Source organism: Carnobacterium sp. CS13 (assembly GCF_016653495.1).
In the GTDB taxonomy this organism is placed as follows: domain Bacteria; phylum Bacillota; class Bacilli; order Lactobacillales; family Carnobacteriaceae; genus Carnobacterium_A; species Carnobacterium_A antarcticum.
In genome coordinates this window covers 152,501-210,171 of sequence record NZ_CP067364.1, presented here as the reverse complement: position 1 = coordinate 210,171, position 57,671 = coordinate 152,501, and the positions used below count along the sequence as shown (strand labels likewise).

Below are 57,671 nucleotides of genomic sequence, written 5' to 3'. Positions count from 1 at the left end.
TTAACCATTGCCTTAGCTATTTTTTGAGTCAATAGGATCGGCCCGAATACGTTTACCTCAAATTGATTGCGCAAGCGTTCCTCTGGTATATCTGCTAATGAACCGCCTTCCGAAATTCCAGCGTTATTCAATAATACATCGACATCCCAAGTCCATGCCCTTTCCCTATCTGCTGGATCGGTCACATCTAGTTTCTCAACCTGTATGTCAATTTTCCTTTCTTTTGCTTCATTTTCAAGAGCGGATACTTCTGACATCGTTTCGACTCCTGCGATGACCTTTTCTCCTTGTTCCGCCAAACCTAAAGCAATGCCTTTTCCAAACCCGGTTCCTGCACCCGTAATCAAAAACGTTTCTTGTACCATCTGCTATTCCTCCTAAAAGTTTTAATAGACTGGTTATCCTATAAGAAGTATAACGGTACAGGGAAACCGTTTTCCAATGATATGCACCATTTCTCGTAATTCCCGTCTCTAAATCTTTAAAATGCTTGTGTACAAGCAACCTATCTTTAAAACCCCTCAGTGGACGTTAAAACTAACCGAACACATTCTCAACACAAAAAAACACTTTCTAAAAAGAAAGTATTTTTTTGCTTACTGTTCATAGGTTTCCAATTCACCCGTTTTTTCTTGATATGTTTGTAATTGATACATATCGTGATACGTACCTTTTTGATCAATCAATTCATCATGAGTTCCTTGCTCAACAATTTCACCATTATCTAAAACTAAAATTTTATTTGCGTCTTTAATAGTAGATAATCGGTGAGCGATGATTAAAGAAGTTCGGCCTTTACGCATGTTGGCTAGCCCTTTTTGAATCTTTTCTTCCGTTTCTGTGTCTATATTGGCAGTTGCTTCATCGAGAATTAGAATACGCGGCGAGCGCAGAATCGTTCTAGCAAAACTGATCAATTGCTTTTCTCCTGCAGATAAACTTGCTCCTCGTTCGATTACTTTTGATGCATACCCATTTTCCATTTCTAAGATAAAATCATCTGCATAGACAAACTCAGCAGCTTGCTCAATCTCTGCTTCGGTATAGTTCTCATTGTACATGCGGATATTGTCCGCGATAGTTCCATAGAACAAGAAACTATCCTGTAACACTAGTCCCATTTTAGTCCGAAGTCCTTCTATCGGCATATCTTTCAAAGAATGACCGTCAATAGTGATTTCTCCTTCGTGATAGTCATAGAAACGCATCAGTACATTGATAATGGAACTTTTCCCTGATCCAGTTTGGCCGACTAAAGCCACCGTTTCACCTGGATTGACTTCAAAGTTAATATTACGCAATACTTGCTTTTTGCCATCGTACGAAAAATTGAGATTGCTTACGCGAATGTGGCCTTCTGTGACTAGACTATTTCCCTCTGAATTGGATTGCGGCGCAAGTTCTTCGCTTTGCAGCAGTTCTTGGACTCGGTGCCCAGAAACAATTCCATCTTGTAAAGAACTCAAGCTATTCATCATTTGACTGATCGGTTGAAAGAAAGAGCGAGAATACGCTGTAAAAGCATATACCAGACCGATATCCACTGTATTCTGACTCCAATCTTGATACCCAAAAATGATCAGCACGGCTACTAGTGCGACTGATTCGATCACATTGATGGCTGGTGCTAATAATAATGCATTCATACTGTACATTGAACGACGAGCCGCTACATATTCTTGATTGATATCGTCAAACTCGCCTATCAAGCGCTCCTCTTGGTGGTATTTCTGAACAATGCTCATTCCACTAATGGATTCACTCAATTTGGCGTTCAATTGACTCAATACTCCTCGCATGCGACTGTAAACAAGAGTACTTTTCTTTCGGTAAATTCCTGCAATCCAAACAATGATCGGTGTGAACAGAAGAAATACCAATGCCATCCGCCAATTTAACGCAAACATTGCAATCGTAATTGAAATAACGTTAAATAATCCATTAGAAATATTTAAAAAGACTGTCCAAAATTCTTTAATCGTCTCCGTATCATTTGTCACTCTAGAAACAACTGTACCAGCAGGAGTTTGATCAAAGTACCGCATCCCAAGCAATCCTACCTTTTCATACAATTGATTTCGAATATTCCCTACTGTTCTTTCTGAAGCCGTATTAAAGAGAAAATCTTTTATATAAGAAAATCCGGCTTTAAAGATGGTTAACACACCATAAAAGATGACTACACGTACTGTAATCTCCATAGTTGCTGATCCTTTTGCTAAATAAGTATCAATATAACGCTGAATAATGATAGGTAAATATGCAGCGATCGCTGCACTTAATGCCAGAAATACAAAAGAAAACATAAAAAGGAATTTATAAGGTTTGGCAAAACGTAATAGACTAAGTAAAATATGCCAAGATTCTTTATTCGAAAAAGTTGTTTGTTTTTGTGCAGCCACTATTCTCCCTCCCTATCTAATTTTTTCTCAAGTTGTTGTTTTTGATACATATCGTTATACCAGCCTTCTTCTCCTATTAATTCTTGATGCGTGCCGCGTTCGCTAATGCTTCCTTTTTCGATCACAATGATTTCATCTGCATGCATAATTGAACTGATACGATGAGCAGAAATAATCGTTGTTTTGTGCATTCGCTCTTGTTTTAAAGAACTTAAAATAGCTTCTTCTGTCTGAGCGTCTACGGCTGATAGAGAATCATCGAGAATCAGGCATTCTGGTTCTACCGCTAAAGCACGAGCAATCGCGATCCGTTGTTTTTGCCCGCCCGATAGCGAAACGCCTCGTTCCCCAACTTCCGTATCGTATCCTTCAGGAAATTCCAGGATGTCTTCATGAATGTTGGCTAATTTTGCATATGTTTCAACTTCTTTTTGAGATAATGCTGGATTCCCAAATCGGATATTTTCTCGAATAGTTGTTGAAAACAGAAAGTTTTCTTGCGGAACGATTGCGATCCCTTTTTTTAACGACTCTAAAGCATATTCTTTTATATCGATGCCACCGTATGAAATTTTTCCTTCGTACTGATCATAATCGCGCAGCAACAGTTTATAGATCGTACTTTTTCCAGAACCTGTTCTACCAACAAGTCCCAGCATTTTTCCTTTTTCTAAATGAAAATCAATATTGGTTAACGTAGGTTCCGTATCATCCGGATAAGCAAACGATTGGACATCAAAAGAGATATCGCCATCTAGAGCTCGACGATAGGGATTTTTCTGCTCCACAATAGAAGGAGCGTAATCTAATAGATCTTCTACTCTATCGTAAGCTGCACTTCCGCGTTCCAGTGTATTGATCAGCCCGCCTACAGCTAACAGCGGCCATTGCATCATACCGATATAACTAATGAATGCGACTAGATCTCCGATAGAAATACGCCCGCTTTGGACATAACTCCCGCCAACCAATAAAGCAATCACATACGTTAACCCCATAACGATTTCTATACTGGGGTTTAGTGCCGCTTTTAATTTGTAGACACGCTGATTTTCATCTACAACATGTTGTGTCTCTTTCTTAAAAGCAGACAAATCTTCTTTTTCTTCTCCGAATGTTTTCAGGACTTTCATACCTGTCACACTTTCTTGGACGTGATCATTCATTGAAGAAAAAGCTTGTAACGCACCACGGTAACGTGCGTGAATCATTTTTCCTAAATAAGTCGAAACAACGATTAAAATAGGGAATGGCAAAATCGCTATCAGCGTTAGTTTCCAATCAATGAAAAAGAACATTGAAAAAAGGGTAATGCCGCCCAACGATAAAGCATCTGTTAGAGTTAAAACACCATCAGCTGCAACAAATCGGATGGCTGACAAGTCATTGGTAGCATGAGCCATCAAATCACCTGTACGGTATTTATGAAAAAACTCTGAATCCATCCGAGTAAAAAAAGAAAACAAGCGATTACGCAGTATGGACTCGATTAGTGTTGAGTTGCCAAATAAAGCCATTCTCCATCCGTACCGCAATGCGTACATGACCAGCGAAAAAATAAGAATCAGCGAAGCCCAAAAAAGCAGAATCTTCCAACTTAACGTTCCTCCAATAAAATGGTCAATAATCGTACCGATTATTTTTGGATTCAGAACCTGTAGAATGGCACAGATAATTAAAGCAGAAACACCGAAAGTATAACTTTTCCAGCGCAATTTGAAAAACCAGGTATATTTTTTAAACGTATTAAACATGATTTCGTTCCTCTCTTTTTGGTTTCGTATTTAGATATATGATTGCATCGCTACCCATAAAAAAACAAATAGAAAGAAAAACTTCCTATCTGTTTCTAATAGTAGTTATTTTTAGTGTTTATTTTTTAGACGCATCATTTTCAGATAACTTTGATAGTTTTTATTTCCCCCAGATAAATTGTAAACTTTTTCAAATCCATGGTTCAGCAACACGTTTTGAGCAGCATTGCCTGTAACGCCTTTATTACAATAAGTGATAGTCACAAGAGATTTATCCAACTCTTGGCTTCTTTCTCTTAATTCAGCAAGCGGGATATGAACAGCTCCTTTAACATGAGCTTTTTCAAAGTCTTTTTTTGAACGAGTATCAACAATTTGCAGCAGTTCACCACTGTTTTGACGGTGCACTAAATCAGCTGGCGTCATTAATGGGTTACGGTTTAAAGCATTATCTAACGCCATTCCAGTGTAAAGAACAGGATCTTTAGTTGTGGCAAATGGCGGCGCATAAGCCAAATCAAGATGGAACAAATCTTCCGCTTTGGCTTTAAACGTAATGGCTGTTGCCATCACATCGATCCGTTTATCTACCCCGCCTCGTCCAATAACTTGTGCTCCTAGAATACGGCTCGTTTTTTTGTCAGCTAAAGCTTTAATAATCAACTCTTTTCCACCAAGGTACTCAGCATGGTCCGGTTTAATGTTGTAGAGAACTTCAACTTCATATCCTTCTGCTTTGGCCTCTTTTTCAGTCAAACCTGTTTGCCCAACATGCAAATCAAAGATCCTAAAAATTCCCGTCCCTAACACGCCACGGTGTTCTAAGTTTCCGCCAGTTATCACATCTCCCGCGATCCGGCCCATTTTATTGGCCGTTGAGCCTAGTGGGCGGTAGATAGGTTTGCCTGTAATAACAGAAAAACTTTCAGCAACATCTCCAACGGCATAAACATCCGGAAGATTGGTTTGCATGTTTTTGTTCACAGCAATCGCTCTTGACTCTCCAATTTCCACGCCAATTTCCTTCGCTAATTCAGTATTTGGGCGTATCCCTGCAGATAGGATAACAATATCTGGTTCAATCGTAACCCCTTTTGTAGTTGTTACCTTTTCTACTGAGGTTTCCCCATCAATCGTTTTTACAGTATCGCTTAGGATAAGATTGACTCCTTTTTCACGCATATGCTCTTCCACTCGGAATGTCATGTCCGGATCCATAGGCGGCATCACTTGATCTTCTAGTTGGACGACCGTTACCTCTAATCCTTTGCGGACTAATTGTTCCGTCATCTCCAAACCAATAAACCCAGCACCGATAACTAAAGCTTTTTTAGGTTGGTTCATGGCTGAAAAAGTTTCAATATCTCGTGCATCTTGAATGTTGCGAATTTGGAAGACATTATCATACTGTTTTTGATCAAATGGAGACGGTGTTAATGGTGCAGCACCTGTTGCCAGAACTAAGATATCATAGTAGTCTTCTTTGGTTTTTCCAGAAATTAAATCTTGTACTTCGAGCGTTTTCTTTTCATGGTTTATTTTAGATACTTTATGTTCCGTAAAGATGTCTATTTCATATCTTTTTTTGAACCATGCTGCATCACGTGGGGTTAATTCATCGATATTTTCTACCTCTCCACCAAGTTGATAAGGGATGCCGCATACAGAATATGAGATGTCTTTACCTTGATCATAAACGACGATCTCAGCATCCTCAGTATTTCTTCTCGCTTTAGCAGCTAAAGATGTTCCAGCAGCAACTGATCCAATGACAATAATTTTCATGTTTTTCCTCCTCGTAACCAGCAAATTTTTCTTCTTTTACTCTACTTCTCCACAAATACACCTGTATTGCCAGAAGCTAAATGAATCGTATCGGTTACTAACTGTTTCATCTTATCATCGTTCAATGAATAATAATGCCATGTTCCAGTCTTTTTTACCGTTATTAAATCTGCATTTAGAAGAGCCTTCATATGATGGGATAAAGTGGGTTGGGTAAAGTCAAAATGCTCCAAGATATCGCAAGCACACAATTCGCCACCAGAAAGCAGATCTACTATTTTCACACGTTTAGGATCGGATAAAGCTTTCATTACCTTAGCATAAGCTTCATAGTCCATACCTAGACCTCCTTAACCTTTTTTACTCACTTACCAATATAGATGATATTCTATGTATCAGCAACCTATTTCCCAAAAAAAGTTCGCTTTACACGAATTTATTTAAAATCATTTAGCTCTTTTTCTAGAGAAGAGACCGTTTCATTTTTTTAGACACAATAAAAACATCCCTAAAGTTAGAATTTTTCTAACTTTAGGGATGCAATATATGAATACTCAAGTTCAGCTTTCTTTTTTACAGCTCATCACTGTTTAACAGTTTTTGTTAATGCTGTGACTGTGCTGCCTGGTAGTTCTTCTAAGCCTGGATTACTTGGAGTATCTAGGTTGTCATCATTTTTCATTGCTGAAATTTTTAGTTGAACTTGTTCCATAGCTTTGGCATCAAGTTTATAGGACTTCATGAATACTAACGCAATCGAATCTGTTAACGAGAAAATCGTACCGATAACACCAGTAACATAACCTCTAGATTCACTCGATCACTTAATTTATTATCAGTCGCTAAATTCTCACTTCTTGTTTTCCTTTTAATTTAGCTTTTATTCTAAAACAAGGTTTCTGACTCTTCGATTCGTTTTTGAATGTCTTCTTTGTTGTTTTCAAGTTTACTTTGTAGTTCTTCAATAGCTGTTTCGAGTGTTTCAAGCATGTCAATATTACGTCCAATTTTTGACTTTGTATCCCAGTCAGAGAAAAGATTATCAAAGAAAATATCAAAAGTTTTACTCATGCCGCTAAACTTTTCGTAACTAAGGTAAGTATCTAAAGAAAGATCTTTTAATTCTTGGGTATAATTTTCTAAGAGTTGCTCTAATCGGTTCATCTTAGCCTCTGCTTTATCAATTTTATCGTATTTCATCATGTCGAATAGTAGACTGCTGTTTGTAAACATATCCCATGTTGAAAAAGAATCGGCTGAATCTAAGTCATCTAATGCGAAGTCTATTCCGTCTAATACTTTTTCTCCAGCTGCTAACGCTTCATCAAGTTCTTTCAGTTCTTGTTTAAGTTGAGTACGTTTTGTTTCTTCTACACTGATTTTTTCCCGGAAATTAGTATCTTGTCTGTATAAAAGTTCTTTTAATTGCTTGATTCGAGCAGTAGTTTGATTAATAGCTGTTTGAATAGTGCCTAATTGTTCTCTAGATTCAAGCAATAGAGCTGAAGATAAATCTAATTCCATTTTAGCAGCAAGTTGTTCTTGTATTTCTTTATCGATGTTTTTATCGTAACTTCCCACTAAGCGTTTCAAGAAAGTTGATAAAGATTCAGCTTGTAATTTCTCAACATCTTCACTTTCTTTAGCAAAAGTTTCTTTTGCTGCCTCATACCGTATAGTATTTTCTTCAAATCTTATTTTTGAATTTGCCTCTTTTTTTAACAGTGATTTTATTTCTTCTTGTAAAGCTTGATACTCTTCAATCATCAAATTCACCCCTATGTATGTTTGGTTTAAAACGTTAAAAACTTCTATTGAATCTATTATGACTTAAAGGGCCGTTAATCTCAATAAGTGAATATGCAGTTTGAACTACGGGCGAATACACGAACAATACAATCAGACACCCTATTCATAATTCGTAATTACTGTTGACTTATCAGTTTTATATCCTATATAATAAAAATTGTACAAATAAAACGAACGAAGGAGAGAATTATGGAGAACATTGTTAAGGTTTTAAAAGGGACAGGTTTTTCTAGCATTTCTGCTCATAAGATTGAAATATTAGAACACTATCTCTACTGCCTAGATAATAAAGGAATGATCGCAAAACGTTTGGCTCCGTCGAACTCGTTATATCAATCGACTCTTCAAGAAGCAAAAAAAGAAGGTAAGTTAATTGAATTATCTGAAGGCCAATACCTCTTACCAGGATTTATCGATTTACATATTCATGCTCCTCAATGGGCACAAAGCGGAACAGCACTAGATATTCCTTTGCACCAATGGTTAAATACATATACTTTTCCACTAGAATCAAAATTTGAAGACACCGCCTTTGCTGAAAAAGTCTATTCTCACTTGGTGGATACTTTGCTGGCAAATGGAACAACAACTGGACTTTATTTCGCGACAGTTCATGAAGAAGCTAGCTATAAATTAGCTGAGATCTGCGCAAAAAAAGGTCAGCGCGGATTGGTTGGCAAAGTCGTAATGGATGATCCTGAACAAAATCCTGACTATTATCGTGATCAAGACACACAAACTGCACTGGCAGATACAGAACGTTTCATTCAACGTGTCAAAACTTTGCATTCTGAAACAACACAAGGTGTTTACCCCGTTGTCACTCCTCGATTTGTGCCAAGCTGTACCGATACCGCTTTAGCAGGTTTAGGGCAATTGGCGGAGACTTATGATGTGCATGTGACCAGTCATTGTAGCGAAAGCGATTGGGAACATGGTTACGTCAAGAATCGATTTGGTAAAAATGATGCCCAAGTCCTGAATGACTTTGGTTTATTAAGAGAAAAGTCCGTTATGGCTCATTGCAATTTTTTAAGCGAGGCGGATGCTCTGACATTTGAAGAGAAAGGCACAGCTATTGCCCATTGCCCCGTCTCTAACGCTTATTTTGCGAACAGCGTAATTCCCATCAAACAGTTTCACGATCTTGGGGTTGAAGTCGGATTGGGAACAGACCTTTCTGGAGGATACGACCCAAGTATCTACTCTGCAATACGCCAAGCAGTTATATCCTCTCGCATGCTTGAAGATGGTGTGGACACGAAGAAGGACCCTAAAGAACGTGGAATGAAAAACTCTCGTATCACAGCTAAAGAAGCCTTTTATTTCGCAACAGCTGGTGGCTGAGAAAGTGTCAGCCTGCCAATCGGACGACTTGCAGAAAATTACGCTTTTGATGCCCAAGTGATCGACACGACTGTTCCTCAAGCTTCAATGCCGATTTTCGAAAAAATAGAACCCTTAGATGATATTTTCCAAAAGCTGCTTTACTTAACAAAGCGTGAAAATATCGTCTCTGTATGGGTTCAAGGAAAACAAATCAGCAAATAAAAAGGAGATTGCATACGAAATGGAAACTACTCAAACGATTTTAACAGTGGGCACAGAAGAGCCCATATCTTGGAAACAAAGTTTTTTACTTGGGTTGCAGCACTTGCTGGCGATGGATGTCTATGTTGTTCCATTCATCGTTGCTTTGACTGTTGGCTTCTCTGCTAGTCAGTCAGCAATCTTGATTCAATCGACTTTCATTGCTGCTGGCATCGCTACTATCATCCAATCTGGTTTGCTGATGAAAATGCCGGTTGCACAAGGCGCTTCTTTTATTCCCATTGGCGCTATTGCCGGAATTACGTTGGCCAATGGCGGTGGCATGGAGGGCTGGGGTGCAGCAATGGGCGCGAGTTTTTTAGGTGCGATCGTGGTAACGATCCTAGGTTTCACAGGCTTGTTTCATAAATTTATTGATTCCTTTGTTCCATCTGCGGTAGGTGGTACCATTATTTTTTGTGTCGGCCTGTCCTTGATGCCTGCTGCTGTGAATGACAATATTTACAACAGTGCTGTTGGATCAATCGGGCAAAATATTTTCTTGGCACTTATAACTGGAGCCATTATGATCGGCTGCTCTATTTTAGGAAACCACTCATCTAAAAGCGGCCGTATTTTCCGCATTGCTTCTGTTATTACTGCCCTGTTTGCCGGCAGTATTCTGGCTGGATTTATGGGGATGCTAGACTTAACTTCAGTGGCAGAGGCAAAATGGTTTTCTATGCCGCAATTCATCTTCAAAGATTTCACGTTTTCTTTTGATTTCTCCGCGATCGTGACCATGCTGATCATTTATATCGTCTTAATTGCTGAAACAACTGGCACTTGGCTGGCCGTCAGCAATGTTACAAACACCCCTCTTAATAAAGATTCCATCAACCGCGGGGTTATCGGCGAAGGATTGGGTTGCATGACGGCTGCTCTTTTCGGCACCACACCTGTAACAGGTTATTCTTCCAATGCTGGTATCATTTCTATTACGGGTATTGCTAGCCGGCGAGTCTTTTTAGCTGCTGGCGGATTATTTATTGTTTTTGGCTTATCGGGCAAATTATCCGCTTTGATTTCCTCTGTTCCTTCTGCTGTTATTGGCGGTGTATTTGCACTCGTATGCGGAGTCATTGCGATGAGCGGCTTTCAAGTCCTAAAACAAGAACAAATTGGACAAAAAGAAACCTATGTTGTCTCTATTCCAATTCTATTGGTAGTGGCCTTGACGTTTCTGCCAACTGATTACTTAGATACCTTGCCTACCATGATTCAATACCTTTTTGGCTCTCCAATAGCAATAGCCGCTTTAACCGCTATTATCTTGAACAAAGTCTTGCCTCAAAATTAAATAAGAAATTTTACAAAAATTAAGACCGAGACAAAAACGTCTCGGTCTTTTTTCATATACAAAAGTACATATTTTTTTACGAAAGCAGTTATTGTTGCTTATTTAAAAATTTCAGAATTCTTAACAAGTTTAATCTTTGTCACGTTTCTTATAGTTGCTGTAGGAGAACCAGCATCCCAATAAAACAAAAGCTCCTAAGACTACGTGGTCTACAGTAGCTGAAAAACCAATGCTACTTCTTACTACAAATGCTAATGAAGCTAATACTAAACTAACCATAATTTATGGTTTAGTTCTCATTGGAACCACCTTCTCTTAATAAACGAGGTACCAAAATAAACAACACCTACAACTATCGCTAAATACCCTACTTGAATAAAAAATTCCCCAACAGAAGGGTAAAAATATTTTAAACCATAGACTACCGCAGTATAAATAAAAACAATTGTCCAATAATTTTTCGATTTTATTTTTTTATTCATATGGGCGCTCCTTTTCTCTTTTAGATCTCTATTAAAATAGACGTTTGTCACTAATCTTTTCACTTTAGACAGTAGTTTTTAAAAACACCTTTTTGTTTTTTATGTAAAAAAGCCCTTATAATACTTCAGCAATTTTTTATGAAAACTAAAGTAAAACCGTCTTCTAACTATTGCCTTTAGCGGCGTACATATTATTCCTGTCCAATGCTTCTTATGAAGGGTAACGAATATAACTTTTTTGCTTTTCAATACCCGTTTTCAAATCATTTTTAGCCTTTTCAAGGTTTAGTGCAATCATTTTTTCAACGTCCTCAACGATGATCAAATCCAGCGAACGGATATTATTTTCCAATTCTCCTACAGCCCCGGCTATTTTTTCAACAAATATTTTTTGATTGCGTGAGAGCTTCTTCCATTGTTTCGTCGTTTTCAAATAAGCAGAATAGGCTCGAATATCTTCATTTCGCTTTACTAAAATACTAATGGTTTCAAACTGATATAGATTGACCCAGTTCGCTGTTTCAATGCCTTTTTCGATATCTTCACCCGTTAATTCTCCTCTTATCAATAATTCATCGTAATACCTTTGAAATTCGAGGATCAACCTATTGAATTTCTGTTGCATATTCCATAGGTCTTTGAACGCTTCATGACCTGCCAATACTTTTAAATCCTTCGTATTTACTGGAATTTCTAAAGGTTTTATATAGTAATTGGAATCTATCTTTAAATGATCTCCACCAATACTAAAAATATTGTTGCTAACATCAGAAAACAACGAGAGCGAAGACTGTGCAGCGTAAGCTTCTTCTTTATCCTCTTCTCCTACTGTTGTCAAATAGGCTGTTGCTCTGGGCTTATCGTTTACAGTGAACCCCGCCATGTAGTAAGGCTTATTGTTTACTATTCGGTATATCGGATTAATAAATACTCCTTCATACCATTTTTTGTGTTTCTTCACTTTACGCATCAATGTTTTTTCCGTTTCTTTATCCATAAATTTCTCCTTCTATTTAGCTAAATCTGTGCCGCCCTTAATTTTTAAGGACAGCACAGTATAAAACCCATGTGTTGATCTTTTATGTATTTCCTTAAAAATTTTACCATAGCCTTGTTTGTAAATCCTAACAATAGCCTTTAAACAATCTCAGTTGGACAAATAATATTTTTATAAATAGTAACAGCAGCAATCTCTAAAGGATTGCTGCTGTTACATCTCTTTCTATTGATCGAAAGTGAAGGTATTAAAATATAGAGCAAATAACTGTTCCTATTAAATCAAAAAAAGATTCTAATTGCTTCTTTACCGAATAAGTTAGTTTTTTTCTCATTGTTATTCCCACCTTTTCAGTAAAAATGATAATGAATGTGCTAAGAGCAGTTTATTTTCTATAATCAATTCATCTTAATAATACCTGACTGTCCATGATATGTGTATACTAAGAATTAAGTATATTAAGAGGAGGATTAGATATGGTTAATTTACTTATTTTAGGAAGTTTGGCATTGGGATTAACTGCTTGGATTCTCCCAATTATTAATCTTGTGAGACATAAAAAAAATAACAATAAAAACTGGGTGACTCTTTCTATTATGAGCGTTAGTGCTTGTGCTATTTCACTCTATTTACAGCTTGTCTATAGTTCTCATTTGGTAGAAATTAATGACTTAAGTGCGTTGATGGATACAATTGGTACCATAGCTAAAGCAGCAGCAATTCTTTTAATCGTTACCATTGTATTGAACGGCATAACTTTAGTTGTATATCGGAATAGAATAGAAAAGTAAACTCTCAAATTTGATATGAATGAATAATAAAGAGGTTTTTGAAGGAAGACACTATATTCATACCTTCTTAAATAAAATGACATATACACAAAACTAATTTGGGCTATTATATTACTTTTTTTTATTTCTCAGAATAAAGATAACTATGAATAAAAAACACAATAAAAACAAACTAAATCCCATAGAACCATGCTCCTCTTTTCATAAAATAATGACAACTTTATTTTTACTTTCCATAACTTCAATCAATTTTACAGTAAAAAGAGTTTGCATAACAATTTAATGATGCAAACTCTTTTTTTGTTCGTCCTAAACAATCAATTTATATTTTCTAAAAGCAGATTCTCAACCGTTTGCTTAATATCTTTGCTGTGGCAGATAACTGAAATAACCGACACGCCGTCTGCTCCTGAAGAACGAACAGCACTAGCATTTTCTTCTGTAATTCCTCCTATGCCAACAATTGGGAAATTGCCAGCCTGTTTTCGCATCGCACTTAAAAAAGGCAATCCAGCAGGAGGTTTTGCATCTGTTTTAGATTTTGTTCTATATATCGGACCAATTCCCACGTAATCTGCTCCGTTAAGTATAGCTTGTTTCATTTCTCTAGAATTGTGTACAGAAACGCCCACTATTTTTCCTTTTGCTTGTTCACGAAATGTCGAAAGGGCTAGATCTTCTTGGCCGACATGGATACCATCAGCGTTTAGCTTAAGTGCGAGCTCCACATCATCATTAACGATAAACGGCACTTGGTAACTTTGGCACATTTTTTGGCAAGCACGGGCAAACTCTTCATAAGCTGCGCCTATTAAAGCTCCTTCGCCTTTTTCACGTAATTGGAAACAGGTGATTCCCGCTTGTAAGGCTTCTTCGAGCGTTTTCAGTGGGTCTTTTTTGCAGTTTACAGTGCCCATTATAAAATAAACATTCAATCTATTACAATCCATTCACTTCTACCTCGCAGACTCCTTGCTCGCGTTTATAAGCAAAATGATTCGTTGGTCCATGACCATTCCCAATATGAAGAGGCGTAGAAATAGCTAAGTGAATAAATCTTTTCGCTTCAATAATCGATTCCTGCAGCGGTAGCCCTTTTGCTATATTTGCTGTAAGAGCTGCCGAGAACGTACAACCTGTCCCATGTGTATCTTTTGTTTGGACACGAGGAGTCGTTATCGTAAAAGATTTCTGGTGAGTATACACTCTGTCCGTCGCCTGATCTTCATCTAAATGCCCGCCTTTTATGACCACGCATTGAACCCCCATTTGCAGGATTCGCTCTGCAGCTCTTTCAATATCTTTAGAATCTTTGATGCGTATACCGGTTAGTATTTCTGCTTCTGGAATGTTTGGTGTGCAAATGGTTGTATACGGTAAAAGTTTTTCGATTAATGCCGTTACTGCTGCATCTTGCAATAGACTTGCCCCGCCTTTTGCAATCATGACGGGATCGACGACCAATGGAATTTTTTGTTGATGTACAATTTCAGCTACAACTTCAATAATCTCAGCCGAAAACAACATACCTGTTTTCATTGCTTGTACAGAAAAATCATCTAGTACGTTTTGCAGTTGTTGCTGTACAAAGCTAGGCGTTACTTCAAAAATGCCATGTACACCGAGCGTATTTTGGGCAGTTAAAGCTGTTACTACTGTCGTTCCAAAGACACCAAGTTCTTGAAAAGTTTTTATATCCGCTTGGATCCCAGCGCCGCCGCCTGAATCTGATCCCGCAATCGTTAATGCAATCATCTCTTTACCTCCGCTAACTTTTGTAATGCATTCATCATTTGTACAGCAAATATTCCTACTTCCTCTGTACTTTGTTCAGCAGCTTGTTTGTAGTCTTTTAAAGTCGTAACTAAGCCTTCAAGCGGTTTTGCACTGCTAGCAAGAGAAGCTGCACAGATGGCGCTTAATAAACAACCTGTACCCGTGATGCGTGTAGCGATTTCCCTGCCTCCAGCAATATGAAGTCCTTTGTGCCCATCTGTTACGAAATCAGATTCCCCAGTTACAACAACCAGACACTTGTACTGCAAAGCAACCCGCTTCGCTACCCTAGCGATATCTATTTCGCCTATGCCGCTATCTACACCTTTTGACTGCCAATCTTCACCTGCAATTGCTGCTAATTCACCTGCGTTACATCGAATCAAATCAAACTGAATTTCCTTTAAAAGGTGCTGAACCAATTGTTTCCGATAGCTTGTGGCACCAACGCCTACAGGATCGAGCACAATAGGAATGCCCAACTCGTTTGCTTTTTTGCCAGCAAGCAGCATGGCTTTTGCTGTACGGTCATTCACCGTTCCAATATTAATAAGCACTGATTGGGCAGTCGAGACTATTTCAGAAACTTCGTTTGCTTCATCAGCCATAATAGGCGAAGCGCCGATTGCAAGTAAGCCGTTAGCCGTGAAATTAGCGACAACATAATTTGTCATGCAGTGCACTAAAGGGGCTGCTTTTTTAATTTGTGATAACATACTTGATCCTTCTTTCTTTTAATTTTTTGTTTAACATTTATGCTTATTATTCGTACTGACTCGTCTACGTTTCTTTCAAATCACTTTAAAAAACACTAATCCCAGTCCTCCTTTTTTGAACGTAAGCACAAAAAAAAGCCCCTACAAAAGTTGTAGAGACTAAAAAAGTGTATAAGAAAACCACTAATTGCTCCCTACGTCAGTATTAACTAACAGGTTCAAAGGGTCAGGTTTTAGCCTTCTCAACACAAGCGTGTCCCCCCGCGATTAAAAGTTTTACAAAAGAAAAGCCCCCCATAATAATGGAGAGCTCAGTACGTATCATTCAATACATATGTACATAGTGCTCCCTACGTCAGTGTTAACTGACAGGTTCAAAGGGTCAGGTTTTACCTTCTCAACACAAATGTGTCCCCCTGCAAAACATTTAATTACTGATAAGCTTACTATATCTAAACTAGTTAATCAATCATCTTCAGATAAACCCTGTCTATCAGTCCTCTGTGTATCAACCTTTAAGAATTAAAACCAAAAAATAATGAGAATAACAATAAAAACAAAGACGCCATCATAAAAAGCACTCCAATTACTCTAAGTACAATTCCAGAGCTTTTGCTTTCTTTTTTTATTTTATTCCCAATGAAAATAAAAAATAATCCTATCAAGAAACAAAAAATGAAAAATAATATAAAACCCAGTCTTTCTGGTAAGTTATAAATTATTTCCAATATAAATTCCCCTATTAATTAAAGTATTTTTTTATGCTTTCTTTTATCTCACCAACAGACGTTAACATCATCAAATGGTCACTGTACTTTATAGTTTCAATTTTATAAAACATATGAGCATTTAAGTTCAACTCTTTTTGTAATCTGTTATCACTTTCAATATTATTGTTTTTCGAGTTAGACAATAATAGAATTAATTTATCGTTTTTCAATACCTCTATTTCTTTTGTATTCAAATCGTTAATTAGAGAATTGAACGCACTATCTGAAAGAATATATGAATAGTTATTCTTATTGTTGCAGATATGATATGTGCTCAAAAGCGCATTGTACACATGCTGCAATTCTTTAGTAGTTAATAAAATTCCTTCTTCTTTTAAGCTCTCAACATCTTCTACTATACTTTCGTTTAAGTCGTCTAAAGAACCAAATACCGGAAGTTTTATTGTACCAACGTCACTATTTGAGATGTTATTTACCGGATAATACCCGCTATCTAAAAAAATAACACCTCTTGGATTAATCATTCCTTCTAGATTGGATACTAGCCAACATGATAAAGAACTAGCGACAATATAGTAATCATCTCCTACTCCCAAATGATTTACAAAAGATAAAATATCATCAGAAAAACTGTCCAATGAATATTCACCACCAGACGTTGAGTTGCCATGAGATCTATAGTCTAATGCATAACAATTATAATCATCTATAGAATCAATCAAATTATAATAAAAGTTTTTGTTATTATTTAATCCATGTAAAAAGATGATATTGCTTTGCGAACCACTATTTTTCTCAAAATAACTAAAGGTATGGTTATTCTTTTTGAAATCTTTTAAAATTATCATATTGCCAACTCCTCAAATATAAATAAATGCAGATAAGACGGTATTCATGAAAAAAAACAAACACTACAATGAATAATCAAAAAGTTCAGATACTCAAAATGCCAAAGTAAACATTATTTTTGGAAGATAGTATACCTAAAGTCACGAAAACAGAAAAGATAAGAGTTCCGATCAGAGCTGAGGTGAAATCAATACTTTGTCCTTTAAAATATTGAGTAACTAAATTAGCTGTTAGATACAGTCCTGCAAGTAGAGCAACTCTTTTAATTTTATTCTTATTCATTTTAATCCTTCTTTCCTTTCTTTTTCTGATTTCACTTTAACGCACATTTTTGATTAAACACTACCATGTTATTTTATTTAAGTTTATACTAACTATAGTTGCATAATAACATTTTCGAATAGGGGATTTTTATGAACGCAAAACAAATGTGGGATAATTTTATACAGTTACATCCAAAATATCAAGATTCTGCTTATAGCGCTTGGAGTTACGGAGCGATTCCTGATCAATTGGCAGAGTTAACACTAAAAAACATTAAAACAGCTACCGCTTCTGCTTATGATTTATATGCAATTGATAACGATCCATTGCCACAAATAAATGAGTTTAACATTATATTAGATAGCAAAGACGAGGCTGTTTGTATAACAAAAACAACCAAAGTTTCAGTTATTCCGTTCCTTGAAGTTTCTGAGGAGCATGCCTTTAAAGAAGGAGAAGGCGATAGATCATTAGCAACATGGAGAAAAGATCATACCGAGTTATTTACACAATGGTATAAAGAAGCAAACCTTGAATTTAATGAGAATATCCCAGTTGTTTGTGAAGAGTTTGAAGTGATCTATAAATAACCGCCTTTTTTGTTTATATAAACCTACTTAAAGCAAGGAACATATCGGAATCAATGTAGACAAAATTAGCGAAACATTATTAAACCGATTCTAGTATTTTCAGGTGTGCTTTCTACAAGACAAACTCTCCACACATAAAATGAAACCATTTTAAAGGAGGAATCAACATCTTTATTCGTATATTAAATGAAGACGATGCAGAAATGTATCGGGCATTAAGATTAACCGCGTTAAAAACGAACCCTGAAGCATTTGGATCAACTTATGAAAGAGAAAAACAATTTTCAATTGAACGTATTAAGCAACGAATCTTGCCATCGGAAAAAAGAATCACTTTAGGCGCTTTTAATGAGAGAAATATGTTGATAGGGATAGTTACTTTTCTACGTGAAACCAATACAAAGATGCAGCATAAAGGCCATGTTTTAGGACTTTATGTTATGGCTGATAATCGCGGGCAAGGAGTAGCTAAGCGTTTATTAGTAGAAACGATTGAACTCGTAAAGAAATGGGATGGACTTGAGCAAATTAATTTAACCGTTGTCTCAACTAATCTATCAGCTATTCAAGTATATTCTAAACTTGGTTTTAAAGTATTTGGAACTGAACTGAAAGCTATGAAATACGAGAATCAGTATTTCGATGAACATTTAATGGTTTTATTTTTGTGACTCTACATAAAATAAAAAAGACTGCTAAATTATATATTTACTGATTTAGCAGTCTTTTGTTTGATTTGAAGGAGTGCTTAAAGTTCCTTTTTCATTTCAACAAATTCATATACACTTCCATTTGTTGGTTGGTCATAAATTTTTGTTTGCACAAAACCAGCTTTCTCATAAACTTTTTTTGCTCGTTCGTTAAATGAAGCCACACCTAATCGAACAGTTTTCACTGAAATATTTTTACGAATATAGTCAAGGATTTCTAACAGGAAAGCTTGTCCCAATCCATTCCCTGTTAATTCTGGTTTTATTCCTAGACCTATATCTACAATATCATCACTATCTAAAGCTTTTTCAATAACAAAAAAGCCGAATAACGTATTACCTTTCATAACTTGAAAATAGTTGTCTTTTCTTAAACTTGGAGTCATTAGTTCTTCATAATCTTCTGGATCCGAAGTCATATTATAGAACTCATAAACTCCTTGGTATTTCCATTCATCTGCAATGGCTTCAGCGTTATTCTGGCTAAGTTTCTGGATAACAAAAGACACCATGTTCACTCTCCTTTTTTGTATATAACATTTCTTATAGCAAATATTTTCATTCTGACCGTTAAAAATATAGTTAATCAAAATGCTCTCAATGAGTTGTTTGTGTTTTTTATAGGTTATCTTTTTCTTTTTTTAAAAAAGAAAAAGATAACGAAAATTGTGTATATAGTAACATTTTGAAAGAATAATAAAAATAAGTGTTATGATAAAATCACAACGAATATTTGATAAAAAGAAGTAGATATAATCCTATTTTTTGGAGGTGTTTTTTTGAAAAAGAAATTAATAAATTTAGCTTTGTTAAGTATTATTCCAATTATTTTAGCAACGTTGACACACTTTATCTGGGACGTTCATTTAAGTTTGATAGCTGGCATTCTTTACGTTATTTTGTTCGTATTTAATTTACCTAGCGGAAGTTTCATGAGTACCAATAGCGATTACAATATTAAAAGAGTGAATCCTCATTATAAAGCTGAAAAGCAAGATTTTAATTCTTTAAACAGCCAGCCTTTGATCACATTAGCTGTTTTAGTTTTATTAACTATAGCGAGCTTTCTTATTTATTTTCAACAAATACAAAACTAAGCTTTTAGTTAGCTAATATTTATCATTTTATAAGAACAAGTAAAATCTTTATATTTTCTAGTAATAAAAATTTGAAACTGCTATGCTTAAGTTTATTATATTCCACTAAAAACAGTATTTGGTTATTTCTAATAGGAGGAAAGCATGGACGAGACAAATGAATTAGATAGTAAGAAACAAAGTGCTCAAAATAAAATGATTGAAGGAACATTTTGGTTAACTGCTGGTAATTTTATTTCTAGGCTTCTTGGATTGATCTACATTATTCCCTGGTATTATTGGATGGGAGAACATGGTTTAGTAGCAAATGGATTATATGGAATGGGCTACAACATTTATGCTATGTTTTTGCTGATTTCCACAGCAGGAATTCCTTCTGCTATTACCAAACAAATTTCTTACTATAATTCATTAAATGATCCTGAAATGAGCAATCAAGTTTTTTATAGTGCACTTAAAGCTACTGCTGTAATCGGTGTTGTTGCTAGTTTTCTTATGTACAGCTTCTCATCCGTAATAGCAAAACATTCAGGTGGCAGTGATGATTTGGCTGCTGTCATTAAATCTTTGAGCATTATTGTCATTTTCTTTCCAAGCATGAGTGTGATAAGAGGTTATTTTCAAGGTAATCATAAAATGAAACCTTATGCCATTTCCCAAATCCTTGAACAAGTGGGAAGAGTGCTCTATATGCTGCTCTCAACGTTTATTATCATGAAAGTGCTGAAAGGAAATTACGTTACGGCTGTTGTTCATTCAACTTTTGCAGCTTTTATTGGATTGATTTTTAGTTATGGCTACTTGTTGATCAAATTAAAGCAAGAGACACCTATACATATAAAGTTTAGAAAAAGCAAAGCAAAAACAAACTTTTCTTCTAATGGTTTATTAAAACAAATAGCGCAAGAGTCAATACCTTTTATTATTGTCGGAGCGGGAATTTCATTATTCAAATTGATCGATCAATTTACTTTTTTTAGAATTATGGATCACGTTACGGACTATTCTGATAAACAGCTAACCGAATTGTTTGGAATTTTCAGTGCAAATCCTGATAAATTAACAATGATAGTTATTGCGCTCGCTACTTCTTTATCAAGTGCTGGTCTGCCTCTTTTAACTGAATTTTTTACCAAAAAGGATCAATTTTCTTTATCAAAAATGATTACTAACAACATTCAGCTTTTCCTTTTCATCATGCTTCCTTCTATAATAGGAATGATTGCACTAGCACAGCCGCTTTATACTCTATTCTATGAACCAAGTCATTTAGGCATTATGGTCCTTATCCAAGCCTGTTTAACAGGTTTTATTCTTGGGTTTTACATGTTAAGTTCTAGTATATTGCAAAGCGTCAATCAGAATCGTTATGCTATTGTGGCATTAGCTGTCGGAGCTCTGATAAAATTAGCTGCTCAATATCCCTTAATTTCTTATTTTGAAGTATATGGTCCATTAATGGCTACTTCCATCGCTTTTGCTGTTACCTGTATGCTGAACCTAATGAAAATAATTAAAATCGCTAAACCTAATATTAAACTTCTACTTAAAAGTTTCTTGCTTATTTTCATTATAAGTACCCTAATGCTATTCGTTGTTGCTCTTGCCAGGAACCTTCTCTATTTAGTTTTGTCACCTGAACGAAAAATAGATAGTTTTCTAATCGTTGTCATTGTGGCAGTTGTCGGAATCCTTTTTTATACTTTTATATCATTTAAAACGGGCTTAGCCGATAAATTGCTTGGCAATGATGCTATCAGAATAAAAAATAAATTTAAGATCAATCCTTAGTTCTTTAAGCATTACTTAAATGATTATCTTTAAAGGCTCCTCATCATTCTTTTTTCAGGATAACGAGGAGCTGATTCGAGCATTTGTATAACACATGGTATTCTAATTATGTACATCAAGCTTACTGGAAGGAGATTTCTCTACGTTCAAGTTTATTTTAAGCGTTATAGTTATTTATTTCTTGTTGTTTACCGATCGTTTTTCAAAAATAGTACAAACTATTGAAAAAGAGTTTGCACCAAAACATAACTAAAGTTGCAGATTAAAAAAACAGAAGAGATTCTACTAGTAATAAGGAGATGATCATTGTGCATGACATTCAAAACTCTCATGACTTAGTTCAAGCTTTGAATAAAAAAGAAGATGAAATCGTTGTTACAGGCAGTTATTGTAAAGAATTAAAAACATTGATAGCTGCAAACGTACCAGACTCTGACTATGTTGGAGTAATGCCTGGCCAAGTATTAACACAAGGGTTTTTCATGCCGTTATTTTCTAATTTTGTAAACGATGTCTTGAGTCTGTTTGACTCTTCTAACCTTTCCAAAGAGCAAAAAGAAATCAAGAAAAGACTTCGGCTTTATAACGTTATCAAAAATTCTCCTAATAAAATTAGTTTAAGGTTGAAGCAACTTGATTATTAAAAGTTGTTTAACTCGTTTATTGACCTGCTATGATGAGTTTTTCTAGCACTCATTCTGCTATTTCATAAAAACACAGCAATATAACTAAAAAAGATAGGTAAGCCTGAAAAACAAGGCTCATCTATCTTTTTATTCTGCATAAGTGTAATTACTTAGCATAATTAGAAACATTTAGAACAAGGTTGCAGTCCTCTAGCGTTAGCTTCATCCATAGTTGCTGGATAATAAGTGCCATTGCCGCATTTACGTATATGGTACTTCGAACCAGTAGCAGTAATTAGAATTGGCGTTTCATTACCCGGATTTTCTGCTGTCGTATTTGTCGTTTCTGTGTGAGTAGAATACGATTCAGAATGAGAATAATTGTCTTGTGAAGCAGATGCAGCTACTTCGGCTGCTTTTTCACTAGCAATTCTCTCTTCTTCTGCTTTTTCTGCAGCTATTGCTTTTGCTTCGGCTTCAGCTTTTTCTTTTGCTACAGCTACTTTTTTAGCTTCTTCTTTATTTTTATCAATGGTTCCTTTTACAGAAGCTAGTTCAGTTGTTAGGCGATCATTTTCACGAGGAAGTGCTTTTATAAGCTCAAAAGCGTGATTATAATTATCATCTGTCGGGTTTTCTTCAGCTGTTATAACCGCCTCTTCAGCAACCGCTAGTTGTTCTTCTCTTTCTGTGACTTTGCCTTGTATAGTTTCTAATCTATCTGAAAAAGAATCTTTGTTTAAATTAACTATTTTCACCAAATTTTGCGCATCTTTTAGAGTAGTGGGAGATAATTCTTTTTCAGCCAATGCAACAGCTGTTTCGGCCTTTATGTAAACAGATATATCTTCTAAACGTTTTTCGATGGTATCGTACTCTTTAGTTAATGCGGATACTAATGTTGCGGCTTTATCATAATTTTCTTGAGTAGGCTCGTCTTCAGCTAATGCTAAAGCTGTTTCAACTTTTTTCATTCTTTCTTCTTCTTCTTTTTGTTCATTTAAAAATGCAACATATTCTTCTGAAGCAGTAACTGTAATTATCTTTTCTGTTTGAGAATCTTCAATTTCAGCTACAAAAGTTACTTTATCAGACTTGTGGTCTTCTAATGTTACCTTATAAGAAAATTTTCCATCGTTAATTTTAATCTTGATTCCATCTGCAGTTACTGTAGCATTCGAGTTCGTTGTTCCTTCAATAATTGCGACTCCTTTAGCATTTGTCTCGACTTCAGAAGCCTCCATTCGCAGCATAGCTTCTGCTGGTACGAACATGGCAGCGCCGATGATAACGACCACACTAGCCAAAGTAATCATTGCCGATTTCTTTTTAGGCTTTTTTCTTACAACATTTATTAAAAGCTTTCCTGCACCAAAAATAAAACCTAACAAACCAATCATAACAAACCATATACCCATCTTTTTACCTCCTTAATTTATAATTAAAGTATACCAAATCTATTAGATAACAACAGGTTTATTTTTGAAACGCAGATTTTTTAAGCTTCTGAAGACTTTTTCTAACGCAAAAAATTCCCTAACCAATTAAGGAATAGGGAATTTAATTAATTGTATTAGTTTGTATAAGGAACATACTCGCCATTCAAAGGATCCATTTTCAATAATGTTTCATCTGAAAGGTTGTATTGGAACATTCCTACCATGTTGGAAATCTCTACGCCGTCTACTTCATGAGCATGTCGGATTTCGATTTGGTATGTACCTTCATCGATTTTCGATACATAAAATTGGTTGCCTTCAGCAGAAATCCCGGTCATTGAAACAACTTTGTTCAAGACCTCTGTCCGTTCTTCTTCTGCTGTCATCACGGGTGCTTCACTCGTGCTTGATGCAGCACTGCTAGATGTTGCAGCTTCAGAAGATGCTGCTGTCGAACTAGATTGTTCTGCCGCTGCTTCTTTCTCAGTTAACCATGCTTGGATTTCATCATCGGATACTGTTTTGATATCATGTCCTGTTGCTTCTTTGAATTCTGTTGCTGCTAAATCAGAAGTCCGTTCGGTTTTGTAAGCAGATTGTTCGATCAATGCCGCTGACTCGTCGGCTTTGGCTTTTTCTGCTTGTGCGGAATTGATTTTTGTTTTTAATTCTGTTGCTTTTGCTTCTAATTCGCTGTACTCTGTTAAATCGTTTTGCAATAATGTATCGATACTGCCTGCTGCTTCGTCTAGCTTTCCAGCCTCGAATTGCGCTAAGCTGTCATCATACATTTTTTGATACGTTGCTTCTGCTGTAACTTCTTGACTTGATGAGTCTTCTGATACAGAAACAACTTCGGAACTAGCTGATGATTCTGTCGTTCCATTGTTCTCAGTCCCACAAGCACCTAAGAGAACGATACTGGCAAATGCCATCATAAAAATTTTAGATTTTTTTATCATATTTCTGTTCCTCCTTTAACTATTCCTTTTTTATTTCATCCCCATTATACCTTACTTTACTTTCCTACCCATACATTTACGATTAAATTTATGAGATTCTTTCTGATTGCACAATACCTACATGTATATATGCGTTGCTTATTCAATCGATTTGTTCAAATGAAAGCTCTATTACAGGGTATTCCTTTTAATTGATTCTCTTTTTTATTATACTTGGAACAGTTGAAAAGAAAGGAGCAAACCAAATGAAAAATTTTATAGAAGAATTTAAAGAATTTGCCTTCAAAGGCAATGTGCTCGACTTAGCCGTTGGGGTCGTTATTGGTGCTGCATTTACAGCCATCGTAACTTCACTGGTTGAAGACATCATCATGCCTTTGGTCGGTATAATAGCCGGCGGTACTGACGTTTCTAGTTTGTCGTTAGAAATTGGCACCACTACTTTAGCATACGGCGCTTTTTTACAAGCAGTTATTAATTTCTTACTTATCGCATTTGTAGTCTTTATGTTTATTAAACTGATCAACAGCGCTGCTGCCAAATTCAAAAAAGAAACAGGCGAAATTGGCGAAGAAGTGGAAATACCGGCTGCTGAAGAATATTTAAAAGAAATCCGCGACTTATTGGCAAAAGAACAGGCATCTTCTTCAATAGAAGAATAAATTTTATGTGTCACTAAAACAAAAAATCCCAGAAGAAGGTGCCGAACAAGGCACTTCGCTTCTGAGATTTTTTTCGTTGTTGCTAATTATTCGACAATGTAATCTGGGTTTTGGTAGTTGTCTTTTTTCAAGCCTTTGATGCTCATCATGATCACAAAACTGAATAAGTATAATGCCGATAAGAACAGCATAACCGCAAACAGATTGTAGTGGTCCAGAATAAGACCAATTGCAACGGATGAAAATCCGCCGACTGCACGCCCAACATTTAAAATCACATTATTAGCTGTTGAGCGAATATGCGTCGGATAAAGTCTGCCGACGATTGCTCCATATCCTGCAAACATCCCATTTGCAAAAAAGCCGACGACCGCTCCTCCTATCAGCAATGTCCATTCACTTGTCGCTGTGACAAATAAGAAGACTGACGCTGCTGAAGCGAGCAAGAACAGCGCGTACGCTGTGCGAGCTCCAAGTTTATCTAGAATACGGCCAAACAGCAGCATTCCGATGCTCATGCCGATAATCGTTGAAATCATCCAAATTGATGAACCTGAAACAGACAAGCCTAAACTTTCTTGTAAAATCGATGGCAGCCAGTTCATTAAACCAAAGTAGCCGGCAATTTGAACCGTAGCCATGAGCATCAAAGAAATCGTCAAGCGCGTTAATTTAGGCGTTTTAAACAGTTCTTTGATCGATGTCGAAGGACCGTCCGTTGCTTTTTGTGCTTGTTTCCATTCATCGGTTTCATCTAAGTGTTTGCGCACCAAGACAGCCATCACAACAGGCAGTAAGCCGAATAAGAATAATGCATTCCAACCAAATGTCGGAATGATCAGCGCTGCTAAGATCGCTGCTAAAATGGAACCGAATTGACCGGAAATCGTAACGATCGACGTCATCGCACCCATTTTCTTTCTGGAGAACACTTCAGCAACCAAAGCCATACCGATACCGTATTCGCCGCCCGCTCCCACACCTGCTAAAAAGCGGCAGAAGTAAATTAAGTAGATGTTGTTTGCAAAATACATAGCAGCTGTGGCGAAAGCAAAAATATAAACTGTGTAGCTGAACATTTTGATTCGGCCATGTTTATCGGCCAGCACACCAAAAAAAACGCCCCCTAGTAGCATCCCTATATTTGTCACCGTAGAGATGAGTCCTGCTGCCGCACTATTGAGCTGCAAATCTGCAATAATAGAAGATAACGAGAAAGATAGGAACATAATGTCCATATTTTCTAATCCGTATCCTACTGCTGATGAAGCCAATACTTTCTTTTGGTAGCCTGACATGGTTGGATTACCAGTTGCCGTTTGTTGTTTCATATTTTATTTTCCTCCTAAAACGAATGATCTCTGTCATTCATTATTTTATGGTATTGTCGATAAGTATACGGAACATTTCTTTTTTGAGCAAGTCTTTTTTATCAGATAGGACAAAAAAGCCCATTTTGAAGTAAAAAATGAATCATATGAGGGTCACCACTTTTGGGACAAACTTATCTCCTTTTAGCAGCCATTCGTCTCATGTAGACACAAAAATAGACAAGCCCTCTGATTTAGATGAGAGACTTGCCCAAATAGGAGCAGGCTGACCAACAAAAACAGCAAATCATTGAAAAAATGCCGATTTTTGTCTCACTCCACGCTTCTGCTTTAAAGCTCATGATAAGCAGCATAAACGTCTTGTTTTTTTATACCTCTTAGTTTAGCTACCTCTTTGATCGCTTCTTTACTGGTAAGTGCTTGTTCATCGATCACTGCACCGACATGCTCTGAAAGAGTCATTGAGCTCCATGAGGTATCAGCTTCTGCGATTAAAGAAGCTTCGCTGTTGCCTTCGATGATCAAACAAAATTCACCGCGTACTTCTGAAGTGGTTGCCCATTCCAAAGCTTCCGCTATCGTACCGCGAATAAATTCTTCATAACGTTTGGTTAATTCACGGCAGCAAACGATTCTCCGTTCGGCTCCAAAGACCGTCACCATATTTTTTAACACTTCTTTTAAGCGGTGAGGCGATTCATATAAAATCAAGGTCTCTGGCCGATGATTTAATTCTTCCAACTCTTGGAGTTGTTCTTTTTTCTTGCGCGGCAAAAAACCATAGAAATAAAAGGGCTGCGGAGCAATTCCTGAAGCGATCAAAGCAGTTAGCCCAGCATTTGCACCGGGTAATGGAACAACGGGTATCCCGGCTTCAATACAAGCTACCACTAATTCGTGGCCTGGATCGCTAATGGAAGGCATCCCTGCATCACTGACTTGCGCAATCGTCGATCCTTCATGCATTTTTTCGAGGAGCTGCACGATACGTTCTTGAGTATTGTGTTCATGAAAACTGATTTGCGAAGTTTTGATTTCAAAATGATTTAATAATTTCTGGGTATTCCGGGTATCTTCAGAAGCAATGAGGTCAACTTCTTTCAGTATCCGAATGCCGCGAATCGTCATGTCTTCCAAATTTCCAATAGGAGTTGGCACGAGATACAACATGCCTCTGCTTTCTTTTTCAAAGCTCTTTTGACTCTGCATTTTCTTTCTCCTCCTCTGCTGATAACTGTTCGCTATTTACGATACGCGGTTGGTTTTCATCGATGGGGAACTGAACCCCTTGTGTCCCTAAAAACCGCTCTTTTTTTTGGCGCGTTTGTTTTTTAAAGGCGTACTCTGCTTTAGTGGCTTCGCTGCGTGTATTAAATGCTTCCGCATAAATCAGTTTAACTGGGCGGCGTCCAGCTGGTCTGGTGTACTTTGCGCCAACACCCTCATTGTGTTCTTGTTCTCGGCGGGTCAAATCTGTTGTGTAACCACCGTAAAAACTGCCGTCACGGCAATACAGCACATAAAAATAACTAATCGTTTTTGCCATAGAGCATCTCACTTACTTCAGGCAAATAGCGGTTATCCTCGCCATAGACAAAAAGCGGCGGCAAGACTCGAAAACCGGTGTCTTTGCCATCTTTAATGCCTTCGATCAATAGCGTGTTCGCTTCTTTTCCGACTTTTGGGTAAACCAACCGCATTTTTTTAGGAGCCAAGCGGTGCTTCTTCATCGTGGCCAAAATTTCGATCAGCCGATCTGGACGGTGAACGAAATACGCTTTGCCGTTCATTTTCAGCAACCCGCTGGTCTCTTTCATGACTTCATCTAAATTCGTATGCAATTCATGCCGTGCGATCGCTAAATGTGAATTAGGATTTTTAACGCTGGTACCTTTATTGATAAAATAAGGCGGATTACACGTCACCACATCGACAGAATCTTTTTTGATCCAATTGGTCGCTTGATTTAAGTTGCCGTGGATCATCGTTAATTGGTTTTCTAAACCGTTTAATTGGATGCTGCGCTCAGCCATTCCCGCCAGTCGTTTTTGTAATTCGATACCGATGATAGGGCTTTTCGTCTTCTGGCTCAATAGCAACCCTACAACCCCATTACCCGCACATAAATCCACGATGGTCGCCCGATCATGCCGGGGAACTTGCGCAAAGTCTCCTAGCAATACTGCATCCAATGAAAAAGAAAAGACGGTCGGGCTCTGGATAATTTTTAATTGGTGGCTTAATAAATAATCAATACGTTCGTCTTCTTGTAACCATTGGTCCACTCTGCTGACACTTCCTTTAATGTTAATTCGCTCTCCATTATACCATAAAAAAAAGACCAAAAGCAGTGCTCTTAGCCTCCTATTGTCTTCGTATTCAGTTAGCTTAATGAAAGATTAAGCTCGAACTTTCAAAATGATTTTCCCAATGTTTTTATTGTCTTCCATATACTGATGAGCTTGTACGACCTCTTCCAATTGGAAAGTAGTATCAATAATTGGATGAATAGTCTCCCGTTTAAAGTATGGCAAGACAATCTTGACAAATTCTTGTGTCAGTTTTGCTTTATACTCATCGCTGCGTGGTGTTAACAAGGTGCCTTTTAAGGTCACTCGCTTGGCTAATAATGCTGACAAGTCTACTTCTTTGACTGTCGCACCGCCTAGTGTTCCAATCAATACCCAACGGCCGTCTTTTTTGATGCTTTTCAGATTGTTTTCCCAATAAGATGCTCCGATAAAATCGAGAATCACATCGACGCCGGCTTGATCTGTGTAATCAAGCACTTCTTCAGCAAAGTTTTCCTCTTTGTAATTGATTGTTTTGTCTGCTCCTAATGTTTGGCAAACTGCTAATTTTTCTGCTGATCCGGCCGTTACGATAACACGAGCTTGCGTAAGGTGTTTTGCCATTTGAATAGCGGCTGTTCCTACACCGCTGGCACCTGCATGGATCAAAACCGTTTCAGCTGTTTTTAACTCTCCCAACCAATATAAGGTTTGATAAGCCGTTAAAAAAACTTCTGGAATAGCGGCTCCTTGTTCAAAACTCATACTCTCTGGTAAAAGGATCGCTCGATTTGCTGGCAAAATGGCATATTCTGCATAACCGCCCTGATTGACTAAACCTGCTACTCTGGTTCCAGTCTTATACTTTTCACCATTTCCGCGATTTTCGACGACCACACCAGCAATTTCAACACCCAGAATGGGATACGGTTCAGATAGATTCGGATTCGAACGCGTTACTATATCCGTTCGGTTCAGCGCTGCTGTGCGTACTTCTACTAACAATTCGCCTACTTTTGGAATCGGCTTATCGCGTTCTTGAATCTCCATTTGCTCGGCTTCGCCAGGCTGTTTGATGCTGACTGCTTTCATATTTTCCCTTCCTCCCTTTCTTCTGCTAATAGAATAGCTTAAAAAAACGGCCAAAAGATAAGTGCATCTTTTCACCGTTTTGTCTGTATAAATGTATCATTTTATTTACGATGAACTCAACTCAATAAGCTGCTTAAATCAATTCACTGGCTTCTTTTAATTCAAACGTTTCATCTTTATGCGCCTTAAGGAATTCAAACGCTTTAGGTTCGTTTTTTAAAACGATTTCCTCTTCTGTTTCATCTGCTTTGGTCATCGTGAATGTAAAACTAGTTGTCTCTTTTTGTCGCGTTAAAAACTCTTCTAATTCAACGTTAGACATTTTGTTTAGTTCATGCATCTTAAATCCCACCTTTGTTTTTTTGCAGTATCGTTATAAATCCAATATACCACTCAACGAAGTGAAATTCTAATAATACACTCTTGAGGAAGAATCATCTTAAACAAAAAGGAGGTGAGATAAAAGCCTCACCCCCTTTAAAGATATATAATTTGATTCATTCATTTCAACAAGTTTAACGGTTTTAATCGTTTAAAAATTCAATAAAATTCCCAATCCAAATGTAACGATCAGAAAAATCGGGATAATGGCTGAATTTTGGACAGCGTACATAAATGTTTGAGACTTCACTTGAACAGCCAAAAACTTATCGGTATTCTTTTTCTCTAATGGAATCGATAGCAAAGCTAACAGAACCATTTTTGGATAAACACCGATGAAAACTGAAACGATCAATGAAACGTATGCTAAAATATAAAGCCATTTGAACAAAACTAACGATTTTGGTTTTCCAATATAGTACGGTAAGGTAAAGCGATTGTCTTCAATATCTTCTTCCAAATCGCAAATATTATTCGCTAACATAATGTTCGTCACAACGATGACGGTTGGCAAAGAGGCTAAGAAAATTTTCCCCAGCGTTGGACCATCAAGTGCCATAACATTAAAAGCATTGACAAAAACGGTAATAAAGTAAATTCCAAAGCCCATAGCAATGCCTGAAAAAGCTTCTCCAAATGGTGTGCTTGAAATAGGACGTGGACCAGCAGTATACAAAATTCCAATTAAAAAACAAATAAGTCCCATATAAAGCAAAGCCATACTGGTTTGAGTCACTAAGTAGATTCCTAATAAAGCTGAGATGATTCCTGTAATCGAGTAAACTTTTTTGACCGCTGGCATAGAAAGATTTTCCTTACCGATCGTCATTTCTTGTGCACTTAGGTCTTTTTTATTGCTGGCTATCTCATAGTCTAAGTATTCGTCTCGAGTATTAACTGCCGCATGAAATAAAACTACTGCGATAAATAAAACAAACGAATTTAATATATTTAATTCTTGATAATGGTACCAACTGTATAAAAGTCCGACTAAAACTGGAAAAATACTGGCAGTAGTGGAATACAATTGTGCCAACTTAACGATTGCCTTAAAGTTCATATAACCCTTCCTTTAACTCTTTTTTTAAATAAATTTGAAAACTGTTGAATAGCTAAACAATGAAGCCCTGAACTTGCCGCTCAACAGCAACTTCTCTAATATGCGACGAAGTCTAACTGTTGTCAAGGAAAATAGCTTAATTGCTTTACAAAAGTGGACAGATTGAAAAAGATGACTTCGATAGGACTAATCGAAATCACCTTTGAAGCAGAAACGTTTCAATTTCTGTTGCTCTCGTTTCATTTCAATGTTATCTTCGATCCCCGTAAATGACATCTAAACAGAATGCACAGGGTTCATCATTCACCCGACGTGATCCATAAAAGACGTTACAAACATGGAAACCATCTTCGTATAACTTCTCAAGGTTCAAACGTGACTTACTCATTTCGGGTTCCACAACTTCTTCGTTTGGACGCTGCTGCTTTTCAAGGTCGCTTAACCGATCTCTTAAATGCTGGTTTTCAATTCGAAGAGTGGCATTTTCTTCAACGAGCGCTTCGACTTCACGTTTCAAATCAGATATTTGATGCAAAGTCGCATCTGTATCTTGCTCTAACTTCGTAAAGCTATCATATAAAGTTTTTTTATCCATTCCTTTTTCACCCATTCTTTACTATGATCTTCGCCTAGTTTGGTTGTCTTAGTTATTCAAAAACTTTATATCAGCAATAAAGACAGCTGTTCAAAAACACCTTGTGCATTGACGTTGCTTTCTAATTTTTTTCTGCTCAGTAAAATAGTTTCCAATGCTTCCGTTAAATGTGCTCCATTAAAACGACCAGCTGTCTCTTTTAAAATTTCTTGATGTTGCGGGTAAGCCAAAATGTCAACTGCTTCATAATTAAGCATCAGTGCATCACGATAAGCCAGCAATAGCAAATCAACCACCAACAAATAGTGCTCTCGGTCTTTAAAATGAGGCATGATATCTGTCTGTACGAACACAAAACCTTGTTGTTCTTTTTTCGAAACCAGAACAAACCATTTCCAAATGATTTTTCTCGCTTCATTAAACCATTCATCTTGACTCATTTCGATTGCTGTTTCTAAACTATTCGTAAGATGAACTAAAAGCGAAGCTTGGCTCACCGGCAGTTCTTTTTTTTCTAATTCTGCTAATAAGCGCTTTTTAGAAAGGGGTTGGAAGTGAATCAGCTGACACCGCGACAAAATCGTCGGCAGGAGGCGTTGTTTGGCGGTTGTTAATAAAAAAGCCACGACTTTTCCATCAGGCTCTTCCAAGAATTTTAAGAGGCTGTTTGCTGCTCCGATCGTCATTTTCTCAACGTCTTCTACAATAAAGACTTTTTGCTTTCCTTCCACACCGCTTTTTGAGAATTCAGCTTTTAAATCACGAACTTGTTCTACTTTGATGGAAAGTCCATCCGGTGCGATTTCAATCACATCGGGGTGCTGGTGTTGTAAAACCCGTACACAAGTGGAACACTCTTCACAAGGCAGATGGTCATGCGGATTCTGACAAAAAAGCGACGCTGCTAACCACAGAGCCAAATCTTTTTTGCCCGTTCCGGACACTCCTTCAAAAAGATACGCGTGAGCCAATTGGTTTTGTTTAACTGTTTGCTGCATTTGTTTAAAAACGATTGGTTGAATCCATTTTAATTTCTCTTCTATTTTCATCACAACCTGATCTTAGAATTGCTCGAATTGATCAATTGGCAAGACGAATACTGTCGCTCCGCCTACTTGAACTTCAACTGGATAAGGCATATTGGTTTCCATTGAAACGTCTAAACTAACTGGGGGTGTCATAAATTGTTCCCGCGATTGGCAGTTATCGCGAATCCGGTCCAAGACTTCATCCACACGCTCTTCTTCGATCCCAATAATAAAGGTAGTATTGCCAGCTTTTAAAAAGCCGCCGGTTGTTGATAATTTCGTCGCGCGGATTCCTGCATCAACAAATTCATTCGACAAACGGTTGCTGTCTTTATCTTGAACAATGGCTAAAATTAATTTCATTTTTTTCGACCCCTTTTATTTTTTGAATTTTTGATCAACGTGCTAATCTTTTCAGTAAAATAGCGTAACAATCCTGCACTACTTTCTCCAAGTCTTGACTGGCGTCTATTAAAATCATGCGCTCTTGATTATTTTCAACTAACTCTAAATAGGCTGAACGAACGGTTTCATGAAACGTCAAATTCTCTTGATCCAATCGATCGTATTGCCGATTGCTTTTGTTTTTATGGATGCGTTCAAGCCCGGTTGCTGCTTCTATATCTAAATAAAGCGTTACATTTGGCGAAATATTCTCTGTTGCAAACTGATTGATAGCTGCAACTTGCTCTACTCCGATGCCTCGTGCCACACCTTGGTAAGCCAATGAACTGTCTACAAAACGATCACAAATGACAATTTTTCCATCGGTTAAAGCCGGTATAACTTTCTCGATCAAATGTTGTCTTCTGCCAGCAGCGTATAAAAGCGCTTCTGTGCGGACATCCATTTCAGTGTTTTCCGGATTTAAAATCAATTCACGGATTTCTTCAGCGATCCGACTGCCGCCTGGTTCTCTTGTTGCAATAATTTTCTGGTTTAATGCCTTTTCCAGCTTTGGAAGTAAAGCTTGAATCACGCTCGTCTTTCCTGAGCCATCCGGACCTTCAATCGTAATAAATGTTCCTTTCAATGCACTAAACCCCTTTAATTCTTTCTTTTGATACCTACTTAACATTATACTGTATCTCACGACGACAGTCTAATAGCAATTACGCTTTACCGGTTTCCAATTTTGATTTGCAAACCGCAACCGGTTACAACGGTTTGTAAAAAAGGAAACACTTCCAGATGGTTTATCTGGTCGTATCTCCTTTGATGTCTCGTTTCCGTGCTTCTTTAAACAAATAGAAATACTTTATTTCGGCTAATTTGGTTTGTGCAAAAAGCAAACTGTCTTTTTCAATGACCGATTGCTCAATCTTTTTAGCGTATTCCCAATCATCTTTTGTTTGGGTCATCAGCTTCAATAATGCGGCATCGTATTCTTTTCGTAAGTTTGGCTTCTTTCTAAACAGCATGTATACCGCCTGCTTTCTTGTGAAAAAATACTTGTTTTTCTTGCAAATAGGTTACTCGTTTTTTTGTTTTAGCCTTGATTTCTGACTAGAGTTCTCTCCGGCCTTCAACGGCTTTCAGCAACGTGATTTCATCTGCATATTCAATATCGCTTCCCACAGAAAGCCCATGAGCCAAGCGTGTAACTTTAATGCCGGCTGGCTTGATCAAACGCGACAGGTACATCGCCGTTGCTTCTCCTTCAGCCGTTGCATTGGTTGCAATAATGACTTCTTTCGCTTCTTCAGACTGCAGCCGTTTGATCAAACTTGGAATATTGATATCTTCCGGCCCTGTACCTTCGATTGGAGACAATACACCGTGCAGCACATGGTACAATCCATGGTATTCACGCATCTTTTCTAATGACATCACGTCTTTAGGATCTTCTACCACTAAAATCGTACTACGATCACGTCGTTTGTCTTGGCAAATCGAACAAGGGTCTTCTTCTGTAATGTGCCCGCAAATCGAACAATAGTTTAAGTCTCGTTTAGCACTGATCAACGCCTTGGCAAAATCAGTTACATCGTCTTCTTTCATATTGATCGTGAAAAAAGCTAGCCGTGCAGCTGTTTTAGCGCCAATTCCTGGAAGTTTCATATAACTGTCCATTAATTTTGTTATCGGTTCAGGATACAATTGGCTTCATTTCCTCTCTTAAAAAATACTTTCCATAGACTGAATAGATAAAGATTAAAAAAACGGGACCCATTCCGGCATCCCATTTCTTGCTGTGTTTGATTGAAGTGAGGATTCAAAGAATTGGACTGTGGTCTACATTCCAGGAATATTTTTAGTGTATTTCCCCATTGTTGCTTCCGTTTCAGCTTCTACTTTGGCTAGTGCATCATTCGACGCTAAAACAATTAAGTCTTCTAAGATTTCAACATCTTCTGGATCAACGGCTTCTGGTTTGATCGAAACAGATTTCATTTTCCGGTCACCCGTTAGCGTAACAGTTACTAAATCACCATTCGTTGTTCCTAAAAATTCTTTTTCGTTCAAGGCTTCTTGTGCCTTTACCATTTCTTTTTGCATTTTTTGCATTTGTTTCATCATACCTTGCATATTTCCCATTCCACGCATCTTCTATCTCTTCCTTTCAATTATCAATTAGGATCAATCATTTCTTACTTCAACAATCGTTTTGCCAAATAGATTCATTGCTTCCGTCACCACAGTGTTGTCTTCTTCCTCTGTTGGCGGAATGATGCCTTCTAAACTATCCCACTCAGAAGAGTCAGCTTCTGCCGGCCTTTTTTTCTGATCAGCAGCACCGTTTTCTTGCTGCTGTGTGGTCGATTGAGGTGCTTGACCGGTTGGGTTAGCAGACTGCTGTACCGGCGCTTTTTTAACGGACGGCTGGCCTTTTAATTGTTGAACGTATTGCCCTCTAATGACCGGCCATTGTTCAGCTGGCACACAAATCATTTGCGGTTCATATCCAACTAACCGACGCAAATACTCTGTAACAGCCGCTAATAGTTCCGTATCATTCGTCGCTTTTTGACATAATATATCGTAATCAAACGAAACGATCAAGCCGTTCGGACTAGCGGCAACTGGCGTTGAAGCTTTTAGCATAGCGCGCTGAGTGACGGACAACATATTCAATAAATCCGGCCAGACATCCCGAAGCTGGTTCAGATTTTCTTTAGTGGCTTCTTTTAAGACACCATAAATGGCCGGTGTATTCGGAGTAAATTGATTGCCGGTTGCTTTCGTTGCGGCTCTTTTCGCTTTTTTAACAGGCTGTTGAGCTCCGCCATTAGCTGCTATCGACTGCAATTGTTTTTTCATTTGCATCAATTCATTTTCAAGATTGGCCATCTTTCCTTGATCGGGCGCAGCTTCAACTGGTGTTGCAACTGCTGCTTTAGGTTCTACAACCGAAGCTGCTGGATTTGGATTCAATTGGGTTAGTTTGACTGTTGCAACTTCTAAATAAACATCTGGATGATTGGTAAAACGCAGTTCATTTTGCGTACCATTTAAAATCGTGATCATTTGATACAGCAAATTGGCTGAAATAGTTTCACTTAACCCTTTAAACCCGGTATCAACTGTCGCTCCGTCCAATAAGTCGCTCATTTGAGGAGCTTGTTGGTAGACGAGGATGTCTCGGCTAAATAAAATCAGATCTTCAACAAAACGTGAAGCATCTTTCCCATCTGCCAAAATCTCTTGCAGCAACGATAAGCCTTTTTCTGTATTGCGCGTTACAATGGAATCAAAGTAAGCCAACATCAATTCTTGCGTCAAGCTGCCTGTCACACTCATAGCGTGCTCGATCGTGACCACACTATCGCCATAAGAGATTGCTTGATCTAAAATGCTTAATGCATCACGCATTCCGCCTTCTGCTGCACGCGCAATAACCGGTAAAGCTTCTTCTTCAAAACCGATTTTTTCTTGGTTTAAAATATAGATCATCCGGTCGCAAATGTCCCGCACAGAAATGCGTTTAAAATCAAAGCGCTGGGTCCTCGAAATAATGGTCAACGGAATTTTATGCGGTTCAGTTGTTGCTAAAATAAAGACAACATTTTTAGGTGGTTCTTCCAATGTTTTCAGTAACGCATTAAAAGCTCCCGTTGACAACATATGAACTTCATCAATAATGTAGATTTTATAATCTGCACTAGTGGGTGCGTATTTGGCCTTGTCACGGATATCTCGAATTTCTTCGACCCCATTATTACTGGCCGCATCAATTTCGATCACATCGTTTAACTGTCCTTGAGTAATGGCAACGCACGTTTCACATTCGTTACACGGTTCGCCATCTTTCAAATAATGGCAGTTGATGGCCTTGGCAAATATTTTAGCCCCACTGGTTTTCCCGGTTCCACGAGGGCCTGTAAAGAGATAAGCATGACTTGTCTTCCCTTGGATCAGGGCATTTCTTAATGTCTGTGTAATGGCTTTTTGTCCGGCAATGTCTTGAAAACGTTGAGGCCGCCATACTCGATAAAGTGCTTGATAACTCAATGCATTTCTCCCTTTCTTAACCCTGTAGTTGCTACTCTTTATTATACGTTATTTCACGTTAAATTTAAACCTTGATCCTTGCTTTCTCTTGAGTGAATAGTAAGCAAAATAGGGTTTTGGACAATAAAAAAAAGTTTTCGATTCGGAAATCAAAAACTTTTTTTATTCTTCTATGTACGTACAGCACATGCTGAAACAATCTTAGTGCTGCTTCCTTCCAGATCTGACACGATTCGAAAGATCAACATTGCCATACGGCCTTGCGGCATCTTTAATTATACCGCATTTGTTAAATAAAAGCTAGTGCTTTTTTACTCCTGGTCTAAATCATCGATTAGTCAAAGCTTCACGTGTATAGCCCTAGTACAAACAACAAAATATCAAAAGGCAGTGATAAGCTTTTACACTCCTCAATTCATTCATTAAAAATAGTTCCATGTCTCATCACATTGGCAACCCATCTGCTTGGAAAGGTTGTCTTCCTATAATGACTACTAGTTCTGCCAGTTACAATTTACGGTCCATCCATTAACGATGACCAAATCGACGCGCAAATTCTTCAGCGCCCAGTCTACAGGCTGTTTTGTCTCCAATCATTCGGAACATCTCATAATAATCCATGCTATCAAATGTAGCTGTATCAATTGGTTCAACTCCAACACGCTCTCCAGCCCAACTACCAACATTCTTTTGTTCTGCTTGCGCCAATATAAAGTAAGGCATTAAATTTTTCTTCATTCTAAATAATCGTTGATCCATCGTCATGAATAGATGTGAATCGTAATTAATCAAAACGTATTGATTCACAAATTTTTCCCAGCTCTTCTTCAGTCGATTTGCCTCTACAGGTGGAATTGTAACAACTTTGATCCCCTTCTCTTTACGTGTTCTACGCAGTAATTTTTGTTTGTATTCTCTGTAATATGTGCACCCTTCCTGCTCAATTAAATGTTCTCTTACTTCTTCAGAATCCTCAACTAAAGAAATTCTATCCCCTTTCCACTCGTCCATCAATAAATGGAAAAATTCATACTGGAAAGGATTCCCTAATTGTGGGTGTACAAGAGAAATTTCTTCTACCCTGCTTCCGCCACTCAATATTAATTCTGACGGTTCCATAATTATTTTTTTATCAATATTTACCAATAAATTTTCTTGTTCCATTATTTTCAAAATCAACACCTCCAATATATTTTTGTGGAGTTTTAATCCCCTATATAAAGTACGCAATTTCGGTGAAATTTTTTCAAAATAAAAAATATTTTTCTTAACTTAACTATAGCCTCTTCCTCGTTTTCTTTTGAAAGCTTACTCAGAAACACTAAAAACAGAGCAGAAATTGGAAGATTCCATTTTCTACTCTGTTTTCATTTCATAATTTTTCTTTTTGAATTAGTTTTTCATGCGGATATTTTTCAAAATCATTTCACTATGAGGAATACTCGGCATTTTATCTAGACTATAGCTTAAGTCTTGTTGAGGCACCTCGTATTCCATGCGGTTGGCTAAATAGTCTAAACAAGTATTCATCACTTTGATCGTCAACCACTCTCCGGCGCAACGGTGTCCACCTAAAAAGTCGCCGCCTCCTTGTGGAATAAACGAAAAGGGACTTTCTTTCCAGTCCATAAACCGTTCAGGATCAAATACTTCAGGGTTTTTCCAAAGGACCGGATCATGGTTTGTTCCGTAAATATCAAGAATCGTTAAGGTCCCTTCTTCAAATTCATAGCCTTGCCAAGTAAAATCTTTTTTTACGATCGCTCCTTGGAAAGGAAAAAACGGGTAAAATCGTCGTACCTCTTGAACAAATGCTTGCAGTTGTTTTGGATCACCAGCAGCTAATTTTTCTTTTGCTGCCGGGTATTCATGGACAGCCAATGCCGTAAAGTTAATGTAGATCGCAATCGCGACAATCGGTCTGATAATATTTAATACCTCTACCGCGGCCGTATTGGCATCTAATAGATTTCCTTCCAAATCTTGGTGCCATGAAAAGACCGCTAAAGCTGTACCTTCAGGAGGAGACAATTTTTTATCGCGAACTTGTTCGATCAGGTTTTCCATCCATTTTTCAGTTTGGTTGCGGTCATGCCGTCCTATCCAATGTGCTGGCCCAATTTCAGCAGGTGTTTCGATCATCTTGCCTAGATCTGCTGCTAATTCTGCAACTTCTCTTTCTTCAAAAGGAACACCAGCCCATTCACAAGCTGTGCGAAACAATACTTCTTGAGCTTCATGGTACAGCACGATTTCATCTTGCTCTGCCCACTTTTCTGCCGTTGCTTCCCACTGCTTTTTCAAGATTTTATCCATCTTATCTAATTTTTCGGGAGACATTAAAGACATAAACATTTCTTTGCGGTGCAAATGCTCTTCGCCGTCCAATGTTTGAACGCCTGTTTCGCCAAACAACGTTTTTTGCACTCTTTTTGGTGCGGCGCCTGCTCTTTTAAACTTAGTCGTATCATAAAAGAGTTCAGCTGCTGCTTCTCCACCTATACAGATCGCTTTTTGGCCTAATAAACGGGTTTCGAAAACATCCGATTGAAAACTTTTTCGTCTGTTCAAAATATAGCGATACCCTTCTTTTAAAACATGCACTGTATTATCTAACCCTTTTTCATGAGGCATTGACTGTTCATCCATTCGTTCCACTCCTTCAAGTTCTACTTTTAATTTTATATACTTAAAATTCCTCGTTACAGGGTCAGTATACGAAACCACTCTTGTGGATTCAACTATTACGATTACAAGCAAAACGATTGTCGGCTAAAATAATGCTTGACACACTTCGTGTATTAACACTATAATACACGAGACAACCGTATTAACCCCTTAATACATTTTTTTACAGCGAGTGTATTAAGCGCCTAGTACAATAAAACGATAGGAGAGCTGCTATGAATATAAATCTTAATAAGCGGGATCCGGTCTATTTGCAAGTTGTGCGCTACTTTAAAGAACAGATAGCTATTGGACAGCTGAAACCCGGTCAAGAGATTCTCTCGCGGCGAGAGTTAGCCAATCAACTGAAGATCAACCCCAATACAGCACAACGAGCCTATAAAGAAATGGAGGCCGCTGGATTGATTTATACTGAAGGAAATCTGCCAAGTAAAGTCACAGAAAATACAACCGTTTTAAAAAATGTGCGCAAAGAATTGATTGCAGGCGCTGTTGACACATTTATCACCGCTATCGAACCGATAAATGTGCCTTTGAATGAAATCATCGAATTATTAGAAGATAAATATACTGAAAACAATCATCAAGAATAGGAGGATCCATATGATCGAGGTAAAAGAAATCATAAAAAAATTTGGCCGTACTAAAGTATTGAAAGGTTTGTCTTTCACCGCTAACAAAGGCGAGATCACTTGTTTGATCGGCATCAATGGTGCTGGAAAAACGACGATCATGAATGCCATCATGAATTTAACCCCTCTTAACAGTGGCGAAATTTTAATTGACGGAAAGAAAATCACTAAAGACAGTTATCAAAAAATCACCTTTATTCCTGAGACCATTGCTATGGTCTCTCAAATGACTATTGGGCAAGCGATGCAGTTCATGCGGGATTTTTATGTAACTTGGAATCACTCGCGCGCTATCGAATTGCTGTGCTTTTTTAAACTTCAAGAAAAAGAAAAAATCGCTGACCTTTCTAAAGGAAACACTGCCAAAGTCAACTTGCTACTCGGTTTAGCCTTAGATGTCGATTACCTTTTAATGGATGAACCTTTTTCGGGAATCGATATTTTCAGTCGAGAACAAATTGCAGAGGTTTTTACTAGCCATTTAGTTGAAGACCGCGGTGTGATCATCACGACTCATGAAATTAATGATATCGAACATTTGATTGATAAAGCTATTTTGTTGGATGATGGAGTCGTCGTTAAAGAATTTAATGCTGAAGAAGTCCGTGAGACAGAAGGAAAATCCGTCGTCGACGTGATGCGGGAGGTTTACATTAGATGAAAAATTACTTAAAATTATTGAACTTTGAATTGAATCGATTTATAAATCTTTATCTTGTTTTAATTGGTTTAACGATCGTTTCGCAAATCACAGGTACAATCGTGAGATCAAAAAAATTTGTTAGTCTTGCAAATACAGCTATCCATAAAGACTCGATCCCATTAGATCAATTTTTCGAATACAATCAGCCTATGAGTCTCATGAACTTGGTGTCAAGCGGCTGGTTTTTGATTCCTATTGCTTTAGCTGCGGCGGCTTTGCTGTTTTATAGTTTCTTTATCTGGTACCGTGATTGGTTCGGAAAAAATACATTCATCTATCGGTTATTGATGCTGCCCACTGCACGAATAAATTTATTTTTCTCCAAACTTTCTGCAATTTTTTTGATGGTTTTAGGACTAGTTGCTACTCAGCTGATTTTATTGCCAATTGAAAATACACTGATCAAATGGCTGGTTCCAAGTGAGCTCAGAATAGATTTATCTATCAGAGACAGTATTGCCTTTTCAGAATTTTTAGAGCTAATTCTCCCTAGTTCATTTAGTCAATTTTTGATTAATTATGGATTAGGAGTGCTATTTTTAACAGTAGCTTTTACCATCATTTTATTTGAAAGAAGTTTTCATTTTAAAGGAATTTTCTTAGGCGGCTTATTTGGAATAGCTGCTGTGATTTTTTTCTTTTCGCCTTATTTTATTGAGGCACTTTTGCACCATGATTATCTCTATCCCATTGAGCACTTTACCCTTTCAGTTGTTTTAGGAATCATCCTTATGGGGATTAGCATCTGGATCAGTCATTATTTATTAAACAAGAAAGTCACAGTCTAATGAGGGAGGCTACAAAATGAAACGTTATTGGAAGTTAATGGCAATTAGTTTGATTGCTATCTTAGCCATCGCTGTCTTTTATCTTCAACCAGTCTTTACAAAAGACCAATACCCAGCGTTTACTTTTAAAACGGTTAAAGGCGATCCATCAGAATTGAATGATTTAACCCTTAATGCTGGTTATACACCTGTGCTAATTAAGACTAACGAGAGTACCTTTTCATATACACAAGAACCACTTACACTTACGAACAGAGAAACCCATTACGAGAACCAGCAATCTTACTTTGAAAAATTATCAGCGAATTCTTCAGATCCTCAGCTGCAATCTTTGCAAAAAGAATACAAGCAGTTTATGCGCGGTAAATACTTAGATTCCCATAATTTCTTTGAAGACGATATCTTTTTAGCCTATGTTGCTATCGATGAATCCAGCTTACACACTTCTGCTAAAAAAGCCGTTTTCGATATCCAGATTTTGAACAAAAATTCAAAAGAAACAACGTCTTATGCTATTGATATTCCAGTTACAGGAGCAGAGAATTATTTGTCAATTCAAAAAGTACAAATCATCGACAGTGCATTAAAAATCGTAACTGAAAATAATTTTTTAACAGATAAATTAGAGGAATTTCATATCTATCATTTGGACTTAGGAAACCAAAAAGTAACGAAAGAAGATGTACTTTCATTTGAATCCGAATTATCATCTGGCAATCAAAACAATATGGTTAGGATGCTTACCGATAACTCACAAGCTGCTCACGTTGAAAATGAGTTGGTTTTTGAAGCACATTACAATGCGCCTTTTGATGAAGAAAAGGCAGCAGCAGATCCAGATTATTATCCTGAATACTTAGGTTCTGAATTCTGTATCTATAACCTTAAAACCAATACAACTCATAAACTAGCTGTACCAGCAGAACTCAACCCAGAAAATACAATGGCCTTGATTGATGGGACTACTCTTTACTTGTACGATTTGACGGATGATGCAATAACTGTTTATGCTGTATCCGTTAACGATGTCGCTAAAAACACTGTTTATACATTAGAGTTGCCTGCTGGCAGCAGTTCTAATCGTGAGTGGCTAGACATCGTGGATGCTAAGCTCTATCTAGCAACTCCTACTAAAGGTTCTCAGACCGAAAAAGAGCTGACTGTTTATGACTTAGACAGCAACACTATTTTGTACGAAGGAATAATTGAAAAAGCTAAGGGTTCTACTCAAAAATCAACTGACGGTTTGAACATTTATGACGGTATCATCAACTAAAACTGCATAAAAAAAGGGAGTGAGACAAAAAGCGTTTAGACCCGAATCACTGGAACGAATAAGCGCAGTATGGTCACAGACCATCGAGCATTATTCGTGAAGTGGACGTCGGGTCTGCTTTTTGGAACACGTTCTAGAATAAATATTCGGATATGCAAAAAGAGGTTGGGACTTTTGTCCCAACCTCTTTTTGCATTTTATTAACGGTCGCCATTAAAAATAGAATTTTTAACAATGACATAATCAACTTTACGCAGGGATTCCAGATCATTTCCGCCCGCGTATGAAATAGAAGACTGTAAGTCTTGTTTTATTTCTAGTAACGTCGCTGAGATATCGCCTTTGTGTTCTACCATGATTTTTTTGCCTTCAACATTTTTCCGCTCGCCTTTTTGGAATTCTGAGGCACTGCCATAGTATTCTTTAAACGTTTTCCCATCAATTTCAAGCGTTTCTCCTGGCGATTGTTCATGTCCTGAGAAAATCGAACCCATCATGACCATTGATGCACCAAAACGAATGGATTTAGCAATGTCTCCATGGTCGCGGATACCGCCATCAGCAATAATCGGTTTCCGAGCCGCTTTTGAACACCAGCGAAGCGCAGCCAATTGCCAGCCGCCTGTTCCAAAACCTGTTTTCAATTTTGTGATACAAACTTTTCCAGGTCCGATCCCCACTTTTGTTGCATCGGCACCGGCATTTTCTAATTCACGAACGGCTTCAGGTGTTCCAACGTTTCCAGCTATTAAGAATGTTTCCGGTAAGTGTGTTTTTATGTGACGAATCATCTCAATCACTTGGTTGGAATGTCCATGAGCGATATCGATCGTAATGTATTCCGGTATAAGGCTTTTTTCAGCTAATTCTTTGATAAAAGTGTATTCATCCGCTTTAACGCCGACACTGATCGAGGCATATAAGCCTCTTTTGTGCATATCTTCAATAAACGGCTTCCGTTTTTCTTCTTCGAAACGGTGCATCACATAGAAGTAATCATTCTCTGCAAACCAGATAGCTAAACTTTCATCCATTACTGTTTGCATATTCGCCGGTACAACTGGCAATTTAAATGTTCGGCTGCCGAACACTACGCTAGTGTCACATTCAGATCGGCTTTGGACAATACTTTTATTGGGAATCAATTGGATATCTTCATAATCAAAAACTTTCATGGGCTTTAAAACCTCTTTCTCTTCGTTTTTATCTTATTTTTGCAGTTTTCTCTTTCAACCGCCGCTTACAAACGAACATTAATTCATATTTCCAGTTTTATAGTTCGTCCACTAACCAATTTACCGCAAATGGCGTTATTTGTCAAAAGAATTAAGCATAAAAAGGGATAAAAGGGAACTTTCTGATTAAAAACCGATCGGTCGTTCGATATCTAATGAAAACAGACCTGTTTTTCCCGTTTTTTTAGAACAACAAAAAACAGCCATTTCCCAGAATACTTTTCTGGAAAACAGCTGCTTTTTCACTACCATTCTTAAACAATCAGTCTTTATCAATAATGTCTCCTGTTTTAGCATCAACGTAAACATCAACATCATGATCGCCATTTTCAATATTTTCTACTTCTACTTCATAATAAGTTTTCTCAAGTTTGGTTTCCAATTCCCATTCTTCAACGTAGCCGCTGCCTATTTCCTTAAGCGCCGCAGTCATTGCTTCTTGAGGCGATATCAGATTGGTTAAATCAAGCTCTGTCTTATTCTGAGTGTTTTCAGTTTCTCTTTCTTTTTCTAAAATATCTCCAGACATTGCATCGATATTCAGTTCCATTTCTTCGCTTTGATTGAACCCTTCAACTTCATATTGATAGTAGCCATCATCTAAATCAAAACTAATGGATTTGATCGTAGTATCCGGATATGTTTCATTATAAATATCAATAGCCTGTTCTAAACTGACTTTGTAGTCTTGATTTTCGATTCCTTGAGAAGATGCCTCATCGTTTGTGTTTTGAGATTCATCGGAAGAAACAGCTGAACTGCTCTCACTCGCTTGATCTGCTGATGACTCGCTGCTCACTTCCGGCGTAGTAGTTGATGAAGAAACGGACTCTTCCGGTGCTGGATTCGGCGTCGTTTCGTTTGCCCCACAAGCTGCTAAGACTGTTGCGGATGTTAACGTCACTAATCCGACCAAGAGTTTCTTACTCGTATGTTGTAACATATTATCCTCTTCCTTTCCTTTATTCCTCTATCCTGATCATAAATGAAAGAACAGAGAGATTAAAGCAAAAGGCTTGTTTAGTTTTCCAAAGCAGCAACATACTTTTTACTTCATGTACTCTTCTTTCAAAATGGAATAACAGACATCATCGGAAAACTCGTTTTTCACCAATCGATTTTTGCGCAAGACGCCTTCTCGGGTCATGCCTAAACGTTCCATCACTCTACCGGAAGCTTTATTTTTAGAATCGTACATCGCGTAGATGCGTTCTAACCCAATGATGTTAAACCCTAATTCCAGCAGCAAGTTTGCTGCTTCGGTTATATACCCGTTTCCCCAGAATTTTTTATTTAAGGTATAGCCCAATTCCGCTTTTTTATGTGTCATATCAACACGCAAATCAATCGTTCCAACCATTTTATTGTTTTCTTTCAATACCAATGCGTATTTTCCAATTGGATCTTTGGCGAAATATTCCGCAATCACATTTTTTGTCGCTTCTAAATTTTGATGGGTGTCAAAAACAAACCGTGTTGTCTCTTCATCAGATGCGTATTCGTACATATCTTCAGCATCCTCAATTGAAACCGGCCGCAGAATAATGCGCTCACTTTCTAAACGATTGTGCTTGATCAATAAATAAAGGGTACTTTCCATAGGCTATTCCTCTTTTCCGTCCATTTTTAATGCTGCTTAATTCACGAGTTTAATCGTAACGAACTTAGTGCTAAATTTCAACTGATTTTTTCCAACGGATCGCTGCTTCTCTTTGCGGTTGGAATTAAGGAGTTTTTTTCTCTGCGGTAGGCGAAGCTGGTTCCACGTGTACATCAATGTCGATCACACCATAGTTGTCTTTTAATACACGTTCAACATTTTCGGTAATTTGATGCCCTTCGTGAACAGTCAACGTCGCTTTGACCAAAATCGTTACATCAACATAGGTATTGGCACCATATTTACGTGCTTTGATCGAATCAACGAAAAGAACATTCGGCAATTCGAGGATACTCGTTTTATAAGCTTCCAATTTTTCAGTATCAAATCCGTCAGAAAGAGAAAAAGCACTATCTCGAAAAATTTCGATACCGGTTTTTAATATAATGATCGCAACGATAATAGCCATCAACCCATCTAACCAAACAAAACCCAACATCGATCCAAAAATGGCTACAGCAGTGCCTAAACTAGTCAAAGCATCGCTGAGGTTGTCTTTTGCGACAGCTTTCAATCCTTCGCTGTTGATTCCTCGCGCTAATCTTAAATTATAAATATAAACGCCTAACATGACAAATGCAGCAACTAACCCAGTAATTCCCGCAATCTTATCCGGCGCTATGATCTCTCCTTCAAAAATTCGGCTAAAACTAGAGTAAAATACTTGAATCCCTACTAAAAGCATCACAAAAGAAGTTACCAAGCTGGCAATCGTCTCCGCTTTCCAGTGCCCATAAGGATGGTTGTCATCCGCTGGTCTTCTGGCTAAACGTAAACCAATCAACACCGCTACAGAAGAAACGACATCGGTCATATTGTTCAGTCCATCTGCTTTTAAAGCTGCTGATTGATAGGTCATTCCAATAAAAATTTTAGCTACCGACAAAACAATGTATACGACGATACTTAAAATCGCCCCTTTTTCTGCTCTTTTCAGTTCTTCATAACGCTCTTGCATGATCATTGACCCCTTTAACTGTTATATATTTCTTTATTTTTCATTCCGAATAAAGACCAATTGACTGAACGTCTCAAGTATCTCCCGACTTTTTTCGACCAATTCATGGGCTTTTTTTTGACTTGGAGCAGTAAAACGATCGCGCAAAACAATTTTTTCATACCAAGAAACCAATTTTTCAAATTCATGTTCTTCTTCTTCTAATTCAGCAAAAATAAATTTTTCGTTTTTTATTTCTCTTCTGACTTCTTGTAAATAATTTTCACATTCACGAATCAATTCAAGGTACTCTTCTTCGCGCATTTGATTAAACTGTCCAATAACCGCTTGTTCCTGTTCTTTTCCTAAAAATTCTGAGCTGACTAAAAAGCTTTCGCCTCCATTAGCCTGAATTTCTTGAGATAATTTCTCCAATACGCGATTAGCTTCATTTGTATCTGGTAAAATCCATAGAGATTGTTGTAAATTAACCGCACCATATCGCTTCAACTTGCGCCACGCAGCTACACGGTAACGCGAAGGTTCGCTTGGTAAAGTATAGCTCATCATTAACCACTTCACAGTTCTCATCCTTTTTGTCGTATTTCGATAGATAATTCGTAACAACCGTTACATCTTTTTTTGCAACACGAGCTTCATTCTAACATCTTGTAACAGTCGTTACAAGAGGAAGGTTTATAGGGTAGAACTTATTCATGGGCATTTACCGAAAAAGAACGCCTAGCTTTCGGCTTTCTATTTTATGGTAAAATAAAACTACATCAGTTAAGTGTATCTAAAGAATGGAGTGTTTCGTTATGAAAGTAGGATTTATTGGAATAGGAAATATGGCCAGTGCCATTATCAAAGGGATGATCCAACAAGGACATACAAAAAGTGAAGATATCTATGTCACAAATCGCACCAGTGATAAATTAGCCGCTTTTACTGCTGAAACGCATACGATTGCCTGTGCCTCTAACGAAGAATTGATCAAATCAGTTGATGTGGTCGTTTTGGCTACCAAACCAACCACTCTTCCTGCTATCTTGCCGGCTTTAAGTTCTACGATCCAACAACATGACCCATTGATCGTATCGATTGCTGCCGGCACGACTCTTGAACAGCTGGCAAATCTTCTTGGGGAAAAATCGAAAAACCCGATTATCCGGGCAATGCCGAATCTCAATTCTATGATTGGCGAGGGAATGACAGCGGTGTGCGGCAATGCTGCTGCTTCTGCTGAGCAGGTCACCTTTATTCTTGATATGTTCAAAGCTATCGGTGAAGCCGTTGAATTGGAAGAAAAAGACTTCAGCACATTCACTGCTATTGCCGGCAGCTCACCTGCGTATGCATTCCTCTTTATTGATTCTTTAGCTCGCGGAGCAGTCAAAAATGGAATGCCAAAAGACCTTGCTACGAAAATTGCAGCACAAGCTGTCTTAGGTAGTGCCAAGATGATCTTAGAAAGCGACCAATCTCCTTGGAACTTGATTGACCAAGTTTGTTCACCAGGCGGCACAACAGTCGCCGGCATTGTTGCTTTAGAAGATGAAAAATTTATTTCAACTGTCATTAAAGGGGTTGATGCGACCATCGCAAAAGACCAAGAGCTAATGCAGGGTTAAAAATGAAAAGAAGGATAGACGGCCTCAACTGGCTGTTTACCCTTCTTTTTCCTTGTCTGTTCCATCTGTCGATTCTTGCAAAGCTGCTGCTTTACGTGCAGCTTTTTCGGCTTTTTTACGTTGACGCAAAGCTTTAAAAAAATCTGTCAGTAACGCTCCGCATTCTTGTTCTAAAATAGCTTTTTCAATTTCAACTTGATGATTGAAGCGTTCATCTGCTAATAAATTCATTAATGTACCCGCGGTTCCTCCTTTAGGATCTGGAGCACCGTAATACAATTCTTTGACACGTGATAAAATCATTGCTCCACTGCACATGGGGCAAGGCTCAAGCGTCACGAACAGTTGAGCATCTTCTAAACGCCAATTTTTTACCGTTTGATTAGCTTCTTGAATGGCCAACATCTCAGCGTGAGTTGTTGCATCATGGCTTTCTTCCCGCCGATTGTGCCCCCGACCAATAATTTCTCCATTTAAAACCACAACAGCCCCAATCGGCACTTCTAATTTAGCTCCAGCTTTCTTTGCTTCTTTAATTGCTTCACGCATAAAACATTCTTTTTCTTCTGTCGTTAACATACATTCATTCCTTCATCGTTTCTTGGTCCCATCATATCATAAACTGTCCCAAAATCTGAAAAAGAATGTTAGAATGGAGTTAGAAGAGATCAATAGTCTCTATCTCAAAGAGGTGATTTTTTGAAGTTTGATCAAATTAAACAAATCTATCCAGAAGCTCAATTAGTTCATGAACCTAAAAATACAAATGTAACCGTTTCGTTTCCTTTTAAAGACCAATGGATTCAATTCAATGCCGCTACCAAAACGAACCGAGAACTCGATTTGCTTCAGCTAATGTTTAAACCAGAGCAAGCTCCCCTCCAGCATGCCGCTAAACAATCTGATTGGTATGCTTTTTTACTTGGAGAACGAAATGAGTTGCCAGAGAAAACCGGTGATTTCCGTGTGATTCAATTTGCCCTTTTAAAAAAAGACCAGCAATTTGACCAAAAAACATGGCTTAAAGCTTTTAAAAGTATGTTTGAAAGCGTTGATGAAGCTTTTTTTATTGACGAGACTGCTGGCTTGTTGATCCAAAGCGAATCAGCTGGAAAATTAACAGTCGAAGAATTGTCTGCTATCATTCAGACCCTTGATGATGACTTCTCAATCAAAACGATTTGTTACATCGGACAGTTTTGGCCGTTCAATTCGGATTTCCGCAGCATCATTATGGAAGAACAAATCATTTTCAACAAACAGAAAAACAAGACCTCCGCACTCTTTTCGCTGCCGACTGTTGCTTTAAATTACTATACAGCTGAAGCATTAGAAAAAAGTCCGTTGATGCAAGCGTTGAAGAAAAAATTTATTGGCCAACCAGAGTGGAAAGAATTGGTGTTAGCTATGTGGCATAGTCAAGGGAATATCAGCTTAGCTGCCAAATCTTTGTATGTTCACCGCAATACACTCCAATACCGGATAGACCGCTTTTACGAACTTAGCGGCTTGTCTTTGCGTGATATGAATGACTTATTATTGTGTTATTTGTTACTGTTGTAAGAAAAAACAGACCTGATACGCAGGTCTGTTTTTTGCTGTCTTTTATTTTTTGATTTTATCTTTAATGTCGCCAGCTACATCTTCTGTTTTATCGACTACCATATCTTTTTTATCTGCCAGCATGTCTTTTTTGTCCATCAGCATATCTTTGAATTCACTTGTTGCATCTTTCAAATGATTGCTATACGTGCCCACTTGACCTTTTAAATCAGTGACTTTATCAACCACTTTGAGTAAATTAGTTATTTCGTCATCTGATAATTTTTCAACAACATCTAATGCTTTTTCGTTGCCTTTCAACTTATCTTTAACAAAGGTTTTAGCTTTTTTACGGTTGATGCACGCTTCTAGTTTCGCCATAGTTTTATCGGATGAAGATAGAATGAATGCTCCCACCGCCACAGTTGTGCCTAAGCCAATAAGTAAATTACGTGTTGAATTTTTCATACTACTCACATTCCTTTCAGTTATATCTGTGAACCAATCATAGCAGAAACTGGAAAAAAACACGAACAAAAACGCCTAATGCGATGGAACTGCATTAGGCGTTTTAATCATTATTTATTGGATAAACTCACTAAATCAAGCTTTTTCTTTATCTCCGGAAAGGGCAATTTTTTCTTTTGTTTCAGCGCCTTTGACAGTGATACGGATTTTGCCTTTAGCAGCCCCGATCGTTACATGATCACCAATTTTTACATTGCCGCTTAGCAATTCTTCGCTTAAGCGGTCTTCAATTTCTTTTTGAATTGCACGACGTAATGGACGTGCACCGTATTCAGGATCAAAACCAGCTTTAGCGATAACATCGATGGCAGCTTGAGTAATTTTGACATGAATGTCCATTTCTTCCAAGCGTTTGACAATCACTTGTCCCATCAACTTAACGATTTTATTCAATTCAGGTTTTTCAAGTGAATGGAAGACAATGATTTCATCCAAACGGTTAATAAACTCTGGTTTGAATGTGTTTTTCAATTCTTCTTTGATGCGTTTTTCCATCGTCTTATGATCTTTTCTAGCATCAACAGCACTAAAACCAACCGACTTTTCATCTCGTAAAGCTGTTGCCCCAAGATTGGAAGTCATGATCATAATGGTGTTTTTGAAATCCACTTTACGGCCTTTAGAATCCGTTAAATGCCCATCATCCAACACTTGCAAAAGAATATTGAAAACGTCTGGATGTGCCTTTTCAACTTCATCAAATAAAATGACTGAATAAGGTTTTTGACGAATTTTTTCAGTTAATTGTCCGCCTTCATCGTAACCTACATACCCTGGAGGAGAACCAATCAAGCGGCTGGTGCTGTATTTTTCCATAAATTCAGACATATCGACACGAATCAAGGCATCTTCACTACCAAACATCGCATCTGCTAATGTTTTAGCCAACTCTGTTTTACCTACTCCTGTAGGTCCTAAGAACATAAAGGACCCAATTGGGCGATTTGGATCTTTCAACCCGCTTCTGGCACGTCTAATGGCTCTAGCGACTGCACTGACAGCTTCTTCTTGACCAATCACACGATTGTGCAGCACTTTTTCCAATCTCAATAATCGATCTGTTTCTTTTTGCTCCATTTGTTGGACAGGTATTCCAGTCCAGAGCGACACTACTTCAGCAATGTCGAGCGCCGTCACTTGCAATTGAGAAGCAGCAGTAGATTGTTTTTCTTGTTTGAGCAGCAAGTCTTCAATTTTTTTCCGTTGGCGCATTTCTTTCACTCGAACTTTGGCAGCTTTTTCAAAATCTTGCAATTGGATCGCGGTTTCTTTTTCTTGGACCAATTCATCCAATTCAGTAATCGCAACAGCTAAAAGAGTGGGTTTATCTGAGACATCTAAACGCACTTTAGCTGCTGATTCGTCGATCAAATCCAGAGCTTTATCGGGCAGTTGTCTAGAAGTAATATAACGCGAAGACAATTGAACAGCTGCATGAATCGCTTCTTCTGTTATTTCAACATTGTGGTGTTCTTCATAACGCGAACGCAGACCTAACAATATTTCTTCTGTTTCGTCTGGAGTCGGTTGATCAACACGGATAGGTGAAAAACGACGTTCGAGTGCTGCATCTTTTTCAATATACTTTTGGTATTCGTCTAAAGTAGTCGCACCAATCGTTTGCAGCTCTCCCCGTGCTAAAGCAGGTTTCAGGATATTGGAAGCATCGATTGCTCCCTCAGCTCCGCCAGCACCAATCAACGTATGCAATTCATCAATAAAAAGAATCACTTCTCCATCTTGATAAATTTCATCGATAATTTTTTTCATGCGTTCTTCAAACTCGCCGCGGTATTTAGTGCCCGCAACTAATGAACCCATATCCAGCATCATCAAGCGTTTATTGGCTAACGATTGAGGCACTTCACCGGTAACGATTTTTTGAGCCAATCCTTCTGCAATGGCTGTTTTACCTACACCAGGTTCTCCGATTAAGACAGGATTGTTTTTTGTTCGACGGCTTAAGATTTGAATAATGCGTTGGATTTCTGTCTTACGTCCAACGATAGGATCCATTTTACCAGCACGAGCGTTAGCCGTTAAATCTCTTGCTAATGAATCAAGTGTCGGCGTTCCTGCTACGGGTTTAGAAGCTGCCTTTGGACGTCTGCCTTTGCCATTTGTCACATCTGAGATCCCCATTTTTTTCAAAAGAATTTGACGGGTTTTGTTCAAACTAATATCTAAATTAGTCAAAATTTTAGACGATAAGATATCTTCTTCTCTTAATAGACCTAATAGCAAATGTTCCGTTCCTACTAAAGGAGCTCCCATTCGTCTTGCTTCGTCTGTAGCTAATGTGATTGCTTGTTTAGCTCGAGGCGAATAAGGCAAGACGGCGTTTTTCGAAACATATTTCATGGTTCCATAACCCGTGAAATGTTCTATTTCTTCTCTTACGTCTTTTTCCGTTACAGAAAATTGACGAAGTGTTTGGCCCGCAATTCCTTCTTGTTCAACCATAAGGCCCAACAAGATGTGCTCTGTCCCGACAGAATGATGACGGAATCCTTTAGCTTCTTCCTGTGCTAACATTAGAACCATTTTTGCTTTTTCTGAAAATAATTCATTCATATTTTATTACCTCCGTCTTTTAAGACTGTTCATATTTTAAATTGTTTAAAAATGCTATTAAAATGCGTGCCCGTAATTCATGTTCCAGTTTTGAGTCTAAAGATAAAACCGATTTCTCCATCGCTGATAACATTAAATTGGCTTCTCGTTTAGCTATCATATTGTCTTCGTATAACGTTTCTACGATTGAAAAAGCGTTCCTTTGAGAAATCTTATCTCCAACCACATCAATCAGCATATCCAACATTTCTGCTTCATCTAACAACTTTACTTTTATAATTCGAATATACCCGCCGCCGCCACGTTTGCTCTCAACCAAATAACCTTGTTGAACAGTAAAACGTGTGTTGATGACATAGTTAATTTGAGAAGGAACACAATTAAATCGATTTGCCATTTCACTACGCCTAATTTCGACTTGCTCATCCGTTCCAAGTACTTTCTTCAAATAAGCTTCAATGATATCCGACATATTTTGATTATTCATGTGCTATTCGTTACTGAAACAATGAAGATGTATGGTATGTATATTACCTATTTTTACCACACAATGCAACGGTGTTCTCTCAGTAACACTCCTTTTCTTTTTGTCTTAACACTAGACTTAATCGCTCGTTCCTTTTTTCCTCTAGAACAGCGTCAACCAATCAGACTAATCCTTGACTAATCCTGACTTTCATTATACGAGAAAATAAGCCATTTGAAAAGCCACACAGTCTCATTTGCCTTAAAAACTATTTAATTCTAACCAAATAAAAAAATAACCACTAATGAAATAAGTGATTATTTTTGTATTTTATTCTTTTATCGGGAAGACAGGATTCGAACCTGCGACCCCTTGGTCCCAAACCAAGTGCTCTACCAAGCTGAGCTACTTCCCGTAATGTTCTTCAATGTTAGTTTTGAAAAATGCACCCAAGAGGAGTCGAACCTCTAACCGCCTGATTCGTAGTCAGGTACTCTATCCAATTGAGCTATGGGTGCTGAATAATGGTGCCGAGGGCCGGAATCGAACCGGCACGGTGATCACTCACCGCAGGATTTTAAGTCCTGTGCGTCTACCTGTTCCGCCACCCCGGCATTTAGAACAAGCAATGATTTTTTCAAATCTTGCTTACTAGTTGGTCTAGTAAGCGGAAGACGGGGTTCGAACCCGCGACCTCCACCTTGGCAAGGTGGCGTTCTACCACTGAACTACTTCCGCAAATGGTGCCGGCTAAAGGAGTTGAACCCTCGACCCTCTGATTACAAATCAGATGCTCTACCAACTGAGCTAAGCCGGCTAATACAGTAAAAAGAATAAATGGTGCGGGTGAAGGGACTTGAACCCCCACGTCTCTCGACGCTAGATCCTAAATCTAGTGCGTCTGCCAATTCCGCCACACCCGCTAAGCGTAGCATAACTATCCATCATAGATGTTTAGTTATGAGTCATGCAGGATTCGAACCTGCGACCCTCTGATTAAAAGTCAGATGCTCTACCAACTGAGCTAATGACTCATGGTGGAGGTTAACGGGATCGAACCGCTGACCCTCTGCTTGTAAGGCAGATGCTCTCCCAGCTGAGCTAAACCTCCATGGGATAAATTAAATTTAATGAATCAATGCGCGGCAGCGTCCTACTCTCACAAAGGGAAACCCTTCACTACCATCGGCGCTAAGAAGCTTAACTGCTGTGTTCGGCATGGGAACAGGTGTGACCTTCTTGCCGTCACCACCGCACATTTTTTCATCAAGAGAACGGTGTTCTCTCAAAACTGGATAGTGTTTTTCTCTTGCAACATCGTGTCGAAACCAAGACACCGTTTAAAAAATTGGTTAAGTCCTCGACCGATTAGTATTGGTCCGCTCCATACATCGCTGTACTTCCACTTCCAACCTATCTACCTGATCATCTCTCAGGGGTCTTACTCACTTACGTGATGGGAAATCTCATCTTGAGGGGGGCTTCACGCTTAGATGCTTTCAGCGTTTATCCCGTCCACACATAGCTACCCAGCGATGCTCTTGGCAGAACAACTGGTACACCAGCGGTGTGTCCATCCCGGTCCTCTCGTACTAAGGACAGCTCCTCTCAAATTTCCTGCGCCCGCGACGGATAGGGACCGAACTGTCTCACGACGTTCTGAACCCAGCTCGCGTACCGCTTTAATGGGCGAACAGCCCAACCCTTGGGACCGACTACAGCCCCAGGATGCGATGAGCCGACATCGAGGTGCCAAACCTCCCCGTCGATGTGGACTCTTGGGGGAGATAAGCCTGTTATCCCCAGGGTAGCTTTTATCCGTTGAGCGATGGCCCTTCCATGCGGAACCACCGGATCACTAAGCCCGACTTTCGTCCCTGCTCGACTTGTAGGTCTCGCAGTCAAGCTCCCTTCTGCCTTTACACTCTACGAATGATTTCCAACCATTCTGAGGGAACCTTTGGGCGCCTCCGTTACTCTTTAGGAGGCGACCGCCCCAGTCAAACTGCCCGTCAGACACTGTCTCCCAGCCAGATCATGGCTGTGGGTTAGAGTGGTCATACAGCAAGGGTAGTATCCCACCAACGCCTCCACCAAGACTAGCGTCCTGGTTTCATCGGCTCCTACCTATCCTGTACAAGCTGTACAAACACTCAATATCAAACTGCAGTAAAGCTCCATGGGGTCTTTCCGTCCTGTCGCGGGTAACCTGCATCTTCACAGGTACTATAATTTCACCGAGTCTCTCGTTGAGACAGTGCCCAAATCATTACGCCTTTCGTGCGGGTCGGAACTTACCCGACAAGGAATTTCGCTACCTTAGGACCGTTATAGTTACGGCCGCCGTTTACTGGGGCTTCAATTCTGAGCTTCGCTCGAGAGCTAACCCATCCTCTTAACCTTCCAGCACCGGGCAGGCGTCAGCCCCTATACGTCATCTTTCGATTTAGCAGAGACCTGTGTTTTTGATAAACAGTTGCTTGGGCCTATTCACTGCGGCTGACCAAATGGTCAGCACCCCTTCTCCCGAAGTTACGGGGTCATTTTGCCGAGTTCCTTAACGAGAGTTCACTCGCACACCTTAGGATTCTCTCCTCGACTACCTGTGTCGGTTTGCGGTACGGGCCGTTTGTTTCTCACTAGAAGCTTTTCTTGACAGTGTGACATCAGGAACTTCGGTACTTAATTTCCCTCCCCATCACAACTTGTCCTTAGAGAAGCAAGCATTTGACTCGCTTCAAGACTTGTTGCTTGGACGCACATATCCAACAGTGCGTATTCCTTAGCCTACTGTGTCCCTCCATTGCTCAAACAAAACAAACGGGTACAGGAATCTCAACCTGTTATCCATCGTCTACGCCTATCGGCCTCGACTTAGGTCCCGACTAACCCTGGGAGGACGAGCCTTCCCCAGGAAACCTTAGTCATTCGGTGGACGGGATTCTCACCCGTCTTTCGCTACTCATACCGGCATTCTCACTTCTAAGCGCTCCACCAGTCCTCACGGTCTAGCTTCGACGCCCTTAGAACGCTCTCCTACCATAGAACCTAAGTTCTATCCACAGCTTCGGTGTTATGTTTAGCCCCGGTAAATTTTCGGCGCAGGGTCACTCGACTAGTGAGCTATTACGCACTCTTTAAATGATGGCTGCTTCTGAGCCAACATCCTAGTTGTCTAAGCAACCCCACATCCTTTTCCACTTAACATAAACTTTGGGACCTTAGCTGGTGGTCTGGGCTGTTTCCCTCTCGACTACGGATCTTATCACTCGTAGTCTGACTCCCGGATATAAATCAATGGCATTCGGAGTTTATCTGAATTCGGTAACCCGAGAAGGGCCCCTAGTCCAAACAGTTGCTCTACCTCCATGATTCTTATTCCGAGGCTAGCCCTAAAGCTATTTCGGAGAGAACCAGCTATCTCCAAGTTCGATTGGAATTTCTCCGCTACCCACACCTCATCCCCGCATTTTTCAACATACGTGGGTTCGGTCCTCCAGTGCGTATTACCGCACCTTCAACCTGGACATGGGTAGATCACTTGGTTTCGGGTCTACGACCACATACTCATTCGCCCTATTCAGACTCGCTTTCGCTACGGCTCCGTCTCATCGACTTAACCTCGCATGGGATCGTAACTCGCCGGTTCATTCTACAA

Annotated in this window: 58 protein-coding genes, 8 tRNA genes, 2 rRNA genes, 1 other RNA gene, 1 pseudogene and 2 riboswitches (2 of these 72 running past the window's edge); of the genes and pseudogenes, 15 read left to right on the top strand and 55 right to left on the bottom strand. The window is 38.4% G+C overall.

Going from position 1 to position 57,671, the window contains the following annotated elements; genetic code table 11:
- The 7 genes from JHE06_RS01035 to JHE06_RS01010 all read right to left on the bottom strand — a co-directional run.
- On the bottom strand, positions 1-365 hold the 5' end (the start) of the coding sequence (locus tag JHE06_RS01035; protein ID WP_058919736.1) for an SDR family oxidoreductase. The gene continues 520 nt to the left of window position 1, outside the view; the window shows 365 of its 885 coding nt (coding positions 1-365); its start codon is at positions 363-365; its stop codon lies beyond the left edge, outside the window.
- Positions 366-596: 231 nt separating this feature from the next.
- Positions 597-2,402 carry an ABC transporter ATP-binding protein gene (locus JHE06_RS01030; protein WP_201089063.1) on the bottom strand — a complete coding sequence of 602 codons (1,806 nt, stop codon included), beginning with the start codon at positions 2,400-2,402 and terminating at the stop codon, positions 597-599.
- On the bottom strand, positions 2,402-4,156 hold the full coding sequence (locus JHE06_RS01025; protein WP_058919734.1) for an ABC transporter ATP-binding protein: 1,755 nt from the start codon (positions 4,154-4,156) through the stop codon (positions 2,402-2,404). Before JHE06_RS01025 ends, JHE06_RS01030 begins: the two co-directional genes overlap by 1 nt.
- A 111-nt stretch (positions 4,157-4,267) precedes the next feature.
- Entirely contained in the window at positions 4,268-5,941 is a 1,674-nt protein-coding gene (locus JHE06_RS01020; protein WP_058919733.1) for an FAD-dependent oxidoreductase, read from the bottom strand.
- A 41-nt stretch (positions 5,942-5,982) separates the two neighbouring features.
- Positions 5,983-6,279, bottom strand: a complete 297-nt coding sequence (locus tag JHE06_RS01015) for an ArsR/SmtB family transcription factor (RefSeq protein WP_058919732.1) — start codon at positions 6,277-6,279, stop codon at positions 5,983-5,985.
- 245 nt (positions 6,280-6,524) lie between these two features.
- Entirely contained in the window at positions 6,525-6,653 is a 129-nt protein-coding gene (locus JHE06_RS12285; RefSeq protein ID WP_257721133.1) for a hypothetical protein, read from the bottom strand.
- Between the two features lie 173 nt (positions 6,654-6,826).
- Positions 6,827-7,708, bottom strand: coding sequence for a hypothetical protein (locus JHE06_RS01010; RefSeq protein WP_231726728.1), 882 nt, complete (start codon positions 7,706-7,708; stop codon positions 6,827-6,829).
- 231 nt (positions 7,709-7,939) lie between these two features.
- Between JHE06_RS01010 and guaD the strand changes: the two are divergent.
- Positions 7,940-9,301 (top strand): annotated as a pseudogene (gene guaD, locus JHE06_RS01005) (guanine deaminase).
- 19 nt (positions 9,302-9,320) lie between these two features.
- Complete coding sequence (locus tag JHE06_RS01000) at positions 9,321-10,640, top strand: uracil-xanthine permease family protein (protein WP_058919730.1); 1,320 nt, start codon at positions 9,321-9,323, stop codon at positions 10,638-10,640.
- A gap of 296 nt (positions 10,641-10,936) precedes the next feature.
- On the opposite strand, the gene JHE06_RS00995 is transcribed toward JHE06_RS01000, so the two are convergent.
- Together JHE06_RS00995 and JHE06_RS00990 are read right to left on the bottom strand one after the other, a co-directional pair.
- On the bottom strand, positions 10,937-11,122 hold the full coding sequence (locus JHE06_RS00995; RefSeq protein ID WP_201089061.1) for a hypothetical protein: 186 nt from the start codon (positions 11,120-11,122) through the stop codon (positions 10,937-10,939).
- A gap of 211 nt (positions 11,123-11,333) precedes the next feature.
- Complete coding sequence (locus JHE06_RS00990; RefSeq protein ID WP_058919729.1) at positions 11,334-12,119, bottom strand: hypothetical protein; 786 nt, start codon at positions 12,117-12,119, stop codon at positions 11,334-11,336.
- 476 nt (positions 12,120-12,595) lie between these two features.
- Between JHE06_RS00990 and JHE06_RS00985 the strand changes: the two genes are divergently transcribed.
- Positions 12,596-12,910 (top strand): hypothetical protein, encoded by a 315-nt coding sequence (locus JHE06_RS00985; protein ID WP_058919728.1) that lies wholly within the window; start codon positions 12,596-12,598, stop codon positions 12,908-12,910.
- 317 nt (positions 12,911-13,227) lie between these two features.
- Here the strand turns inward: JHE06_RS00985 and thiE are convergent, their stop codons facing one another.
- The 5 genes from thiE to JHE06_RS00960 all read right to left on the bottom strand — a co-directional run bounded on the left by thiE (position 13,228) and on the right by JHE06_RS00960 (position 17,264).
- The gene (gene thiE / locus JHE06_RS00980; RefSeq protein ID WP_058919727.1) at positions 13,228-13,860 is read right to left on the bottom strand and encodes a thiamine phosphate synthase; all 633 of its coding nucleotides are present in this window, start codon (positions 13,858-13,860) and stop codon (positions 13,228-13,230) included.
- A complete protein-coding gene (gene thiD / locus JHE06_RS00975; protein ID WP_201089059.1) occupies positions 13,850-14,665 on the bottom strand; it encodes a bifunctional hydroxymethylpyrimidine kinase/phosphomethylpyrimidine kinase in 816 nt (271 codons plus the stop codon). Before thiD ends, thiE begins: the two co-directional genes overlap by 11 nt.
- On the bottom strand, positions 14,662-15,402 hold the full coding sequence (thiM, locus tag JHE06_RS00970) for a hydroxyethylthiazole kinase (protein WP_201089057.1): 741 nt from the start codon (positions 15,400-15,402) through the stop codon (positions 14,662-14,664). Before thiM ends, thiD begins: the two co-directional genes overlap by 4 nt.
- A 174-nt stretch (positions 15,403-15,576) precedes the next feature.
- A riboswitch (TPP riboswitch) is annotated at positions 15,577-15,675 on the bottom strand.
- A 57-nt stretch (positions 15,676-15,732) separates the two neighbouring features.
- Positions 15,733-15,830: riboswitch (TPP riboswitch) on the bottom strand.
- 314 nt (positions 15,831-16,144) lie between these two features.
- Positions 16,145-16,981 carry an alpha/beta fold hydrolase gene (locus JHE06_RS00965; protein ID WP_201089055.1) on the bottom strand — a complete coding sequence of 279 codons (837 nt, stop codon included), beginning with the start codon at positions 16,979-16,981 and terminating at the stop codon, positions 16,145-16,147.
- An 85-nt stretch (positions 16,982-17,066) separates the two neighbouring features.
- Entirely contained in the window at positions 17,067-17,264 is a 198-nt protein-coding gene (locus JHE06_RS00960; RefSeq protein ID WP_201089053.1) for a hypothetical protein, read from the bottom strand.
- Positions 17,265-17,395: 131 nt separating this feature from the next.
- Here JHE06_RS00960 and JHE06_RS00955 point away from each other — a divergent pair, with 131 nt between their 5' ends.
- Complete coding sequence (locus JHE06_RS00955; RefSeq protein WP_201089051.1) at positions 17,396-17,836, top strand: ASCH domain-containing protein; 441 nt, start codon at positions 17,396-17,398, stop codon at positions 17,834-17,836.
- Positions 17,837-17,997: 161 nt separating this feature from the next.
- Complete coding sequence (locus JHE06_RS00950) at positions 17,998-18,507, top strand: GNAT family N-acetyltransferase (protein ID WP_328706711.1); 510 nt, start codon at positions 17,998-18,000, stop codon at positions 18,505-18,507.
- Between the two features lie 77 nt (positions 18,508-18,584).
- Here the strand turns inward: JHE06_RS00950 and JHE06_RS00945 are convergent, their stop codons facing one another.
- On the bottom strand, positions 18,585-19,058 hold the full coding sequence (locus tag JHE06_RS00945) for a GNAT family N-acetyltransferase (protein ID WP_236253529.1): 474 nt from the start codon (positions 19,056-19,058) through the stop codon (positions 18,585-18,587).
- 267 nt (positions 19,059-19,325) lie between these two features.
- Here JHE06_RS00945 and JHE06_RS00940 point away from each other — a divergent pair, with 267 nt between their 5' ends.
- The 3 genes from JHE06_RS00940 (at position 19,326) to JHE06_RS00930 (ending at position 22,078) form a co-directional block, all read left to right on the top strand.
- Positions 19,326-19,643 (top strand): hypothetical protein, encoded by a 318-nt coding sequence (locus JHE06_RS00940; protein ID WP_201089047.1) that lies wholly within the window; start codon positions 19,326-19,328, stop codon positions 19,641-19,643.
- Positions 19,644-19,787: 144 nt separating this feature from the next.
- On the top strand, positions 19,788-21,434 hold the full coding sequence (locus tag JHE06_RS00935) for a putative polysaccharide biosynthesis protein (RefSeq protein WP_201089045.1): 1,647 nt from the start codon (positions 19,788-19,790) through the stop codon (positions 21,432-21,434).
- A gap of 308 nt (positions 21,435-21,742) precedes the next feature.
- Positions 21,743-22,078, top strand: a complete 336-nt coding sequence (locus JHE06_RS00930) for a hypothetical protein (protein ID WP_201089043.1) — start codon at positions 21,743-21,745, stop codon at positions 22,076-22,078.
- A 161-nt stretch (positions 22,079-22,239) separates the two neighbouring features.
- Here JHE06_RS00930 and JHE06_RS00925 read toward each other — a convergent pair whose 3' ends face one another.
- Together JHE06_RS00925 and JHE06_RS00920 are read right to left on the bottom strand one after the other, a co-directional pair.
- Positions 22,240-23,478 carry a hypothetical protein gene (locus tag JHE06_RS00925; protein WP_201089042.1) on the bottom strand — a complete coding sequence of 413 codons (1,239 nt, stop codon included), beginning with the start codon at positions 23,476-23,478 and terminating at the stop codon, positions 22,240-22,242.
- A gap of 155 nt (positions 23,479-23,633) precedes the next feature.
- Positions 23,634-24,461 (bottom strand): hypothetical protein, encoded by an 828-nt coding sequence (locus tag JHE06_RS00920; protein WP_201089040.1) that lies wholly within the window; start codon positions 24,459-24,461, stop codon positions 23,634-23,636.
- Between the two features lie 245 nt (positions 24,462-24,706).
- On the opposite strand from JHE06_RS00920, the gene mscL reads away from it, so the two are divergent.
- The gene (gene mscL / locus JHE06_RS00915) at positions 24,707-25,123 is read left to right on the top strand and encodes a large conductance mechanosensitive channel protein MscL (protein WP_058919720.1); all 417 of its coding nucleotides are present in this window, start codon (positions 24,707-24,709) and stop codon (positions 25,121-25,123) included.
- Between the two features lie 86 nt (positions 25,124-25,209).
- On the opposite strand, the gene JHE06_RS00910 is transcribed toward mscL, so the two are convergent.
- The 18 genes from JHE06_RS00910 to JHE06_RS00825 all read right to left on the bottom strand — a co-directional run bounded on the left by JHE06_RS00910 (position 25,210) and on the right by JHE06_RS00825 (position 40,002).
- Positions 25,210-26,454, bottom strand: coding sequence for an MFS transporter (locus tag JHE06_RS00910; protein WP_236253528.1), 1,245 nt, complete (start codon positions 26,452-26,454; stop codon positions 25,210-25,212).
- 330 nt (positions 26,455-26,784) lie between these two features.
- On the bottom strand, positions 26,785-27,663 hold the full coding sequence (gene rsmI / locus JHE06_RS00905) for a 16S rRNA (cytidine(1402)-2'-O)-methyltransferase (protein ID WP_201089038.1): 879 nt from the start codon (positions 27,661-27,663) through the stop codon (positions 26,785-26,787).
- Complete coding sequence (locus JHE06_RS00900; RefSeq protein ID WP_058919717.1) at positions 27,641-28,000, bottom strand: GIY-YIG nuclease family protein; 360 nt, start codon at positions 27,998-28,000, stop codon at positions 27,641-27,643. Before JHE06_RS00900 ends, rsmI begins: the two co-directional genes overlap by 23 nt.
- Positions 27,984-28,739 (bottom strand): tRNA1(Val) (adenine(37)-N6)-methyltransferase, encoded by a 756-nt coding sequence (locus tag JHE06_RS00895; RefSeq protein WP_058920304.1) that lies wholly within the window; start codon positions 28,737-28,739, stop codon positions 27,984-27,986. Before JHE06_RS00895 ends, JHE06_RS00900 begins: the two co-directional genes overlap by 17 nt.
- 114 nt (positions 28,740-28,853) lie before the next feature.
- Positions 28,854-29,837, bottom strand: coding sequence for an NAD(P)H-quinone oxidoreductase (locus JHE06_RS00890; protein ID WP_201089036.1), 984 nt, complete (start codon positions 29,835-29,837; stop codon positions 28,854-28,856).
- Between the two features lie 133 nt (positions 29,838-29,970).
- The gene (locus JHE06_RS00885; protein ID WP_058919715.1) at positions 29,971-30,177 is read right to left on the bottom strand and encodes a hypothetical protein; all 207 of its coding nucleotides are present in this window, start codon (positions 30,175-30,177) and stop codon (positions 29,971-29,973) included.
- A gap of 192 nt (positions 30,178-30,369) precedes the next feature.
- The gene (locus JHE06_RS00880) at positions 30,370-31,278 is read right to left on the bottom strand and encodes a 1,4-dihydroxy-2-naphthoate polyprenyltransferase (protein ID WP_058919714.1); all 909 of its coding nucleotides are present in this window, start codon (positions 31,276-31,278) and stop codon (positions 30,370-30,372) included.
- A gap of 250 nt (positions 31,279-31,528) precedes the next feature.
- Positions 31,529-31,873 (bottom strand): DNA replication initiation control protein YabA, encoded by a 345-nt coding sequence (locus JHE06_RS00875; RefSeq protein ID WP_058920303.1) that lies wholly within the window; start codon positions 31,871-31,873, stop codon positions 31,529-31,531.
- Positions 31,874-31,938: 65 nt separating this feature from the next.
- Positions 31,939-32,922 carry a DNA polymerase III subunit delta' gene (holB, locus tag JHE06_RS00870; RefSeq protein WP_058919713.1) on the bottom strand — a complete coding sequence of 328 codons (984 nt, stop codon included), beginning with the start codon at positions 32,920-32,922 and terminating at the stop codon, positions 31,939-31,941.
- Positions 32,923-32,934: 12 nt separating this feature from the next.
- Positions 32,935-33,264, bottom strand: a complete 330-nt coding sequence (locus JHE06_RS00865; protein ID WP_058919712.1) for a cyclic-di-AMP receptor — start codon at positions 33,262-33,264, stop codon at positions 32,935-32,937.
- 34 nt (positions 33,265-33,298) lie between these two features.
- Entirely contained in the window at positions 33,299-33,934 is a 636-nt protein-coding gene (gene tmk / locus JHE06_RS00860) for a dTMP kinase (RefSeq protein WP_058919711.1), read from the bottom strand.
- Positions 33,935-34,097: 163 nt separating this feature from the next.
- A complete protein-coding gene (locus JHE06_RS00855) occupies positions 34,098-34,322 on the bottom strand; it encodes a YaaL family protein (RefSeq protein ID WP_058919710.1) in 225 nt (74 codons plus the stop codon).
- Positions 34,323-34,407: 85 nt separating this feature from the next.
- Positions 34,408-35,001 carry a recombination mediator RecR gene (recR, locus tag JHE06_RS00850; RefSeq protein ID WP_268905520.1) on the bottom strand — a complete coding sequence of 198 codons (594 nt, stop codon included), beginning with the start codon at positions 34,999-35,001 and terminating at the stop codon, positions 34,408-34,410.
- Positions 35,002-35,136: 135 nt separating this feature from the next.
- On the bottom strand, positions 35,137-35,448 hold the full coding sequence (locus JHE06_RS00845; RefSeq protein ID WP_058919709.1) for a YbaB/EbfC family nucleoid-associated protein: 312 nt from the start codon (positions 35,446-35,448) through the stop codon (positions 35,137-35,139).
- Between the two features lie 33 nt (positions 35,449-35,481).
- Entirely contained in the window at positions 35,482-37,353 is a 1,872-nt protein-coding gene (dnaX, locus tag JHE06_RS00840; protein ID WP_201089034.1) for a DNA polymerase III subunit gamma/tau, read from the bottom strand.
- 172 nt (positions 37,354-37,525) lie between these two features.
- Positions 37,526-37,612, bottom strand: an RNA gene (ffs, locus tag JHE06_RS00835) — signal recognition particle sRNA small type.
- Positions 37,613-37,881: 269 nt separating this feature from the next.
- Positions 37,882-38,526, bottom strand: a complete 645-nt coding sequence (locus tag JHE06_RS00830; protein ID WP_058919707.1) for a hypothetical protein — start codon at positions 38,524-38,526, stop codon at positions 37,882-37,884.
- Between the two features lie 219 nt (positions 38,527-38,745).
- A complete protein-coding gene (locus JHE06_RS00825) occupies positions 38,746-40,002 on the bottom strand; it encodes a cytochrome P450 (RefSeq protein WP_201089032.1) in 1,257 nt (418 codons plus the stop codon).
- 254 nt (positions 40,003-40,256) lie between these two features.
- On the opposite strand from JHE06_RS00825, the gene JHE06_RS00820 reads away from it, so the two are divergent.
- From JHE06_RS00820 to JHE06_RS00805, 4 genes are read left to right on the top strand one after another with little or no spacing between them, the layout of a single operon-like run.
- The gene (locus JHE06_RS00820; protein ID WP_058919705.1) at positions 40,257-40,634 is read left to right on the top strand and encodes a GntR family transcriptional regulator; all 378 of its coding nucleotides are present in this window, start codon (positions 40,257-40,259) and stop codon (positions 40,632-40,634) included.
- Between the two features lie 10 nt (positions 40,635-40,644).
- Positions 40,645-41,334: an ABC transporter ATP-binding protein gene (locus JHE06_RS00815; RefSeq protein ID WP_201089030.1), complete on the top strand. Its 690-nt coding sequence runs from the start codon at positions 40,645-40,647 to the stop codon at positions 41,332-41,334.
- On the top strand, positions 41,331-42,164 hold the full coding sequence (locus tag JHE06_RS00810; RefSeq protein WP_201089028.1) for a hypothetical protein: 834 nt from the start codon (positions 41,331-41,333) through the stop codon (positions 42,162-42,164). The genes JHE06_RS00815 and JHE06_RS00810 overlap by 4 nt, the downstream gene beginning before the upstream one ends.
- A 16-nt stretch (positions 42,165-42,180) precedes the next feature.
- Positions 42,181-43,440 (top strand): hypothetical protein, encoded by a 1,260-nt coding sequence (locus JHE06_RS00805; RefSeq protein ID WP_201089026.1) that lies wholly within the window; start codon positions 42,181-42,183, stop codon positions 43,438-43,440.
- 200 nt (positions 43,441-43,640) lie between these two features.
- Here JHE06_RS00805 and guaC read toward each other — a convergent pair whose 3' ends face one another.
- From guaC to JHE06_RS00775, 6 genes are all read right to left on the bottom strand, one after another.
- Entirely contained in the window at positions 43,641-44,615 is a 975-nt protein-coding gene (gene guaC, locus JHE06_RS00800) for a GMP reductase (RefSeq protein WP_201089024.1), read from the bottom strand.
- A 186-nt stretch (positions 44,616-44,801) separates the two neighbouring features.
- On the bottom strand, positions 44,802-44,951 hold the full coding sequence (locus tag JHE06_RS00795; protein WP_201089022.1) for a hypothetical protein: 150 nt from the start codon (positions 44,949-44,951) through the stop codon (positions 44,802-44,804).
- Positions 44,938-45,618 (bottom strand): PepSY domain-containing protein, encoded by a 681-nt coding sequence (locus JHE06_RS00790; protein WP_201089020.1) that lies wholly within the window; start codon positions 45,616-45,618, stop codon positions 44,938-44,940. Before JHE06_RS00790 ends, JHE06_RS00795 begins: the two co-directional genes overlap by 14 nt.
- A 105-nt stretch (positions 45,619-45,723) precedes the next feature.
- Positions 45,724-46,275: a GNAT family N-acetyltransferase gene (locus JHE06_RS00785; RefSeq protein WP_201089019.1), complete on the bottom strand. Its 552-nt coding sequence runs from the start codon at positions 46,273-46,275 to the stop codon at positions 45,724-45,726.
- 124 nt (positions 46,276-46,399) lie between these two features.
- On the bottom strand, positions 46,400-47,296 hold the full coding sequence (locus JHE06_RS00780) for a cation diffusion facilitator family transporter (RefSeq protein WP_201089893.1): 897 nt from the start codon (positions 47,294-47,296) through the stop codon (positions 46,400-46,402).
- 30 nt (positions 47,297-47,326) lie between these two features.
- Entirely contained in the window at positions 47,327-47,854 is a 528-nt protein-coding gene (locus JHE06_RS00775; protein WP_156413287.1) for a Chromate resistance protein ChrB, read from the bottom strand.
- A 236-nt stretch (positions 47,855-48,090) separates the two neighbouring features.
- Here JHE06_RS00775 and proC point away from each other — a divergent pair, with 236 nt between their 5' ends.
- The gene (proC, locus tag JHE06_RS00770; RefSeq protein WP_058919697.1) at positions 48,091-48,903 is read left to right on the top strand and encodes a pyrroline-5-carboxylate reductase; all 813 of its coding nucleotides are present in this window, start codon (positions 48,091-48,093) and stop codon (positions 48,901-48,903) included.
- 36 nt (positions 48,904-48,939) lie between these two features.
- Here proC and tadA read toward each other — a convergent pair whose 3' ends face one another.
- Entirely contained in the window at positions 48,940-49,482 is a 543-nt protein-coding gene (gene tadA / locus JHE06_RS00765) for a tRNA adenosine(34) deaminase TadA (RefSeq protein WP_058919696.1), read from the bottom strand.
- Positions 49,483-49,602: 120 nt separating this feature from the next.
- Between tadA and JHE06_RS00760 the strand changes: the two genes are divergently transcribed.
- Positions 49,603-50,466: a helix-turn-helix domain-containing protein gene (locus tag JHE06_RS00760; RefSeq protein WP_058919695.1), complete on the top strand. Its 864-nt coding sequence runs from the start codon at positions 49,603-49,605 to the stop codon at positions 50,464-50,466.
- A gap of 42 nt (positions 50,467-50,508) precedes the next feature.
- Here JHE06_RS00760 and JHE06_RS00755 read toward each other — a convergent pair whose 3' ends face one another.
- From JHE06_RS00755 to JHE06_RS00695, 13 genes are all read right to left on the bottom strand, one after another.
- Positions 50,509-50,913, bottom strand: a complete 405-nt coding sequence (locus JHE06_RS00755; protein ID WP_058919694.1) for a hypothetical protein — start codon at positions 50,911-50,913, stop codon at positions 50,509-50,511.
- A gap of 135 nt (positions 50,914-51,048) precedes the next feature.
- Positions 51,049-53,547, bottom strand: a complete 2,499-nt coding sequence (locus JHE06_RS00750) for an ATP-dependent Clp protease ATP-binding subunit (protein ID WP_201089017.1) — start codon at positions 53,545-53,547, stop codon at positions 51,049-51,051.
- A 19-nt stretch (positions 53,548-53,566) separates the two neighbouring features.
- Entirely contained in the window at positions 53,567-54,034 is a 468-nt protein-coding gene (locus tag JHE06_RS00745; protein WP_201089015.1) for a CtsR family transcriptional regulator, read from the bottom strand.
- 320 nt (positions 54,035-54,354) lie between these two features.
- Positions 54,355-54,428, bottom strand: a tRNA-Pro gene (locus tag JHE06_RS00740).
- Positions 54,429-54,457: 29 nt separating this feature from the next.
- Positions 54,458-54,531 (bottom strand) — tRNA-Arg (locus JHE06_RS00735).
- A 7-nt stretch (positions 54,532-54,538) separates the two neighbouring features.
- A tRNA-Leu gene (locus JHE06_RS00730) sits at positions 54,539-54,627 on the bottom strand.
- 52 nt (positions 54,628-54,679) lie between these two features.
- Positions 54,680-54,751: transfer RNA gene (locus JHE06_RS00725), tRNA-Gly, on the bottom strand.
- A gap of 3 nt (positions 54,752-54,754) precedes the next feature.
- Positions 54,755-54,830, bottom strand: a tRNA-Thr gene (locus JHE06_RS00720).
- Between the two features lie 21 nt (positions 54,831-54,851).
- Positions 54,852-54,936, bottom strand: a tRNA-Leu gene (locus JHE06_RS00715).
- Positions 54,937-54,974: 38 nt separating this feature from the next.
- Positions 54,975-55,047, bottom strand: a tRNA-Lys gene (locus JHE06_RS00710).
- Between the two features lies 1 nt (position 55,048).
- A tRNA-Val gene (locus JHE06_RS00705) sits at positions 55,049-55,124 on the bottom strand.
- A 29-nt stretch (positions 55,125-55,153) separates the two neighbouring features.
- Positions 55,154-55,269, bottom strand: a 5S ribosomal RNA gene (gene rrf, locus JHE06_RS00700).
- A gap of 92 nt (positions 55,270-55,361) precedes the next feature.
- Positions 55,362-57,671, bottom strand: a 23S ribosomal RNA gene (locus JHE06_RS00695) (it continues 610 nt past the right edge of the window).

Bases quoted from the DNA above. Each gene is read 5' to 3' on its own strand.
- proC (WP_058919697.1), top strand. From the start codon at position 48,091: ATGAAAGTAGGATTTATTGGAATAGGAAATATGGCCAGTGCCATTATC.
- JHE06_RS00805 (WP_201089026.1), top strand. From the start codon at position 42,181: ATGAAACGTTATTGGAAGTTAATGGCAATTAGTTTGATTGCTATCTTA.
- JHE06_RS00755 (WP_058919694.1), bottom strand. From the start codon at position 50,913: ATGAAAAATTCAACACGTAATTTACTTATTGGCTTAGGCACAACTGTG.
- JHE06_RS00855 (WP_058919710.1), bottom strand. From the start codon at position 34,322: ATGCTGTTTAGAAAGAAGCCAAACTTACGAAAAGAATACGATGCCGCA.
- JHE06_RS00745 (WP_201089015.1), bottom strand. From the start codon at position 54,034: ATGAATAATCAAAATATGTCGGATATCATTGAAGCTTATTTGAAGAAA.
- JHE06_RS00790 (WP_201089020.1), bottom strand. From the start codon at position 45,618: ATGTTACAACATACGAGTAAGAAACTCTTGGTCGGATTAGTGACGTTA.
- thiE (WP_058919727.1), bottom strand. From the start codon at position 13,860: ATGGATTGTAATAGATTGAATGTTTATTTTATAATGGGCACTGTAAAC.
- JHE06_RS00910 (WP_236253528.1), bottom strand. From the start codon at position 26,454: ATGAAACAACAAACGGCAACTGGTAATCCAACCATGTCAGGCTACCAA.
- JHE06_RS00990 (WP_058919729.1), bottom strand. From the start codon at position 12,119: ATGGATAAAGAAACGGAAAAAACATTGATGCGTAAAGTGAAGAAACAC.
- JHE06_RS00900 (WP_058919717.1), bottom strand. From the start codon at position 28,000: ATGGCAAAAACGATTAGTTATTTTTATGTGCTGTATTGCCGTGACGGC.
- JHE06_RS00815 (WP_201089030.1), top strand. From the start codon at position 40,645: ATGATCGAGGTAAAAGAAATCATAAAAAAATTTGGCCGTACTAAAGTA.
- JHE06_RS00785 (WP_201089019.1), bottom strand. From the start codon at position 46,275: ATGGAAAGTACCCTTTATTTATTGATCAAGCACAATCGTTTAGAAAGT.
- JHE06_RS00865 (WP_058919712.1), bottom strand. From the start codon at position 33,264: ATGAAATTAATTTTAGCCATTGTTCAAGATAAAGACAGCAACCGTTTG.
- thiM (WP_201089057.1), bottom strand. From the start codon at position 15,402: ATGTTATCACAAATTAAAAAAGCAGCCCCTTTAGTGCACTGCATGACA.
- JHE06_RS00880 (WP_058919714.1), bottom strand. From the start codon at position 31,278: ATGAACTTTAAGGCAATCGTTAAGTTGGCACAATTGTATTCCACTACT.
- JHE06_RS00955 (WP_201089051.1), top strand. From the start codon at position 17,396: ATGAACGCAAAACAAATGTGGGATAATTTTATACAGTTACATCCAAAA.
- JHE06_RS00995 (WP_201089061.1), bottom strand. From the start codon at position 11,122: ATGAATAAAAAAATAAAATCGAAAAATTATTGGACAATTGTTTTTATT.
- JHE06_RS12285 (WP_257721133.1), bottom strand. From the start codon at position 6,653: ATGGAACAAGTTCAACTAAAAATTTCAGCAATGAAAAATGATGACAAC.
- JHE06_RS00965 (WP_201089055.1), bottom strand. From the start codon at position 16,981: ATGATAATTTTAAAAGATTTCAAAAAGAATAACCATACCTTTAGTTAT.
- JHE06_RS01020 (WP_058919733.1), bottom strand. From the start codon at position 5,941: ATGAAAATTATTGTCATTGGATCAGTTGCTGCTGGAACATCTTTAGCT.
- JHE06_RS00845 (WP_058919709.1), bottom strand. From the start codon at position 35,448: ATGCGTGGAATGGGAAATATGCAAGGTATGATGAAACAAATGCAAAAA.
- JHE06_RS01000 (WP_058919730.1), top strand. From the start codon at position 9,321: ATGGAAACTACTCAAACGATTTTAACAGTGGGCACAGAAGAGCCCATA.
- JHE06_RS00810 (WP_201089028.1), top strand. From the start codon at position 41,331: ATGAAAAATTACTTAAAATTATTGAACTTTGAATTGAATCGATTTATA.
- JHE06_RS01015 (WP_058919732.1), bottom strand. From the start codon at position 6,279: ATGGACTATGAAGCTTATGCTAAGGTAATGAAAGCTTTATCCGATCCT.
- JHE06_RS01010 (WP_231726728.1), bottom strand. From the start codon at position 7,708: ATGATTGAAGAGTATCAAGCTTTACAAGAAGAAATAAAATCACTGTTA.
- JHE06_RS00920 (WP_201089040.1), bottom strand. From the start codon at position 24,461: ATGATAAAAAAATCTAAAATTTTTATGATGGCATTTGCCAGTATCGTT.
- JHE06_RS00945 (WP_236253529.1), bottom strand. From the start codon at position 19,058: ATGGTGTCTTTTGTTATCCAGAAACTTAGCCAGAATAACGCTGAAGCC.
- JHE06_RS00890 (WP_201089036.1), bottom strand. From the start codon at position 29,837: ATGAAAGCAGTCAGCATCAAACAGCCTGGCGAAGCCGAGCAAATGGAG.
- tadA (WP_058919696.1), bottom strand. From the start codon at position 49,482: ATGTTAACGACAGAAGAAAAAGAATGTTTTATGCGTGAAGCAATTAAA.
- JHE06_RS00935 (WP_201089045.1), top strand. From the start codon at position 19,788: ATGGACGAGACAAATGAATTAGATAGTAAGAAACAAAGTGCTCAAAAT.
- holB (WP_058919713.1), bottom strand. From the start codon at position 32,922: ATGAAAATAGAAGAGAAATTAAAATGGATTCAACCAATCGTTTTTAAA.
- JHE06_RS00925 (WP_201089042.1), bottom strand. From the start codon at position 23,478: ATGGGTATATGGTTTGTTATGATTGGTTTGTTAGGTTTTATTTTTGGT.
- JHE06_RS01025 (WP_058919734.1), bottom strand. From the start codon at position 4,156: ATGTTTAATACGTTTAAAAAATATACCTGGTTTTTCAAATTGCGCTGG.
- JHE06_RS00875 (WP_058920303.1), bottom strand. From the start codon at position 31,873: ATGGATAAAAAAACTTTATATGATAGCTTTACGAAGTTAGAGCAAGAT.
- JHE06_RS00820 (WP_058919705.1), top strand. From the start codon at position 40,257: ATGAATATAAATCTTAATAAGCGGGATCCGGTCTATTTGCAAGTTGTG.
- JHE06_RS00985 (WP_058919728.1), top strand. From the start codon at position 12,596: ATGGTTAATTTACTTATTTTAGGAAGTTTGGCATTGGGATTAACTGCT.
- rsmI (WP_201089038.1), bottom strand. From the start codon at position 27,663: ATGCAGAGTCAAAAGAGCTTTGAAAAAGAAAGCAGAGGCATGTTGTAT.
- guaC (WP_201089024.1), bottom strand. From the start codon at position 44,615: ATGAAAGTTTTTGATTATGAAGATATCCAATTGATTCCCAATAAAAGT.
- mscL (WP_058919720.1), top strand. From the start codon at position 24,707: ATGAAAAATTTTATAGAAGAATTTAAAGAATTTGCCTTCAAAGGCAAT.
- JHE06_RS00750 (WP_201089017.1), bottom strand. From the start codon at position 53,547: ATGAATGAATTATTTTCAGAAAAAGCAAAAATGGTTCTAATGTTAGCA.
- JHE06_RS00960 (WP_201089053.1), bottom strand. From the start codon at position 17,264: ATGAATAAGAATAAAATTAAAAGAGTTGCTCTACTTGCAGGACTGTAT.
- JHE06_RS00885 (WP_058919715.1), bottom strand. From the start codon at position 30,177: ATGCATGAACTAAACAAAATGTCTAACGTTGAATTAGAAGAGTTTTTA.
- JHE06_RS00825 (WP_201089032.1), bottom strand. From the start codon at position 40,002: ATGGATGAACAGTCAATGCCTCATGAAAAAGGGTTAGATAATACAGTG.
- thiD (WP_201089059.1), bottom strand. From the start codon at position 14,665: ATGATTGCATTAACGATTGCGGGATCAGATTCAGGCGGCGGCGCTGGG.